The sequence below is a fragment of the Paenibacillus sp. FJAT-26967 genome (genome assembly GCF_001541095.1).
In the GTDB taxonomy this organism is placed as follows: Bacteria; Bacillota; Bacilli; order Paenibacillales; family NBRC-103111; genus Paenibacillus_F.
Genome location: NZ_LMXH01000001.1, coordinates 1,095,676 through 1,153,346, shown reverse-complemented (window position 1 = coordinate 1,153,346; position 57,671 = coordinate 1,095,676). Strand labels below are relative to the sequence as shown.

At 51.8% G+C, this 57,671-nt stretch carries 48 protein-coding genes (1 of these 48 running past the window's edge); 9 read left to right on the top strand and 39 right to left on the bottom strand.

Annotation, left to right across the window (positions count from 1 at the left end; translation table 11 throughout):
• The first annotated feature begins 90 nt into the window (after positions 1-90).
• Positions 91-1,176: a tRNA 2-thiouridine(34) synthase MnmA gene (mnmA, locus tag AR333_RS05035; protein ID WP_068774201.1), complete on the top strand. Its 1,086-nt coding sequence runs from the start codon at positions 91-93 to the stop codon at positions 1,174-1,176.
• 296 nt (positions 1,177-1,472) lie between these two features.
• Here mnmA and AR333_RS05030 read toward each other — a convergent pair whose 3' ends face one another.
• The 10 genes from AR333_RS05030 to AR333_RS04985 form a co-directional block, all read right to left on the bottom strand.
• Complete coding sequence (locus tag AR333_RS05030; RefSeq protein WP_068774200.1) at positions 1,473-2,942, bottom strand: potassium/proton antiporter; 1,470 nt, start codon at positions 2,940-2,942, stop codon at positions 1,473-1,475.
• 63 nt (positions 2,943-3,005) lie between these two features.
• A complete protein-coding gene (locus tag AR333_RS05025; RefSeq protein WP_068774199.1) occupies positions 3,006-4,316 on the bottom strand; it encodes a replication-associated recombination protein A in 1,311 nt (436 codons plus the stop codon).
• A gap of 84 nt (positions 4,317-4,400) precedes the next feature.
• A complete protein-coding gene (locus AR333_RS05020) occupies positions 4,401-5,495 on the bottom strand; it encodes a Ger(x)C family spore germination protein (RefSeq protein ID WP_068774198.1) in 1,095 nt (364 codons plus the stop codon).
• A complete protein-coding gene (locus tag AR333_RS05015; protein ID WP_068774197.1) occupies positions 5,485-6,579 on the bottom strand; it encodes a GerAB/ArcD/ProY family transporter in 1,095 nt (364 codons plus the stop codon). Before AR333_RS05015 ends, AR333_RS05020 begins: the two co-directional genes overlap by 11 nt.
• Entirely contained in the window at positions 6,576-7,922 is a 1,347-nt protein-coding gene (locus AR333_RS05010) for a spore germination protein (RefSeq protein ID WP_068774196.1), read from the bottom strand. The genes AR333_RS05015 and AR333_RS05010 overlap by 4 nt, the downstream gene beginning before the upstream one ends.
• A 164-nt stretch (positions 7,923-8,086) precedes the next feature.
• A complete protein-coding gene (locus AR333_RS05005) occupies positions 8,087-9,547 on the bottom strand; it encodes an S-layer homology domain-containing protein (RefSeq protein ID WP_068774195.1) in 1,461 nt (486 codons plus the stop codon).
• A 52-nt stretch (positions 9,548-9,599) separates the two neighbouring features.
• Positions 9,600-10,355, bottom strand: a complete 756-nt coding sequence (locus AR333_RS05000) for a ThiF family adenylyltransferase (protein ID WP_068774194.1) — start codon at positions 10,353-10,355, stop codon at positions 9,600-9,602.
• Positions 10,356-10,685: 330 nt separating this feature from the next.
• A complete protein-coding gene (aspS, locus tag AR333_RS04995) occupies positions 10,686-12,467 on the bottom strand; it encodes an aspartate--tRNA ligase (protein WP_068774193.1) in 1,782 nt (593 codons plus the stop codon).
• Positions 12,468-12,573: 106 nt separating this feature from the next.
• Positions 12,574-13,827, bottom strand: coding sequence for a histidine--tRNA ligase (gene hisS / locus AR333_RS04990; RefSeq protein ID WP_068774192.1), 1,254 nt, complete (start codon positions 13,825-13,827; stop codon positions 12,574-12,576).
• Positions 13,828-14,291: 464 nt separating this feature from the next.
• On the bottom strand, positions 14,292-14,603 hold the full coding sequence (locus tag AR333_RS04985; protein WP_068774191.1) for a helix-turn-helix domain-containing protein: 312 nt from the start codon (positions 14,601-14,603) through the stop codon (positions 14,292-14,294).
• A gap of 240 nt (positions 14,604-14,843) precedes the next feature.
• On the opposite strand from AR333_RS04985, the gene AR333_RS04980 reads away from it, so the two are divergent.
• Positions 14,844-15,623 carry a phosphodiester glycosidase family protein gene (locus AR333_RS04980; RefSeq protein ID WP_253735723.1) on the top strand — a complete coding sequence of 260 codons (780 nt, stop codon included), beginning with the start codon at positions 14,844-14,846 and terminating at the stop codon, positions 15,621-15,623.
• Between the two features lie 175 nt (positions 15,624-15,798).
• On the opposite strand, the gene AR333_RS04975 is transcribed toward AR333_RS04980, so the two are convergent.
• The 4 genes from AR333_RS04975 to AR333_RS04965 form a co-directional block, all read right to left on the bottom strand.
• Positions 15,799-17,769, bottom strand: a complete 1,971-nt coding sequence (locus AR333_RS04975) for an FAD-dependent oxidoreductase (protein ID WP_068774190.1) — start codon at positions 17,767-17,769, stop codon at positions 15,799-15,801.
• Between the two features lie 467 nt (positions 17,770-18,236).
• Complete coding sequence (locus AR333_RS24905; RefSeq protein WP_172798802.1) at positions 18,237-18,410, bottom strand: hypothetical protein; 174 nt, start codon at positions 18,408-18,410, stop codon at positions 18,237-18,239.
• A 110-nt stretch (positions 18,411-18,520) separates the two neighbouring features.
• The gene (dtd, locus tag AR333_RS04970; protein ID WP_068774189.1) at positions 18,521-18,964 is read right to left on the bottom strand and encodes a D-aminoacyl-tRNA deacylase; all 444 of its coding nucleotides are present in this window, start codon (positions 18,962-18,964) and stop codon (positions 18,521-18,523) included.
• 36 nt (positions 18,965-19,000) lie between these two features.
• Positions 19,001-21,187 carry a bifunctional (p)ppGpp synthetase/guanosine-3',5'-bis(diphosphate) 3'-pyrophosphohydrolase gene (locus tag AR333_RS04965; protein WP_068774188.1) on the bottom strand — a complete coding sequence of 729 codons (2,187 nt, stop codon included), beginning with the start codon at positions 21,185-21,187 and terminating at the stop codon, positions 19,001-19,003.
• Between the two features lie 236 nt (positions 21,188-21,423).
• On the opposite strand from AR333_RS04965, the gene uraA reads away from it, so the two are divergent.
• Positions 21,424-22,680 (top strand): uracil permease, encoded by a 1,257-nt coding sequence (uraA, locus tag AR333_RS04960; protein ID WP_068774187.1) that lies wholly within the window; start codon positions 21,424-21,426, stop codon positions 22,678-22,680.
• A gap of 160 nt (positions 22,681-22,840) precedes the next feature.
• Here the strand turns inward: uraA and AR333_RS04955 are convergent, their stop codons facing one another.
• From AR333_RS04955 to AR333_RS25735, 6 genes are all read right to left on the bottom strand, one after another.
• Complete coding sequence (locus AR333_RS04955) at positions 22,841-23,356, bottom strand: adenine phosphoribosyltransferase (protein WP_068774186.1); 516 nt, start codon at positions 23,354-23,356, stop codon at positions 22,841-22,843.
• Between the two features lie 16 nt (positions 23,357-23,372).
• Positions 23,373-25,820 carry a single-stranded-DNA-specific exonuclease RecJ gene (gene recJ / locus AR333_RS04950; RefSeq protein WP_068774185.1) on the bottom strand — a complete coding sequence of 816 codons (2,448 nt, stop codon included), beginning with the start codon at positions 25,818-25,820 and terminating at the stop codon, positions 23,373-23,375.
• Between the two features lie 47 nt (positions 25,821-25,867).
• On the bottom strand, positions 25,868-26,821 hold the full coding sequence (locus AR333_RS04945) for a cation diffusion facilitator family transporter (RefSeq protein ID WP_068774184.1): 954 nt from the start codon (positions 26,819-26,821) through the stop codon (positions 25,868-25,870).
• 90 nt (positions 26,822-26,911) lie between these two features.
• Positions 26,912-27,832, bottom strand: coding sequence for a protein translocase subunit SecF (gene secF / locus AR333_RS04940; RefSeq protein WP_068774183.1), 921 nt, complete (start codon positions 27,830-27,832; stop codon positions 26,912-26,914).
• A complete protein-coding gene (secD, locus tag AR333_RS04935) occupies positions 27,822-29,054 on the bottom strand; it encodes a protein translocase subunit SecD (protein ID WP_068774182.1) in 1,233 nt (410 codons plus the stop codon). The genes secF and secD overlap by 11 nt, the downstream gene beginning before the upstream one ends.
• Positions 29,055-29,167: 113 nt before the next feature.
• The gene (locus tag AR333_RS25735) at positions 29,168-29,890 is read right to left on the bottom strand and encodes a post-transcriptional regulator (protein WP_367583907.1); all 723 of its coding nucleotides are present in this window, start codon (positions 29,888-29,890) and stop codon (positions 29,168-29,170) included.
• Between the two features lie 186 nt (positions 29,891-30,076).
• Between AR333_RS25735 and spoVB the strand changes: the two genes are divergently transcribed.
• Positions 30,077-31,648: a stage V sporulation protein B gene (gene spoVB / locus AR333_RS04925; protein WP_068774181.1), complete on the top strand. Its 1,572-nt coding sequence runs from the start codon at positions 30,077-30,079 to the stop codon at positions 31,646-31,648.
• An 86-nt stretch (positions 31,649-31,734) separates the two neighbouring features.
• Here spoVB and AR333_RS04920 read toward each other — a convergent pair whose 3' ends face one another.
• Together AR333_RS04920 and AR333_RS04915 are read right to left on the bottom strand one after the other, a co-directional pair.
• Positions 31,735-32,430, bottom strand: coding sequence for a DUF421 domain-containing protein (locus AR333_RS04920; RefSeq protein WP_068774180.1), 696 nt, complete (start codon positions 32,428-32,430; stop codon positions 31,735-31,737).
• An 82-nt stretch (positions 32,431-32,512) separates the two neighbouring features.
• Positions 32,513-33,838: an SLC13 family permease gene (locus AR333_RS04915; RefSeq protein ID WP_068774179.1), complete on the bottom strand. Its 1,326-nt coding sequence runs from the start codon at positions 33,836-33,838 to the stop codon at positions 32,513-32,515.
• 124 nt (positions 33,839-33,962) lie between these two features.
• Between AR333_RS04915 and AR333_RS04910 the strand changes: the two genes are divergently transcribed.
• On the top strand, positions 33,963-34,346 hold the full coding sequence (locus AR333_RS04910) for a TIGR04086 family membrane protein (RefSeq protein WP_253735722.1): 384 nt from the start codon (positions 33,963-33,965) through the stop codon (positions 34,344-34,346).
• Between the two features lie 93 nt (positions 34,347-34,439).
• Complete coding sequence (locus AR333_RS04905; protein ID WP_068774177.1) at positions 34,440-35,285, top strand: phosphatase PAP2 family protein; 846 nt, start codon at positions 34,440-34,442, stop codon at positions 35,283-35,285.
• Positions 35,286-35,489: 204 nt separating this feature from the next.
• Here AR333_RS04905 and yajC read toward each other — a convergent pair whose 3' ends face one another.
• From yajC to ruvC, 9 genes are all read right to left on the bottom strand, one after another.
• Entirely contained in the window at positions 35,490-35,801 is a 312-nt protein-coding gene (gene yajC / locus AR333_RS04900; RefSeq protein ID WP_068774176.1) for a preprotein translocase subunit YajC, read from the bottom strand.
• 18 nt (positions 35,802-35,819) lie between these two features.
• The gene (gene tgt, locus AR333_RS04895) at positions 35,820-36,956 is read right to left on the bottom strand and encodes a tRNA guanosine(34) transglycosylase Tgt (protein ID WP_068774175.1); all 1,137 of its coding nucleotides are present in this window, start codon (positions 36,954-36,956) and stop codon (positions 35,820-35,822) included.
• 16 nt (positions 36,957-36,972) lie between these two features.
• Complete coding sequence (queA, locus tag AR333_RS04890) at positions 36,973-38,115, bottom strand: tRNA preQ1(34) S-adenosylmethionine ribosyltransferase-isomerase QueA (RefSeq protein WP_068774174.1); 1,143 nt, start codon at positions 38,113-38,115, stop codon at positions 36,973-36,975.
• 9 nt (positions 38,116-38,124) lie between these two features.
• Positions 38,125-40,200, bottom strand: coding sequence for a SpoIID/LytB domain-containing protein (locus tag AR333_RS04885; protein WP_068774173.1), 2,076 nt, complete (start codon positions 40,198-40,200; stop codon positions 38,125-38,127).
• Positions 40,201-40,501: 301 nt separating this feature from the next.
• Positions 40,502-41,134 (bottom strand): bifunctional 4-hydroxy-2-oxoglutarate aldolase/2-dehydro-3-deoxy-phosphogluconate aldolase, encoded by a 633-nt coding sequence (locus AR333_RS04880; protein ID WP_068774172.1) that lies wholly within the window; start codon positions 41,132-41,134, stop codon positions 40,502-40,504.
• Positions 41,135-41,378: 244 nt separating this feature from the next.
• Complete coding sequence (locus AR333_RS04875) at positions 41,379-42,161, bottom strand: IclR family transcriptional regulator (RefSeq protein ID WP_068774171.1); 783 nt, start codon at positions 42,159-42,161, stop codon at positions 41,379-41,381.
• 167 nt (positions 42,162-42,328) lie between these two features.
• Positions 42,329-43,333 (bottom strand): Holliday junction branch migration DNA helicase RuvB, encoded by a 1,005-nt coding sequence (gene ruvB / locus AR333_RS04870; RefSeq protein WP_068774170.1) that lies wholly within the window; start codon positions 43,331-43,333, stop codon positions 42,329-42,331.
• 18 nt (positions 43,334-43,351) lie between these two features.
• Positions 43,352-43,978 carry a Holliday junction branch migration protein RuvA gene (gene ruvA / locus AR333_RS04865; RefSeq protein WP_068774169.1) on the bottom strand — a complete coding sequence of 209 codons (627 nt, stop codon included), beginning with the start codon at positions 43,976-43,978 and terminating at the stop codon, positions 43,352-43,354.
• Positions 43,975-44,478 (bottom strand): crossover junction endodeoxyribonuclease RuvC, encoded by a 504-nt coding sequence (gene ruvC, locus AR333_RS04860; RefSeq protein ID WP_068774168.1) that lies wholly within the window; start codon positions 44,476-44,478, stop codon positions 43,975-43,977. The genes ruvA and ruvC overlap by 4 nt, the downstream gene beginning before the upstream one ends.
• A 314-nt stretch (positions 44,479-44,792) precedes the next feature.
• Between ruvC and AR333_RS04855 the strand changes: the two genes are divergently transcribed.
• Positions 44,793-45,470: a hypothetical protein gene (locus AR333_RS04855; RefSeq protein ID WP_068774167.1), complete on the top strand. Its 678-nt coding sequence runs from the start codon at positions 44,793-44,795 to the stop codon at positions 45,468-45,470.
• An 87-nt stretch (positions 45,471-45,557) separates the two neighbouring features.
• On the opposite strand, the gene AR333_RS04850 is transcribed toward AR333_RS04855, so the two are convergent.
• The 7 genes from AR333_RS04850 to AR333_RS04820 form a co-directional block, all read right to left on the bottom strand.
• On the bottom strand, positions 45,558-46,235 hold the full coding sequence (locus tag AR333_RS04850; RefSeq protein WP_068774166.1) for a BofC C-terminal domain-containing protein: 678 nt from the start codon (positions 46,233-46,235) through the stop codon (positions 45,558-45,560).
• Between the two features lie 252 nt (positions 46,236-46,487).
• Complete coding sequence (locus tag AR333_RS04845) at positions 46,488-48,866, bottom strand: LysM peptidoglycan-binding domain-containing protein (protein WP_068774165.1); 2,379 nt, start codon at positions 48,864-48,866, stop codon at positions 46,488-46,490.
• Between the two features lie 292 nt (positions 48,867-49,158).
• The gene (locus AR333_RS04840) at positions 49,159-50,118 is read right to left on the bottom strand and encodes a prephenate dehydratase domain-containing protein (RefSeq protein ID WP_068774164.1); all 960 of its coding nucleotides are present in this window, start codon (positions 50,116-50,118) and stop codon (positions 49,159-49,161) included.
• Between the two features lie 2 nt (positions 50,119-50,120).
• On the bottom strand, positions 50,121-51,083 hold the full coding sequence (thrB, locus tag AR333_RS04835) for a homoserine kinase (protein WP_068774163.1): 963 nt from the start codon (positions 51,081-51,083) through the stop codon (positions 50,121-50,123).
• A complete protein-coding gene (gene thrC, locus AR333_RS04830; RefSeq protein WP_068774162.1) occupies positions 51,083-52,153 on the bottom strand; it encodes a threonine synthase in 1,071 nt (356 codons plus the stop codon). Before thrC ends, thrB begins: the two co-directional genes overlap by 1 nt.
• Positions 52,154-52,281: 128 nt before the next feature.
• The gene (locus tag AR333_RS04825) at positions 52,282-53,568 is read right to left on the bottom strand and encodes a homoserine dehydrogenase (protein ID WP_068774161.1); all 1,287 of its coding nucleotides are present in this window, start codon (positions 53,566-53,568) and stop codon (positions 52,282-52,284) included.
• Positions 53,569-53,618: 50 nt separating this feature from the next.
• Entirely contained in the window at positions 53,619-54,089 is a 471-nt protein-coding gene (locus tag AR333_RS04820) for an ACT domain-containing protein (RefSeq protein ID WP_084783504.1), read from the bottom strand.
• Positions 54,090-54,336: 247 nt separating this feature from the next.
• Between AR333_RS04820 and AR333_RS04815 the strand changes: the two genes are divergently transcribed.
• Together AR333_RS04815 and AR333_RS04810 are read left to right on the top strand one after the other, a co-directional pair.
• Positions 54,337-54,843: an NUDIX domain-containing protein gene (locus AR333_RS04815; RefSeq protein ID WP_068774159.1), complete on the top strand. Its 507-nt coding sequence runs from the start codon at positions 54,337-54,339 to the stop codon at positions 54,841-54,843.
• 80 nt (positions 54,844-54,923) lie between these two features.
• Positions 54,924-56,294, top strand: coding sequence for an aldehyde dehydrogenase (locus AR333_RS04810; protein ID WP_253735721.1), 1,371 nt, complete (start codon positions 54,924-54,926; stop codon positions 56,292-56,294).
• A gap of 103 nt (positions 56,295-56,397) precedes the next feature.
• Here the strand turns inward: AR333_RS04810 and obgE are convergent, their stop codons facing one another.
• Positions 56,398-57,671, bottom strand: the 3' portion of a protein-coding gene (gene obgE / locus AR333_RS04805) for a GTPase ObgE (RefSeq protein ID WP_068774158.1). The gene runs 37 nt beyond the window's last position; 1,274 of the gene's 1,311 nt are visible here — the last part of the coding sequence; the start codon falls outside the window, past its right edge; it ends in the stop codon at positions 56,398-56,400.

Below are 57,671 nucleotides of genomic sequence, written 5' to 3'. Positions count from 1 at the left end.
TTAAAAAAGAACGCTATAATGAGAGGAACCTGCATGTTAACCTTATGTTGTTGCAGGACATTTTTCGACAAGAAAGGAACAATTCCGACTATGAACAGCAAGAAACGAATCATTCTCGGAATGTCGGGCGGGGTAGATTCATCCGTTGCAGCGCTTCAGCTTAAAGAGCAGGGCTACGACGTCATCGGCGTTTTCATGAAAAACTGGGACGATACCGATGAGTTTGGCCACTGCACCGCAGAAGTGGATGCAGAAGATGTTCGGAGAGTCTGCGATCAGATCGACATTCCGTTTTATACGGTAAATTTTGAAAAAGAATATTCCGAGAAAGTATTTCAATACTTCCTGGATGAATACAAAAACGGCCGGACTCCAAACCCCGATGTCATGTGCAACCGGGAAATCAAATTCGGCGAATTTCTGCAAAAAGGGCTGGATCTGGGGGCCGATTATATCGCTACCGGGCACTATGCCCGTCTGGAAAACCGGGACGGAGAGTATGTCCTCCTGCGCGGCAATGACGCTAACAAGGATCAGACCTACTTCCTGCATGCCCTGAACCAATACCAGCTGTCGAAGACGATGTTCCCGATCGGACATCTTCCCAAACCGCAGGTCCGCGAACTGGCTGCTGCAGCAAACTTGGCTACGGCCAAGAAGAAAGACAGTACAGGTGTCTGCTTTATTGGAGAACGGAATTTCAAAGAGTTCCTGAGCCAGTACCTGCCGGCACGTCCCGGCGACATCCAGACGCTGGAGGGCGAAGTCAAGGGGCGCCACGATGGGCTTATGTATTACACCTTGGGCCAGCGCCAAGGACTCGGCATCGGCGGTTCCGGAACAGGCGAACCCTGGTTCGTCGCCGATAAAGATCTCGAACGCAACATCCTTTACGTCGTTCAGGGAGACAAGCATCCGCGTTTGTACAGCAAAGGCTTGTCGGCTACCGATGTGAACTGGATCAGCCCGCGCAAGCCTGAGGGCACCTTCACATGCACCGCTAAGTTCCGCTACCGCCAACCGGACCAGGGTGTCCGGGTCACACTGGGGGCAGATGGAACTGCGGAGGTCGTCTTTGATCAATTGCAGAAGGCTGTCACCCCCGGGCAATCGGTTGTCTTGTATGATGGCGATATCTGTCTTGGCGGAGGAATCATCGACAAGATCCATCGTTAGGCATCCGTTAAGCATCCGTGCAGCGATTTAAGCTGCTGGTATACGGGATTATGTTTCAAGTTCATTATCCGACAAAAAATGCTCTTGTTGGCCGTAGGGCCAGCAAGAGCATTTTTTGTCGGGGAACTTAGATTTGGTTTTGGTTCTGGTTTTGGTAAAAGCACCTGTCTCCCCGCTCATAAGCAGCTAAGCCGCACGGGTCTGATTACCTGGGAAATAATTCATCCCCATTCCCGCTGCAGCCTGCAAGTTCGATACTACGAAATTTAACTCGATATAGCTGCCCCTGAATATAACTACTCAGGCTGTACCGTATCTGATTTAACGGGAGAAACTTCCGCGTAAAAAATTCGTTTAACCTGCTCTCGCATAGGCTTGGAGACAAGCAGATAAAGCATGTCACCCTTGATGATTTCAACATTTCCCCGCGGGGTGACAATCTCCCCTTTGCGGATAATCGCTGTAATCAGCACCTCTTTGGGAAGCTTGAGCGCTCGGATCGTCTGACCGGTTACAGCGCTGGTCTCCTTCACTTTGACTTCGATGATCTCCGCATTAGCCTTGCCTATGGCAAGCAGTTCAATCGTGTGCTCGGCAGGCTGCATATCCCCCTCCGTGAGACCCAGCTTCTTCGCAAGAGGTGAAATCGTAGAACCCTGTATCAGGGTAGACGTCAGGACGATAAAAAATACCACATTAAAATACATCCAGCCGTGCTCAATTCCGGCAATGAGAGGATAGGTCGCGAGCACAATAGGAACAGCGCCCCTCAGACCGGCCCATGAAACGAGCAATTTCTCACGAAAATTAAACTTAGTCCCCAGCATACTCATGAACACCGCGATAGGTCTTGCAAGGAACATAAGGATCAGCGCCAACAGGAGTCCTTCCAGCATAATATCCGGGAATTCTCTCGGAAATGCCAGAAGCCCGAGCAGCATGAACATAAGAATTTGCATCATCCAGGAAAATCCCTGATGGAATCGTATAATCGAGAACCGGTAAGCGAAATCAGCGTTGCCGAGTTTAAGCGCCATCACATAGACTGCAAGCAGACCACTTGCATGCAGAAGCGCTGCGCTTCCGTAAGAGAAGATGGCGAATGCCAGAGCCAGCACCGGGTATAACCCGGAAGAATCGAGGTCGATTTTATTCAGACTCCAGATGGCCAGCTTACCGATCACCAGCCCGAGGACCAGACCCAGTCCCATCTCCCATACGAAAGAGGCAGCCATCAAAAGAAGACTGGAATCCGGATTCTCCATCAACTCCAGCAGGGATACCGTAAGAAAGACTGCCATCGGATCATTCGTACCCGATTCGGCTTCCAGTGTCGATGTCAGCTTCCTCTTGACATTCTGATTGCCGAGTACCGCGAATACCGCTGCCGCGTCCGTCGAACCGACAATCGCTCCGAGCAGCATCCCCTCCAGCAAAGAAAGTTTTAGGATCCACATGGCAAATAAACCTATTATAGCGGTCGTCACAACAACTCCAACGGTTGACAGCAGGATCGCAGGCTTAACTACCTCGCGGACATGAGACCATTTGGTCTGGAGCCCGCCCTCGAATAAAATGACGATCAGGGCCATGATTCCAAACCACTGGGTCAGCTCGGCATTATCGAAATAAATAAAATTATTCAGCACCATGCCGACTAGCATAAAAAATACGAGAGCCGGAAGACCAAATCGAGTAGAAAATTTGGTCATTAACACACCGGCAAACAGTAAAATAGCGATTAAGAAAACATATTCTTCTGTCATAATTGATTCGGCTCCTTAGGCCGTGCCGTGCAGTGATACTGTGATCACGCTTGGGGAAGAGAATTATCTGCTGCGGCGCTGCTGATTTAGTTTCATCTTCTCTTCCATACCCTGTTCGGATGCTTTGAAAAACACCTGCTCCTCCATTTTTTCCGGTAGATAAGCCTGTTTCACAAAATGGCCCGGATAATTATGCGGATACATGTAGCCTTTATGTCCAAGCTTCTCCGCCCCCTTATAATGGGCATCCCGCAAATGAAGCGGAACTTCTACCAGTCCGGCACTGTCCATCGCCGTCATCGCACGGCTTATGGCAAGTGGGATTGAATTTGATTTGGGGCTTTCGACCGCAAACAAGATAGCCTGGGAAAGGATATACTTCGACTCCGGCCAGCCTATTTTATGATAGGCATCCATCGCCGTGACCGCCTGAACCATCGCCTGCGGATTCGCCAGTCCGATATCTTCGCTGCAAGCGACAATCAGCCTCCTGATGAAGGTCATCGGATCCATTCCCAGCTTCTCCACGGCATAGAGGAACCAGAAAAGAGCGGCATCGGATGATCCGCGGACGCTTTTATGAAAAGCCGACAGCACATCATACTGGGTCGATTCGTCGGCCTTCACGGTCTTGCGCCGGATCGACTCCTCTGCGGTGTCGAGATTGATGCGGACAATGCCATCCGCACCTGCCGCAGTCGTAAGCGCAGCAATCTCCAATGCATTAAGGGCACGCCGGATATCTCCTCCGGCCATGAACGCAATATGCTCCAGCGCCTCATCATCGGCTTCGATGTTCAGGAAGCCGAGTCCGCGCTCCTTGTCGGCAAGTGCACGCTCCATTGCCGTGCGCGCATGTTCATGCGTCAGACCCTGCAGCTGAAATAAAGTGGAGCGCGACAAAAGGGCCCCGTTCACATAATGGAACGGATTCTCGGTCGTGGCGCCGATAAATACAATCGTGCCCTGTTCGACAGCAGGCAGCAGCGCATCCTGTCGGGCTGAATTAAAGCGATGCACCTCATCCAGGAACAGGATCGTTCTGCGTCCGTATAGAGCCTTCTCCGTTTTGGCCTGCTCAATTACTTCACGGACATCTTTAACGGAGGCATCGACTGCATTAAGCCGGACAAAATTGCCGGAAGTTTTCTCCGAAATAATATGCGCTAATGTTGTTTTACCGCAGCCCGGCGGCCCGTAGAGCAGAATGGAGCTGATCTGATCCGCTTCAATCGCCCTCCTCAGCAGCTTGCCGGGCCCTACGATTTGTTCTTGTCCTATATATTCATCCAGCGTACGCGGCCGCATGCGGTCCGCGAGCAGTTTTCCGCGGGAATCGTTCTCAGCAGCATAGCTGAACAAGTCCATATCCATTCGGTCATTCCGCCTTTCGCACCAATAAGATCGTCTCTTTATTATATCGTTAGAGGATGTTCTTTGTCGAAAGGCGCTCCGCTTCTAGTGAACGGTCCCGGCCGAATGAATCCGGACATGAGTCTCCACTTCAAACTCCAGAGCAGGAAATAAACGCTCCCACTCTTCCCATTCGGTCTCATTGTTCCAATGACGCGATATATATCGGAGTCCGAATCCTATCGGGTCCGTCTTGTTCTTTTGCAGTTTTTCCAAAAAATCGGATACTTGTCTGCTGATTTCTTTCTCAAATATTTTCTCGATCTCGTCCAGTCTTTCCCGGGTGAATTTTTCGCGCACCTCATTCTCTTCGAGATTGCTGCTGATTTTGATTTTATACTTAAGAACAGCACCCCTCGGGGTTTCTTCAATCTTATAAGAAGCACGGGAATTATCCAGGTTTATTTCATAGAAGTTATTTTCGCTTTGGGCACTCATATTCGTTTTTAAATTCCGGCTGACCAGCAAATTGTAAATTTTTGTTTCATCCGGCGACAGCTCAACCGCAATTTTATTTTTCCTCATCAACGCGACCCGGTTAATGACAAAATAATCTTTCTCTGCCTCAACAACTGGAAGAAACGGATCCAGACCTTTCTCATCCAAGCGCCTCTGGTAGTCGAACAAATATTCAGAAACGATGAAGGGAGATTCCGTCCCGTTCTTGGACAGAGAAAGAATTAAGGCGTTAGACGGAATACGTTCCGATTTGGGCTTCACCTTCTGAGCATCGAGTGCAGACGGACTGCCGATTCCCAGCATACTGATTCTCTGAATATCACGCCGCCTTACAGCCCAGTTTATCACCCTGTATATATCCTCTCTCGCCATATCTTCCCCGATAAGAAGCACCTTCATATGGCCATAATCCAATTCTTTGTCTACCTTGGATTTGGCTTTACGGAGAGCATCGGATATCGTTCTTGCCTCCTCCTCAATAATTTCGAACTCTTCCGCCCCTTCTTTGGGATTCCCTTGCGGAATCGCAAGTTTTAAACTGACACGCATATCGGAGCCGTCCCCTTTGTCTATTCCCATAGAAACCACAAATACCCGCTTGTCTATGTCTTTGAAGTTACAGCCCCCTACGAGACATCCTGCAAGAAGAATAAGCGCTAGAAACACATGATTAGGCTTCACTTTTCTTCCCCTTCCGGTACATGTAGAACATAATAATCAGAAGCAGAACTTCCGCTCCCAGACGGAAAATCAAAAAAACCTCCCCCACATCGACTAGCTGCTTCTGATTGAAACGGAGCATAATCAAACACCCTGCACTGAAAACAAGACCCGTAGAGTAGGAAACTATTTTATAAGCCCTGGTATTCCGGTCGAATTTGAAAAGACCCTCCGTGAGGTTCTGAGCAACATGCCAGTGGACAGTGGTACTGATCAAAAATAAAGCGATATAGATTAAGTAGAAGACAAACACCATTCTCTCCACGAGAAATAAATCGATGCGGATAGAGTCTGCCAGAGAAAACCAGGGATAAACATAAGAATCAACGGCCACGGAACCGTGATAACCGATAGGGACTATAACCGTTACCACAAGCAGCAGGAGACCGGATAGAGCTATCACAAACGATCCTCTTGCCTGGAACTTCTCAAATACCCGGTTGAATACAACCATGTTGATATAACCGGTAAAAAGAAAAGTAGCACCCGCTATGGCGGACAAATCCGGCCACTTGAGCGAATAGGTCAGGCTCTGAATAACCGCATCCCAGCTGAAAAACGATGTACTCATCGCTTTTATGATAAAAAAAAGGACAAGAGGAACAGTCAGGACCAGCAATAACTCAAGCGCATACAAAATTGAGGCCGTATTAATCTTGCAGGACCAGAAAACGACAATCAGAAATCCGAGCATAATTAGAATCCCCGGAACATCCAGACTAATATAACGCAGTGTAATATCGACAAAGGAGAGAAGCGTCAAAGCACCCGCAAAATACCATAATCCAATCATGAGCACCAGAACCGTAATTCCGACAGACCTGGGCAAAAATCTTTCCATCAGCTCGGGAAACCCCTGCCTGGGAAAATAGGCGAGCATTTTACAAAACGCATAGATCAAAAAAATACTGATGGGAACGGAAATAAGAATGGAGGACCAGGTTCCCGTAAAGCGATGCTCCAGCAAGATACGGGGAACGTAAATGATAATGCTGATCAACGCGTTGATCGCAATGAGATAATAGAAATACCGGTTCGTGATCATTTCCGGCCTCCTCCATCCAATCTGGCTTTAATCAGTCTCAAGTAAGGCTGTCCAAAGCTTCGGAGATTACACAAATATAGAATCGCCCCGATAATCCCGACAACGACACCCAACAGCCCGAAGATCGCGGCGAGCAGTACAAATACATATTTGCCGAATCTCACGCTAAAGCTCATCATATTAATGGGAATCACAAAGTTGGAGATGGCTACGGCCGCCACAAGAATAATCATGATGCTGCCTACCATGCCCGCTTCCGTAGAAGCGGTACCTAAGATCAGACCTCCTACCGTGGTTGCTGTCGGGCCAATCGCCTTGGGCAGCCGCAAACTTGCTTCGATCAGGAACTCCATCACAATCAGCATCAGCAGCACCTCGATGTAAGACGGATAAGGTACGCTTGCCCGGCTTCCGGCAATAAGCAGCGTTAAATTCATTTTGAGAATTTCAGGATTATAGGAAGTGAAGGCCACATACAGCGCAGGAAGGGTCAGCGTCATAAAAAGCCCCAGATAGCGGATTAATACCAGAAATACGCCGACAAAAGGCAGCTGCACCTTATCATCCATAGCCGAAAAGAAATCAAAAAAGGTCGTAGGCAGAATCAGCACAAACGGGGCTGTATCGATAATAACGACAATTCTGCCTTTGCTTAGATTATCGACTGCACGGTCCGGTCTTTCCGTAGTCAGAATCGTAGGCACCAATCGGACGCCGGGAGGACTTACCGCTTTTTCCAATTCGCCCGACGACTGCACTTTATCGATCTTAAGGGTACTCAGTTTATCTTTGAGTTCTTGCAGAACACCTTTATCAATCAAGCGCTCATCATAAACCAGGGACGTAACCGTCTGGGTGAGCGTGCCGATGTTCATGCTTTCGATCTTAAGACTGGATGATTTGTACCTGCGGCGGATCATATTCAAATTGGTTTGGACGGATTCTGTAAAGGCATCCTGGGGACCTTGAACCGTCGCTTCGACAGAGGCTGATTTAATGGCACTTTTTTCATCCAGCAGCACTTCGATCAGATAAACGGTGTCTTTTACAAATAAAGCCGCTCCTCCTCCCAGAATCGATTCCAGCACTTTAACTACATTTGAGAACCGTTTGCAGCACGGCAAGGAGCCGATATATTGTTCGTACTGGTCTTCGGTCGGGATTTCATAGAAAGGAACCACAAATAACTGCTGAATCTGACGCGGATCGCAAATGCTCTTGAGATAGATCAAGCGAGCTTTTCTGTCCTGATAGGTAAGCTGAACATCCTCGAGATCCACACTGGTAGAGAATTTATCTGCCAGCCATTGCTCGATTTCAGCAGCATTCACGGTTTTGTTCATCTTTACGGGCTCCTTTGCAGGCGTAGTCGCGCGGCGATCCTTATCGTTGTTCTTACATTGCCCTTCATCCTTCCATGTCATTCCAACAAAGGAGGAAACGGAAACAAAAAAAACACACATGCCATTAACATGTGTGGTTGTATCTCTTTTAAGTTATTAAAGTGCTAGGTCTGTTCCACAACAAGACTGCCGTTGTTTTTGTCGACGGAGAGAAGAAATTCTTCTCCCTTCTTTCCAACCTCAAAGAGATAACGGTCTTCCCGTTCCTCCAGTAAGCGGATTGCGGCCTCGTCATAGTAAAGGGCGACAATACCCGCGGCCTCCTCCTGGGTAAACGGCTCCGTAAGGGGCAGTTCCGCGAAATGGTCGATCACCCACGCTGCCTCGCGGAGGACAAGCTTGTAAGTAAGATAAGCGGCTGCCGTGTTAGCTCCCTCCGGGCGTTTGCCGCGGATCTGTAAGGTTTCATCGGTCCTTCCGGTAATCTCAAACGAAGCTGTGGGCATGACGGAAGAAGGGACCATGCCCGACATCTCATAAATTCCGCCCAATTGATGCTCATAGAACGTTCTCCATCTGGAGCTGTCTGCGTAGGAACGCAGGAGGCGAGCTTCAATGGCGTCAAAGGAAGGTTTATAGCCCGTTGCCAGCTGATGATCGAACAGGACAAGCATCAGGTCTGCGGTACGCTGTTCACTACGCCGGATTAGCTCTACCGCTTCCTGCATGCCAATCGGTTCCTGTGCTTTCTCGAATCGTTCATCGGCGGTGTTCTCCAGCAGGTACAAAGCGCTGGCAATCAATACGGCAGAGTCGCCCCGGGTCATGACTGACTTCGGCGTATGGGATGGGTCCGCATGGCTCGAGCAAGGAATCAGCGCGCTGAGGTTCCTAACCGCGCTCCCCGCCCAGCTGTCCGCATGGGCAGTACTCAGGCTATCCGCGCCTGCAGGAGCCTCCACACCCTGCGCCTCCAGCCAGCGCCACACCATAACGGCAGCCGCCTGCCGGCTTACAGGCCGCGCCGGAGAGAAGGTGACGGCAGTAGTGCCGTTGGTGAGGCCGGAAGCGTAAGCCGCTGCGATATAGGGCCCGGACCACACGGATGTGACATCCGTAAAAGGCAGCCGGCCCTTGGACGCAGCGAGCTCCCCCGAGCTCCCGGATGCAGCCGTGAGCAGCTTCGCGAACTGCTCGCGCGTTGCGATCCCCGCAGGATCGAACTTTCCTGCGGATATCCCTTCGGCGATGCCGCGCTCAGCCAGCTCATTGATTGCCGCAGCGCCGGGAACATCCGGCGGAACGTCGATGAAAGGCTGCGGGGAATCGGAACGGGCATGTCCGCCCGCTTCCCTGGCATATGGGGCCTCTGCCGCGGACGTAAGAGACTGCACAGGTGCGCGCGCTTCACTGACGCCTCTCCATGTGCAGTCTGCCTCTGCGGAAGCGATAAGGCGCTGCCTCATCTTGTCAGCACCGCCAGTCACAGCCCTGGAGTTGTCCGAGCTTGCCGCCGCCGCAGCAGCCGCAGCTCGTGCTTTCCCGGAAGCCGGGATCATAAGTACCGCAGCTGCAAGAACCGCCGCGACTGCCGGTAACGCAAACGAAGCCAGTGTCCTCCCCATACGTTTCCTGCCTCTCGTAATTGAAATAATAACCAAAGCGCAATCTGTTCAGCTAGATTTCAATTCCTGCCTGCTCCAGCAGATCCTTCACACAGACACTGACCATGATTAGGCCTGCAACCGGCGGAACGAATGCATTACTTGCCGGAGGCTGCTGGGCCTTGCGGATCTCCGGTGCATTCTCCGGTACAATCCGCTGGGTGACGTCTTCACGGGGTTTCTTCGGTTCCTCGGTCGAGAAGACCACCTTGACCCCTTTCTTGATGCCTTCCTTCCGCAGCTTGGTACGGACTACCCGGGCAATCGGATCCATCGTGGTCTTCGATATATCCGCGACCTGGAATTTGGTCGGATCCATCTTATTGGCGGCTCCCATGCTGGAGATCATCGGAATTTTTCGCGCCAGACATTCCTTAATCAGGTGGATTTTATAAGAGATCGTGTCCGACGCATCCAACACATAATCAGGCTTATAATCAAAAAGCTGCTCATAGGTCTCCTCGGTATAGAACATTCTCAGCGCGATGGCATCGCATTCCGGATTAATCAGCTTAATCCGCTGCTGCATCAGCTCCGCTTTGGGCTGCCCGACCGTGGTCGTCAGCGCATGAATCTGGCGGTTCACATTCGTAATATCCACAACATCTTTATCAATAAGAATAATACGCCCGACTCCGGTACGCGCCAACGCTTCAGCTGCAATGGCTCCCACTCCGCCGATCCCGAGAACCGCGACCGTACTTCCTTTCATAACGTTCAAGCCCTCCGGGCCTATAGCAAGCTCTGTCCGGGAGAATTGATGTAACATTGAGTAACTCCTCCTCTGTTAGGTGTATACGTGATTATTGGTTACCGCTAGTTTGACGGGACAGGCGGCCTATTGTCAAGTTTCAGGGGAGACAACCGTAACTATGTGGTCAGCTCTCCTCTTCTGAAGCAGGTATGTGTAAAAGCTCTCGCACGATAATGGTCTTTACGCCAGTTCTCATAGCGGCAAACTTTGGATTATTTTCAGGCAAAAAGGGACCCTTTCAGGTCCCTCTTCTCCAACTGCGCCTGCTTAAGCTTCACCTTGCCGGAATACAGGCTCTATGAGCGTATCCGGCTTGCCGGAACCCTCCGGCCCCTATAGGGACGGTTACGCTTTGGCGGCAGGCTGCTTGAGAGCGATACGGATCGACAACTCTTCAAGCTGCTTATCGCTGACTGCGCCCGGTGCATCGGTAAGCGGATCGGAAGCGCTCGCTGTCTTAGGAAACGCGATCGTCTCACGCAGGTTGGTGCGTCCCGCAAGAAGCATGATAAGACGGTCCAGACCGTACGCCATACCGCCGTGCGGAGGTGTTCCGTATTCGAATGCTTCCAGCAGGAAGCCGAATTCCGCTTTTGCCTCTTCGGGGCTGAAGCCCAGCGCTTTGAACATTTTCTCCTGTACTTCACGCTGGTAGATCCGCATGGATCCCCCGCCTACTTCATATCCGTTAAGAACGATGTCGTAAGCCTGGGCACGCATTTGACCCGGATCGGTGTCGAACAGATGCAGATCTTCATCATTCGGACGGGTGAACGGATGGTGCATCGCCGCATAACGCTTCTCGTCCTCATCGTATTCGAACATCGGGAAGTCCACAACCCACAGGAACTTATACGCCTTGTCGTCGATCAGACCGAGGTCACGGCCGACCTTCTGGCGGAGGTTACCCAGTACATCGTAAACGACTTTAGGCTTATCGGCGGAGAAGATAAGCAAGTCGCCTTCTTCTACATTCAGGCGCTCCGTCAGTGCCGCGATCTCTTCTTCCTTGAAGAATTTCACGATCGGCCCTTTCCACTCGCCTTCCTTCACTGTGATCCATGCCAGACCTTTGCCGCCGTAGCGGGATGCGAACGGCTGCAGATCGTCAAGCTCCTTGCGGCTCCAAGTCGCACAGCCTTTGGCGTTAAGAGCTTTAACGATACCGCCATTCTTGGCGATCATATTAAATACTTTTACATCGCTGTCCGCAACAATGTCCGTCACCGTCGAGAGTTCCAGACCGAAGCGAAGATCCGGCTTATCCGAGCCGTATTTGTCCATCGCTTCCGCATAGGTCAAACGCTGGAACGGTGTCGCCACTTCCACGCCGATCGTCTCACGGAACAAACGTACTAGGAGTTGTTCCATCATCTCAAGCAGTTGATCCTGAGACATGAACGAAGTCTCGATGTCGACTTGCGTAAACTCAGGCTGGCGGTCCGCACGCAGATCTTCATCGCGGAAACAGCGCGCAATCTGATAATAACGTTCCAGACCGCTTACCATCAGCAGCTGCTTGAAGAGCTGAGGGGATTGCGGCAGAGCGAAGAATTCGCCCGGATGAACACGGCTTGGCACAAGATAGTCACGTGCGCCTTCCGGTGTGCTCTTGGTCAAGATTGGAGTCTCGATATCAAGGAAACCGTTCTCGTCGAGGTAGTCACGGAACACTTTAGCTGCTTTAGAACGCAGCATAAGTGTTTTTTGCATTTCCGGGCGACGCAGGTCCAGATAGCGGTGCTTCAGACGAAGGGTTTCGTCAATCTCGATTCCGTCTTCGATGAAGAACGGAGGGTTTTTAGCCGCATTCAAAATTTCGATTTCCGTAATGCGCACTTCAATTTCACCGGTGCCGAGGTTCGTGTTCACTGTCTCCGCATCGCGCTCGACAACAGCGCCTTTTACTGCAAGCACATATTCGTTACGTGCGCGGTCGGCAATCGCCAGCGCCTCTCCCGAAAAATCGGGATTGAATACGATTTGCACCAGACCGCTGCGGTCACGCAGATCGATAAACAGGACTCCGCCCAAGTCACGACGGCGCTGCACCCAACCGTTCAGAACAACCGTTTCTCCAATGTTCGCCTTTGTTAACTGTCCGCAGTGATGAGTTTTGAGCATCATGGTTATGAATTCCTCCATCAAAATAAGTAGTGTCGTAACACGATTGTTCGATCATTTACAAATGCTATGGTCCTGGCTTTACGTCCGGCTAATTGTACTGGCTTGCTTATTTACGGGCTTTAAGCACGCCGACGAAATCTGCAAGCGCTACAGTTTCCTGCTCGCCCGTTCCCATCGCTTTCAGCGTAATTTCGCCCCGCTCCAGTTCGTCATCGCCTAGAATCGCGACAAAACGGGCTTCAGCGCGGTCAGCCGCCTTCATCTGCGTCTTCATCTTACGGGACTGATAGTCCTTCTCAGCCAAGATGCCTTCCGAACGCAGCCGGTACAGCTGCTTCACGATCTCGTTCTCGGCAGCTTCACCGAGTCCGATCAAATACACATCGAGTACGGGAGGCTTCGGCAGCTCAACACCTTGCGATTCGAGCACGAGCAGAATGCGCTCCAGACCCAGGCCGAAACCGACGCCAGGCTGGTCCTGCCCGCCGATCTGAGACACAAGCCCGTTATAGCGCCCGCCTCCGCCGATCGTATCGATCGCGCCGATACCGGCAGCCTTGTACTCAAACGCCGTGTGCGTATAATAATCGAGACCGCGGACAAGACGCGGATTAATGCGGTACGGAATCTCCATGGCATCCAGATGGCGCTTTACAGCCTCGAAGTGCGTGCGGCATGCCTCATCCAGATCATCCAGCAGTTCAGGAGCTCCGTCAAAACGCTTCTGATCCACTTTGCAATCCAGAATCCGCAGAGGATTCCGCTCATAGCGCGATTGGCAGTCCTTGCACAGTTCATCTTTGAAAGGAGCGAGGAAATCCTGCAGACGCTGTTTGTAATTCGCCCGTACCTCAGGTGTTCCCACCGAGTTAATTTCCACTGTCACATCTTTCAAACCGATTTCTTTGTAAAAAGTGTAGCCCAGCGCGATGACCTCCGCATCGAGCGAAGGATCCTCCGACCCCAGTGCTTCCACCCCGAACTGGTGGAATTGGCGGTAGCGCCCTGCCTGCGGCTGCTCATACCGGAACATCGGTCCGGTATAGAACAGTTTACTTACATCCGGCTCGCCATAAATTTTGTTCTCCACGTAAGCGCGGACGATCCCTGCCGTTCCTTCCGGCCGCAAGGACATGCTTCGGTCTCCCTTATCAAGGAACGTATACATTTCTTTCTCTACAATATCGGTTGTCTCCCCGACGCCCCGGGAGAACAATTCCGTGTTCTCAAAAACCGGAGTCCGAATTTCACGGTACCGGTAACGGGTGCACAGCTCGCGTGCCGTGTTCTCAAGGGTCTGCCACTTCTCTACAGCACCGGGCAGAATGTCCTGGGTACCCTTAGGTTTTTGAATACTCATGCCTGCTCCTCCTTTATTCGCTTTGGTCGCCTTATGCGCGGGATCTCTGGACAAATTAAAAAAGTCCCCCATCCCGGTAACCGGTCATTAAACCGGTTAGGGACGAGAGACGTTATCAACTGATCATCACCCGTGGTGCCACCCACATTCCGAAACTACGGCACGGTCCGTAAGAACGGATCGGCGGAATTTCGCTTCATACGGTTAACGCCCGTCTACGCATAACGGCTAATTAAACCCGCATCCACCCGCTTATATAGCGAAGCAGAATGCTTGCTGTTCACCGCCAGTCCTCCAGGAGGTCTTACGTCCGGCCATCATAAGGAAGCTTGCAGCCTGGGGCTTCCCTCTCTAGGTACGTGGAATCGAACGACTTTATCCCTTCAGCGGATCAATGTACTATCACGATTGTGTTAGAAATGATTGTAATCGCCGGGCTTCACAAAGTCAAGCACCCGGCACGGTTATTTCCATTCTTTCTCCGCCCACTTCTGCAGCTCATCCATAACCGGTTCGAGGCCTTTGCCTTTCTCCGTGAGCTCATATTCTATCCGTACAGGCGTTTCGGGATACACGTGTCTGATTAGAATTTCAGCCGATTCCAGTTCTTTAAATCGTTCGGACAACATGCGGTCGCTCATGCTCGGAATAAGATCCGATATATCTTTAAACCGTTTGGGTCCGGTTAACAACACGCGGATGATCAATCCTGTCCAACGTTTGCCGAGCAGCTCAAACGCATTTTCGAATTTGGGACACAAATGAAAATCTGCCATACGACATCATCTCCTTAACTCACATCATACCATAGTGACTTGACAAAAGTAAGTCTTCCTCCAAAGAACCATTATTTATTAGAAAAATGGATCCACTGTCCTCTCTCACTGATAAATCTGTCAGAAAACCGACTCTCATTCTCTCTAAAGCGTTCTAGCCGGACTGAGAGTTTCATAGAGTAGAAGTATAAAGTTAAAATCTCGAACTTATCCGGCTTCATTTGATAGGAGGGTGTATCTGTGTTCTTTCGGAGAATGAACCGGAGGCTCGTGCTCTACTTGGCCGCAGCCTCAATCAGCTTCACCGCGACACTCCTGCTTGCCCCGTTAACCAGGCAGGAAGAAGCTCAGCCTGCTTATGCCTATGCGCAAATCGAATCCGCCAACGGGGTCGAGCTGCATGTCGCGAAAACACTACCGGAGCGGATCGCGCTCAAAGCCGTAGAAGGCAACATTATGGAACTCTCCGAGTTCGGCATCAATGGGGGCTTCTTCTGGCAGGGCCAGCTGCTGAGCATCGCGGTCATGAACGACCGTCCGGTCAAAGGCGAACCCGGCGATTACGGCTCAGGCTGGTTCAATACCGGCCATCGGCGGGGAACGCTGGTATGGGACGGCGCCAAGCAGGCCTTCTCCGTGCAGCATGCTTCGGAAGCATCCGAACTACAGGTGACGGATCGCGCTCATTACTGGGCACAGGGCGGGATCTCCATGAATCTGCGGAATGAAGCCGACTGGCGCAGACTGGCGAAGGAAGAGAACATGCCTGCACTGACGGAATCCCGGATGAGAACCGGCATCGTGTATGACCGCAATAACGCAGTCTGGCTGGTCGTTACCCCAACCGCTTGCAGCGCCGAAGAATTCCGCACCGCTATCCTTGAATCGCTGGGGGCCGGACGCAGTATAGTGGATGGGGTTTTTCTGGACGGGAACGGTTCCTCGCAGCTTAAAGTCGCCCAGGCGTCACTGCCGGGGGACCAGCGCCAAATCTATCAAATGATAGCGCTTCTCCATTAAGCCCATAAAAAAGTCCATAAAAAGAAAAGAGTCTGCAGCACGTAGCTGCAGACTGTCCATGAATTTCTATATCGTAAAGGGGGTCGATAATTAGTATAGCTCCCGAACATTAATCCCAGATGAAAATCAAGTTACAATTTCGTTACAAAAAAACGCGCATATAACATTACGTAACTTATTTCGCCTGTTTGCTCTCCGCATACTTCTGGAGGTCCTTAATAAGCATAAACGTATCGCCATTCGTCAGCTTTTCTTTGTCTTTAATGGTGTTCAGGGAAGCATCCTCGACGGCTCCGAGCTTAGTCAGCTCAGCAAGAGCCGCTTCTTTGGCTACTTTAATGCCAAGGCCTTGCGTAATGGTAAAGGCGGCTTGATCCAGTGACAACGCATCTTTCTTGCGTCCGTCCTCACTGATGTCCTTGACGGCTCCGCTTGCGTCGCCGGAATAGGCGGCAGGGGAGAGCTTTTTCATCCGATTCACATAATTCACCATACGCTGCGGATTCGATACTTTATCAAGCTCGAACTCATTCTTGTAACCACCGCCGACAAGAGACATGGTTACAGCTGCCTTCAGTCCCTCATACTGCTTATGTGTCATATAAGCCGGCGGCTCGATCGTGAACGGCTCCAGCTCCATGCCTTGCTTCTTCAGAACTTCCTGCAGCTTTGCGATATTCTCTTTGGAAGCAGACAGCTCTCGGAAGCTCATTTTGGCTTCCTTGGCTATTTTCACTGCGGCGCCTGCCGCTTCGCCCTCAGCCATTCCGACAGGGATAACGCGCGCACTTCCGTGTGGCAGCGAGTCGTAAGAAGCGGCCCGGCCAATGACCAGCAGTCCGTCTACTTTCTTAGGCACGATACTGCGGAAAGGAATCGCGTACTGGGCAGGCTGGGTGACCACCGTTCCGGTATCAGCCGGTGTTAAGCGTTGAATGTCGACCGGGTACGATCCGAAGCCGATTCGGTCCCACTGGTCGCGGTTCTCCAGCAGATCAGTGATTTTCAGACGGTATTCCCCCTGGATATGCCGGGTCTCACGTACATACAGCTCAGGGGCCGTGCCCGCCAGCTCAACTTTGGCAAACTCCGGGTAGTTCTGCTGCAAATGCTTCACTACGTTCGGAATTTCCTTCTTCCCGATTTCAAAAGCTTCCGCGCGCGACTTGGCATCCAATCCGTCAATGTTAAAAATCTGCAGGGCATTGATCAGAATCATATCGCCGTCCTGCCGGCCGATATTCAAACCGCGCATTTTAACCCGTTCCGGATTCAATGCCGGATAGTTGTACAGCTCTTTATAGCCCCATGCGCTTACTTCGTTGGCATCGGACATCGGATCGTCATCATTCTTCAGATGCTTGCTGATTTGAGCCCATACTTCAGGCGTCACATTCTTGAGCTTAAAAACAAGCGTAACGGCCATTTTGGCGTTTTTATTGCCGATATCCTCCAGCCCATAAGTGAAAGGCACACCGGAAGCGGCTGCGATATCCCCATCCTGTGTGGCGTCGATTACGGCGTGGGCACGGACTTCTTTCTTCGTTCCGTCCTCTTTGGTAACCGTTATCCCTTCCACAAGAGTAGGCTGTCCTTGTTTGTTGGACAGAATCGGCTCCATCGACTTGGCCTTCAGCAGCAAATCGATATTCTTCTCCTTACGGACCAGATCATGAAACGCATTCGCAGCTGTATTGATACTGAAGGAATCACCTTCAATGTTCTTGTACCATTCGGAGAATATCCCTTTGTTCAGCACTTCATGCGGATTTAGCACCGTAGGCTTAGGCACATAGTTCATGTCGATACTATTAAGCCATCCGAGAGTCATCAGACCTCCCAGAATCTCACGGTCCCGCCCGTCAACAAGCAGGGTCTTAAGACCGTTACGGGATGCGGACACAGCTGCCGCCAAACCTTCCGGGTCCGTACCGACAACAATTACATCATATTGATCTTCGATAGAAGCAGATGATTTTACTTCCGACAGTGTGTGGGCCGTCGTTTCCTTTGCCCCTCCGAAATGCTTGTACTGCCAGTACAGGGCGATTCCAGCCGCAATCACGGTTAAAGCCAGCAGCAGACTCATCCATATGATCCAGCCTTTTGAAGCGGCGCGCTTCGAATTTGTATTGTTCTTTGTCATGGGGCACCTTCCTTATTGTTTTCCGGTTAACATCCCGCTCTCACAGAAGCGTCCAGCGCCGGGCGCTAGTAATTGGCAAGGGGAATAGGGCAGCGTCAAAAGAACCAATGTCCGGTTTATGTACGGACCAATAAGCATCCTTGTAGTTCAACAAGGCGCACTCTTAGACGGAGAGTCGCTTTATCAGCTTACTTGTCCTTCAGGCAGGAGCTTAGCTGGCAAACTTGCAGCTACAAACGGTCATCATCCTGCTTTGGTAAACGGCTCCTATTACGGGGGCGTCATAGAATGAGATCTGTTCACTGTATTTGCCTTATCAATTCGTACTCCCTCCATCTGTAAAAATACCATGATTAGTGTATCATATTTTGCAGGACGGACAAAGACTTAAAACCCCAGGCGGCTGTCCGGGCGCTGCGTGTATAAATAAAACCGGCTCTGCCCTTGGGCAAAGCCGGCTCGTTCGCTTAACGGAACGGTATTTTAACCGTTCGCTTAAACCTGTTTTGAACAGGGGTCAATTCCGCCCCGGCCTCCATCCCGAGTCCTTCCGCTCCTGCGGTTGTCCTCTCGGTATAGACGGAGTGGGCATCCTGTTCATCTGATTTGGTTACCTGAATTTCCTTCGGAGATCGGCGCATGTCTTAAACGGCTCCTCTATCGAGTCGATTCGCACCCCTTGGATTAATGCAGTTCTATCTCCACTTATCCGGGCCGCTGTGCCTCTTAAGATGTCCGTCATCCAAGCAAATTATGCCTTGCTGTCCACAATAAGCGTAACCGGCCCCCAGTTTGTAAAGGAAACGTCCATCATTTCGCCAAAAGCACCCGTCTCCACGTGCAGTCCATGGCCGCGCAGCAGCTCATTGAACTTCTCGTACAAAGCTTCAGCCTGTTCAGGCCGTGCCGCTGCCATAAAATTAGGCCGCCTGCCTTTACGGCAATCCCCGTACAAAGTAAATTGCGAGACCGAAAGGATGCCTCCGCCAATATCTTTCACGGAGAAATTCATTTTCTCCTGCTCATCTTCAAAAATCCTTAAGCCGGATATTTTATCGGCCAGATAACGCGCATCCTCTTCCGTATCCTCATGAGTGATGCCTACGAGCAGCATCAGCCCCTGCTCAATACGGCCGATCACTTCGCCGGATACCGATACCTGCGCCTCTTTGCTTCGCTGCACAACCACTTTCACGGCTTCATCCGCTCCTTTAAACTCATGCTGCTGAATTTATTGCATAATCCGCTGTACGGAATAAACATCCTGGATCCGTTTGATTTTCTCTACCACGGAATGCAAATGGTCGATATTGCGGATGAGAATCGTCATATGAATCGTCACCATCTTATTCTTGTCCGATCGGCCGGATACAGCTGAAATGACGGTTTTGCTTTCCGAAACCACTTGAAGCACCTCATTGAGAAGTCCCCTGCGGTCATGTCCGGTAATCTCGATTTCCACATGGAAATTAGACTCGATCGAATCCGCCCATTCGACTTCAATGACGCGATTTCCCTCTTCCGTGTTTTCTCCGGGAATATTGGTGCAATCCGTACGGTGAACCGATACGCCGCGTCCGCGTGTAATGTAGCCGATAATATCATCACCCGGCACCGGACTGCAGCAGCGGGCAAAACGAATGAGCAGATTGTCGACGCCCTTTACTCTTACGCCGCTGACAGGCCTGCTTTTCTTCTCGACAGGAGCCGTTTTGACCTCTTTGACCTCATTGCTCAGCTCAAGCGCTTTTTCTTCCTCCGCTTCTTTCTCCTTGCGCAGCTTCTCAGTCAAGCGCGTACATATTTGCGCGGCAGTGATACCGCCGAAGCCGATAGCCGACATCATATCTTCGATGTCGTTGAAGTTAAACTTTCTCGCTACTTCGAGGAGCTTCTCATCGGTCATCAGAGACGGTACATCGAAAGAAAGGCGCTTCAGCTCGCGCTCAATCCCTTCGCGGCCTTTGATTACATTTTCTTCGCGCTTTTCTTTCTTGAACCACTGCTTGATTTTACTGCGTGCGTGTGATGACTTCGCGATTTTGACCCAATCCTGACTAGGACCGTAAGAATGTTTGGAAGTCAGAATTTCAACGATATCGCCCGTCTTGAGCTTGTGGTCGAGCGGAACGATCCGTCCGTTGATTTTGGCCCCGATGGTGCGGTTCCCTACTTCCGTATGAATCCGGTAAGCAAAATCAAGCGGCACCGCTCCTGCCGGCAGTTCGATGACTTCCCCTTTTGGCGTGAATACAAAGACAAGATCGGTGAAAAAATCCATCTTCATGGATTCCATAAATTCAGCGGCGTTGTCCGTTTCCTTCTGCAGTTCCAGAATCTCGCGGAACCACTGCATCTTGTCGCTAAAGGTGCCTTCCGGCGCAGTCGTTCCTTCTTTGTACGTCCAGTGGGCCGCGATTCCGTACTCAGCGGTCTTATGCATTTCCCAGGTGCGGATCTGCACCTCCAGCGGTTCGCCTTTGGGTCCGATCACAGTCGTATGAAGGGACTGGTACATATTCGGCTTGGGCATCGCGATATAGTCTTTAAAGCGTCCCGGCATCGGCTTCCACAGCGTGTGGATGATACCCAGGGCAGCGTAACAATCTTTGATATTGTCCACGACTACACGCAGTGCCATGAGATCGTAGATTTCGTTAAACTGTTTGTTACGCGACGACATCTTTTTATAAATGGAATAAATATGCTTGGGACGTCCCGAAATGTCGCCTTCGATTCCCATTTCCCGGAGCTTGTCCTTAATGTTATTAATAACATCCTCAATATATTGTTCCCGCTCCGTCCGCTTCTTCTGCATAAGATTCACGATCCGGTAATACTGCTGCGGATTGAGGTAGCGCAAGGAAATGTCCTCCATTTCCCATTTGATGGCGGATATCCCGAGCCGGTGGGCAATCGGACAAAAAATTTCAAGCGTCTCGTCCGCAATGCGCCGCTGGCTTTCTTCGGACTGGTATTTCAGCGTCCTCATATTATGCAGCCGGTCGGCCAGCTTAATCAGAATCACCCGCATGTCCTGGGCCATCGCCACAAGCATCTTGCGGTAATTCTCGTTCTGCTGCTCTTCCTTCGTCTTGAACTTGATTCTCTCCAGCTTGGTTAGTCCGTCAACGAGCATCGCGCAGGTTGGACCGAATTTATCTTGGACGGCTTCCAGCGAAACCGTAGTGTCTTCCACGACATCATGAAGCAGGGCCGCAATAATGGATGTCACATCCATCTGCATGTCGACCAGAATGTCGGCAACCGCCAAAGGGTGAAGAATATAAGGCTCACCGGATTTGCGGACTTGGCCGTGGTGGGCTTGTTCGGCAAATTCGTAAGCTTCCTTTATTCGGTTGAGATCGTTCTCTTTAAAATAATGTGCCGCTTTCTCCAGCAACTGCTCGATTCCCATGGGTAAACCCCTTCTACGAAACATGGATATTTCTATCCATTATGCCTAAAATGAACACCATGCGTCAACTGCCCGGCCTTTTAAATGCAAGAAAAATCGGGAAAAGACGACGTTTTTCCACAAAACTACTTTCAGCCCCAAAAAAAGTTATAGACGAATTCTTAAAATCTGCTAAACTTGTCGATGGAACTCTACAGATCATCTCTTAAACGCGATAAAGGGGGAAATGTACGGACATGAATCATCGCACCATTGGAGTGGAAGAAAGACCTCCGTTAGGAAAGACAATTCCGCTCAGTCTTCAGCACTTGTTCGCCATGTTCGGCTCTACGGTACTAGTCCCGGCCTATTTCCAGATCAACCCGGCAATCGTACTGCTCATGAACGGAATCGGCACCCTGCTCTACCTTTTCTTATGTAAAGGCCAAATACCCGCATATCTCGGTTCAAGCTTCGCGTTCATTTCTCCGGTGCTTGCGGTCCTCGCTACACAAGGATACAGCGAGGCGCTGGGCGGATTTATCGCCGTAGGGATCGTGTTCGTACTCGTCGCCTGGCTCGTCAAGGCAGTCGGAACGGGATGGATTGATGTCGTCTTTCCACCGGCAGCAATGGGGGCGATTATCGCCGTAATCGGTCTGGAGCTGGCTCCGACCGCGGCCAATATGGCAGGCTTCCTTGCCAAGGACGGCTCCTCTTTTGATACCAAAGCTATTCTAGTATCCGTGGTCACCCTATTAATTGCGGTTCTAGGCAACGTATTATTCCGGGGCTTTATGAAAATTATCCCTATTCTAATCGCCATTATTGTCGGCTATATTCTAGCTTGGTCAGTCGGAATCGTCGACTTTACCAAAGTATCCGAAGCAAACTGGCTTGCGTTGCCTCAAGTGTATACGCCTACATTCAACGTGACTGCCATCATGCTGATTCTGCCTGCCGCTCTAGTCGTCATAGCCGAGCATATCGGTCACCTTGTCGTTACCGGCAACATTGTAGGCAAAGATTTGTCGCGCGATCCCGGATTAGACCGTTCTCTTCTCGGCAACGGTGTATCTACAATCCTGTCCGGATTCGTCGGTTCGACGCCGAACACGACTTACGGTGAGAACATCGGCGTACTCGCACTGACCAAAGTGTATTCCACCTATGTCATCGGCGGCGCCGCCTTGTTCGCCATCCTGCTTTCTTTCTCCGGCAAAGTTGCCGCACTGATTATGACTATTCCAACCCCGGTTATGGGCGGCGTGTCCCTCCTGCTCTTCGGTGTGATCGGTTCTTCCGGTATCCGTATGCTGGTGGACAGTAAAGTGGATTATGCCAAAGCGACGAACATCATTCTGACGTCCGTTGTCCTGGTAATCGGTCTAAGCGGGGCTGCCTTCAAGCTTGGCGGTTTTGAGCTTAAAGGAATGGCTCTTGCAACTATCGTAGCGATTCTGCTCAGCTTGTTCTTCAAGCTTGTGGAAGTGCTTAAGATCTCTAACGATTAGTGTCCGGAAGTTCATTACACAATATAAAAGGCGCTTCAAGTTACTAACTTATATAGCCTACAATCTTTCAAACGTCTAATCTTTTCTTCGCTCAACATTTCGTACGGTTATCAAAAAAAAGGCCTGTTCTCAAAAATGAGAACAGGCCTTTAGCTTTTTCTTAATATTGAATCATCGTGTAAATGTTTTTACCCGCAGGCAGCTTCTCGCGGCCGTTGAGATACGTAAGCTCGATCATAAAGGCAGAACCGATGACTTCGCCGCCCAGCTGCTCAATCAGGTTGACGCAGGTCTGAATCGTACCGCCAGTGGCCAGCAGATCATCTGCGATCAATACGCGTTGTCCCGGCTTAATGGCATCGTCGTGAACGGCCAGCTTATCTTTGCCGTATTCAAGTGAATAATCGGCTTCGATCGTTTTGCCCGGCAATTTGCCGCTTTTACGGATCGGGACGAAACCGACTCCGAGGGCATAAGCAAGCGGAGCGCCTACAACGAAGCCGCGAGCCTCAGGACCTGCGATCAGGTCAATCTGCTGATCCTTGACCAGTTCAGCCAAATAGTTGATGGCTTCTTTGTAAACGGGGCCGTTCTGCAGAAGGGTCGTAATATCTTTAAAACGAATACCCGGCTGCGGGAAATCCTCAATCACGCGGATATAGTCTTTGAAATTCATTCGAAATTCCTCCAATTTATGAATGTTGGGCGGATAACAGCTGCGGCGACCGGCAGTTTGCAATCCAATCTTGCAGTTCTTTGGCGGATGTATAGACGCAAACGCGATCGATTTCCGCACGCGCCAGCCGTTCCTGGTATTTGCGGGAAGCGGTCAGATCACGCTTGGCAGGAGTCTCTACCGGCCGGATTATGCCCCCGGCCTTCTGGATAAACCCAAGCTCCTCGAATACGTCGAGGACGAAAGAAATCATTGCCGGCGACAGACCCGACCGGCGGCTGAATGACTGCAGCAGGGCGGGATTGCGCAAATCCCAGATGCCCTGCTTCAGCACAGACGCGTAGACCGCCTTGAACTGGTCACGCGTCGGCATAACGCCGCCGTCCTGCGGCGCCGGGTCTGCGAAGACGGCATAGCAGCGGCGCATGCCGTCCGCCTGCTCCAGCACCCGCTGAAGCTGCGGGAGCGTGCGCGGCGCCGTGCAGAGGACAACGTCGGTCATCTCCGGGAACCGCAGTTCCCGCGCTGCCTCATTGTCCGGAGCAAGGCTGCCGTCAGGCAGGCACCGCCACACGGGGCCTGCCTGAGCGCCAGGTGCAGCCGGAGCGCGGTCCTCTTCACCGAAGAGGACGAGCGCTGGCTGCACCGCCTTGCCGCGCTCCGGCAGCGCGGTAAGGCGCTCACCGAGCGAGGAAAGTTCCTCGCCGACGCGGGCGCTGTTCTTGCCTCTCCAGTCGAAAACCTGGAGAGAAGAGATACGCAAGTCCTGCAGCATCAGCTGCGGCTTGCGTACGCCGTTCCACTCGTTGACGGAGAGTTCTCCCACTACGTCAACGGGCGCCTGAGGCGTCATCAGGCTGCCGAGCCAGCCTTTGCCGAAGCCTACCGCCTCGACGCCGCATGCGGTCTCGGCGGCTGCATCCGTGAGCACCAGCTTCAAGTGCTGACGCTCGCGGCCCATCAGGCGGATTTCATCCAGCCGGAGTCCGCTGAACAAGATCTTGGGCGCCGGGTTGCCCACGCCGAACGGCGCCAGCTTCTCCAGTTCCTCGATGCAAGCCAGGGGCACATCGCCCAGACAGCACTCGGCATCCACTGCGAGCAGCGGAACAAAATCTTCCTCCGTCAGCCACTCGTCAGTCAGCCCATTCAATCTTCTCTCAAACTCCGGGATATTCTCCCGCCGCAGCGACATTCCGGCAGCTGCCTGGTGTCCGCCGTAATGATCAAGCAAATCCGCGCATGCACTCAGCGCACGGTACATATCAAAGCCCGCAATAGAGCGTGCAGAGCCTTTGGCTATTCCCGTTTCCGGATCAATGCTGAGCACGATAGCTGGTCTATAGTAGGTTTCCACAAGACGGGATGCAACAATACCTACCACACCTACATTCCACCGTTCACCCGCAGCAACCAGACAACCTTTCTTTTCTGATCCTGCCTCTTGACCGGCTTCGACTGAATCTTTGGCCTGCGTGGTCAGATCATCTACAATAAACTGCCGCTCCTTATTAAGCAAATCCAGTTCCTCTGCTATTGCGGCAGCTTCGCCAGCATCTTCTGTTACCAGAAGGCGGAGCGCAGTTGAAGCATGAGCGAGCCTGCCGCTTGCATTAATACGCGGAGCCAGACCAAAGCCGATATTGGTTGCGGACACCGTACTCGGATCAATGCTGCAGACTTCCATCAGAGCACGAATACCGGGATAGATAGAACGTTGCATCCGCTCCAGACCAAGTTTGACGATAATCCGGTTCTCATCATGAAGCGGCATCAAATCGGCGACCGTTCCAATCGCAGCGATTTCAAGCAGTTCTTCCGGTACCCGGCCAAGCAGGGCCTGCGCTAATTTCAGCGCTACGCCTACACCGGCCAGCCCCTTGAAAGGATATGGGCAATTTTCTTTCTTCGGATTAATAAGAGCGATCGGCTCCGGCAGAACATTCGGCGGCTCATGATGATCCGTCACAATAATATCCATGCCAAGCTCGCGAATGTACTTCACTTCTTCTACGGCACTGACTCCCGTATCTACTGTAATCATCAGGGATACGCCCTGTTCTTTGGCCAAATCGGCGGCCCCTTTGTTCAGGCCGTAGCCTTCTTGGACCCGGTGAGGAATATACGTATCAAAGTTAGCGCCAAGCCCTCTTAAGAGATGAGCCATCAGAGCGGTACTGCTTACTCCATCTGCATCATAGTCCCCGTAAACACGGATCTTCTCTCCGCACCGTACAGCCTCTTGAATACGTGCTACAGCTTCTCTCATCCCGTCGAGAAGGAAGGGGTCATGAAAATGACCGCTTCCTCCGTTCAAAAATAAATCGGCTTCATCGGCGCTGCGAACTCCCCGCAGCACGAGCAGCTTCGCCAGCAGCGGGTCCAGCCCGAAAGCTTCACTAAGCTGCAGAGCGGCTGATTGGTCTGCCTCATCAATCCGCCATCTTGCTTTGGATTCCAGCACGTTGTTCCTCCTAAATTCCCCTCATGACTCCTTCTCCTTACAGCGAATCAGTGAAGCACCTGAAGCTCATCCTTAGAAGCTGCATCAATGCTGTGTTTGTAAGGGTACCCGGAGTCATATGGAAATACATGTATCGTCACATCCGATAGATGTATAAATTTTTTCATTAACTGATATTTCACAGATCTTGCAATATCGTTGCCTTCCAGAACCGTAATTCTCGGGTTCACACTTACCCGCAGTTCCACGATTACATAATGACCATGCTCGCGTGCTCTGAGATCTTCAACGGAAATGACCCCTTTCACACTTTGAACTGCGGCAATCATATCCCGGGCATCTTCCTGATGGAGAGCACGGTCCATTGTATGCTGGAGTGAATCTGTTATGATGCCATATCCCATTCTGACAATCAGAAGCGCGATGATAATTCCTGCGGCCGAGTCCAAATAATAAAGAAAGGACCACCCCATTTTGGCTCCAATCAGAGCACCGCCTACACCTGACAAAGCAATTATGGACGAATAAGTGCCGGAACGGTTCTCCCGTGTAGAGGAAACAAAATCGCGTGAACCGAGCTTTCGGGCGGTCCAAGATTTATAACGGACAATCGTTTCTTTCAAGATAATCGAACCGATTATCGCAATAAGCACGTAGCCTTTGGGAGGTTCATACACACCGGCAACGATTTGCTTAACTGCCGATATGCCAATTTCGACACTGATAATCATAAGCAGTACCGAAACAATAAGGGTGGCAATCGATTCCGCTTTGCCGCGCCCGTAAGACAACCCGTGATCAACCGGAGTTCCGGGCGATCTTAGATTTCTCAGAGCTGCGAATGAACTTGCCGTATCAGAAGCGGAATGGACAGCGTCGGCAAGCAGTGCTTTGCTGCTGGCCATAAGACCCACGACACATTTTATCAGGGTAAGAACGATGTTGCCACCAACGCCGACCCAGGCTGCTAATTGGGCTTTTTGCAAACGTTCATCAGACATATCGACTCTCCCTATGCATAATTTGGCTGAGATGCTCATTTATCTTATTCCAAGGAAAAGCCGCGGAACGGAATTCACGCGGCAGATAGCTTATTCTTTTGCTTCGGCGGCTGCTACTACTTTACGCTTGCTGCCAAGGGAATTTTTTTTGAGCATGTACCACAGCGGGCTTGCGATACAGATAGAAGAGTACGCACCGCTGGTAAGACCGATAATTTTGGCCAGTGCAAACAGTTTAATAGATTCGCTGCCGAAAATAAACAGACAGATTGCGGCAATCAAGACCGTAATGACCGTATTAATGTTGCGTGCCATCGTCTGCCAGATGCTGTCGTGAACCATAACTTCCAGATCAGCCGGCGTCTTGAGCTTGGAGAACCGGAGATTCTCCCGGATCCGGTCAAAAATAACGATTTTATCGTTAATGGAATAACCGACGGTAGTCAAGACAGCCGCTACGAACGGCAGATCGACTTGAAAGCGGAAGATCGCAAACATGGACACAACGATAACTGCGTCATGCAGAATGGAAATGATGGCCGCTAGCGCGAATCTCCATTCGAACCGGATACTTACATAAATACTGATAGCCACACTTGCAATGAGTACACCGATAATAGCTTTGAACGCAAGTTCCTTGGCAATATCCGGTGATACCGTATTGACTTCCATAGATACTTTGTCTTTATAATCGGCCGCATAAGCAGCTTTGATCTTATCGATCTGCTCTTTGTTGAGAATCTCGTCAAAACGGGTCGATACGCGGTCGCTGTTAGATCCGCCGATGGTGACGGTTTGATCAAACCCGGCCGTCTTGTAAATCTCCTGAGCTTTTTCTTTGGTAATGGCCTGACCTACCGATACGTCAATAGACGTACCTGCTTTAAAATCAACGCCGTAGTTCATCTGAAATAGCAGAAGAGCAACGACCCCGGCCGCGATAATTACACTGGAAATGATGAAAAATATTTTACGGTGTGCAACAAAATTGAACTTGTTACTATAATTCACGGATCTGATCCTCCTTCACGCCAAAATAACCCGGCTTCTTGAACAAGTTACCTTTAATAAGCATGTGAATGAGGAACCTGGAAAAGAATACGTTCGTCAGGACGCTGACCACGATGCTGAGCATAGTCGTAAGTGCGAACCCTTTGATCGCGCCGTTACCAATAAAATACAGCACGAGACTGGCAATAATATTGGTGACGTTGGCATCCATAATAGTCCGGAAGGAGTGCTTCGAGCCTGTTTTTAAAGAAGAGAGAATACTCTTGCCGCTTCGGATTTCTTCTTTGATGCGTTCGTACGTAATAATGTTGGCGTCAACTGCCATCCCGATCCCGAGCACGAGTGCGGCGATACCAGGCAAGGTCAACGTCGCATTAATGAGATCGAATAAGAGGAGCAGGAGCCATGTGTAAGTAATCAGAGTGAATGCCGCAATAATACCCGGCAATCTGTAGAGCACAACCATGAAGATAAGAATAATGATAGAAGCGATAATTCCCGCTCGAATCGTTTGTTCCAGAGACATTTGACCAAGCGATGCCCCTACAACTTGTGTATACTTCTCCGTCAGTTTCAGTGGAAGAGCACCCATATTAATGGTATCCGCTAAATTCTGGGCTTCTTCGAATGTAAAATTCCCTTCAATAGAAGCCACGTCGGAGTCAATGGTTTTACTTACTCCCGGCGAGGACAACACTTCTTCATCAAGATAAATGGATAACGTTTTACCGATCATCTGTGTTGTTACATCTTTGAACTTCGTGCGGTCTTTCATCTTAATCTGTACGAGCGGCTGGTTGCGGTTATCGTAACCGACGGAAGCCCCGCCTTCTACGAAGTCCGTGCCGTTAAGCATCACGGTGCCGTCCGGAGCCCGGAACGTCAGGGAAGCCGGTTTACCGATCTTCTCGCGAACCTCATCTTCATTCTCCACACCGGCTAACCGGACGCGGATGCGGTTCTCGCCTTCCGCCAATACTTCTGGCTCGGCTACACCCAGCTTGTCCGCACGCTTGGCGATACTTTCAGCGGCTTTCTTCAATGTTGCCGGTGTTACCTGCTGCCCCTCCGTAAACGGCTCCGCCACATACAGAGTCTCAAATCCACCTTTCAAATCCAACCCGAGTCTGATATTGCCCAATAAAGCTGGACTCGTCGTCGCGATCACGGCCAGCGTGATGATGACGGTTAAGAAAAAAGCCGAGATCCGTTTCACATCCATGCCTTAATAATCTCCCTTCCCAACTCAATATTCCTATTATAACCACCCGCGAAAAACGAGTCAATTTGACGTTTTTTACCTTCAAAAACAAAAAAAGGCCCCTAGTATCTAATTCAGGACCCCCGATACATGCACATCGTCACGTAATTCATGAATTGTGTCGTTTTTAAAGACAAAATATCATTCACAATCTGATGAAGAGGCGGGATGCCTTTTTTCTTATATTTATCGTTAATGCACGCCCAGATATCCTCACCCGATACATGTTCATACCCGATCATATGGAACTCTTCGGCTTTACTGATACAAAGTTCTTCGATCACCTCATTAAGCTCAATATCCGTGAGTTTCTCTACGGTCTCTTCCGCCGCATTCGCGTCAGCCTCTTCAATCCCTGTGCTGCCGGCTGCCGCAATTTCCTGTTCTGTTCCTGCCCCCGTGATAGTGGCCCGATGAAGCAAGGCTTCATACCCATTCATCTCGTCCCTGCCGACAGCAGCCGCTTCCGGATCTGGCCCCTCAACCTCAACTTCAACCGGTATGAATTCCCCCGGTTCAATCACTTCACCCGACGCGGCTATCTCTACAGGTTCGACTTCATCCGCGGCATCCCTGACATTGGTAGATGTAACGGGTTCCGCAGACTCTTCGATTCCGGCTGGTCCAGCTGCATCCTTTATTGAATCTCCTATAGCTCCAGCATTCTCTGAATGTTCTATAGGTTCTGCTGGCTCATCTTTCATCTCCTGTTCAGCTATGTGGGCATTCTCCGGCAATTCTGCAAAATCAGAGGCTAGCGCAGCAGCGGATTCCGTTTTGCCCGTTTCCGAATTCATATTCTATCCCCCCTGGCTGTATTGCTTTACGTACAAGAATAAGACTTCTTCCTTTATCGTTATTCGCGAGTGAAAAGCGGATTTCCTGCCTGGTTATGCCTCCGGTCAAAAAATGTTTGGTCTTAGCTTGACCACTGGCGGCATATGGTTCTAGTAGAACTCGTACACGGAAGAAGGGAATGCACGTTGACCAAGCAATCTTTTATCAAAGGTACGATGATTTTGCTCGCTGCAGGGATTATAAACCGCATTCTTGGCTTTATTCCACGGATTACCCTTCCAAGAGTCATTGGAGCTGAAGGTGTAGGCTTATATCAGATGGGGTGGCCGTTCCTGATCGTTATCCTCACGTTTGTTACAGGTGGGATTCCTCTAGCTGTAGCCAAACTGGTTGCGGAAGCAGAGGCCGAGCATAATTACCGGCGGTCTATCCGCATCCTTAAGCTCGCTTTGGCTCTTTCACTCAGCATTGCCGGGGTCTTCACAATCGTCTGCATCGCGGGAGCCAAGTGGATCACTTCCCATCTTCTAACGGATGAGCGCGTTTATTTCACGTTCCTCTGCATGAGCCCCATCATCCCGCTTATCGCGGTTTCCGCTGTACTAAGGGGTTATTTTCAGGGAAAACAGAATATGATTCCGACCGCCACCTCGCAAACGATTGAAACGCTGGTGCGTATCGTCATGGTACTGGCCTGCTCCTTCGCTTTGCTGCCCTATGGCATTGCCTGGGCCGCAGCCGGAGCCATGATCGGAGTCACGGTCGGCGAAGCTGCCGGCATGCTTGTGCTGCTTCTTCACTATCGCCGGCAGTCAGGCAAGGAACGTTCTATCAGCCAGGTGCAGATCGGAACCAGTGCGCGCCAGGGAAGACTGCTTCATCTCCGCAGGCTGATTAAGATCTCACTGCCCATCACCGCAAGCCGCCTGGCTGGTGCCGGATCTTATCTCCTCGAGTCCATTCTTATCGCACACAGCCTGGCGGCCGCAGGCATCGTAACGGCAGTGGCAACCGCTCAATACGGTGCTCTGCAAGGAATGATTATTCCTATTATTCTGCTCCCGAGCGCCCTTACTTCTTCCTTATCCGTCTCTCTTGTTCCTTCGCTCAGCGAGGCTGCCGCCCGGAAAGATATCCAAATGATCCACAAACGTATGCATCAGTCTTTGCGGTTGGCTCTTGTAACCGGGGGCCCGTTCGCTGTCATCATGTTCGTCCTTGCCGAACCGCTCTGCCAGTTGATGTACGGGCAGACCGACATTGCTGTCATGCTCAAGATGCTGGCGCCGGTGGCTATCTTTATTTATCTGCAAGCACCGCTGCAGGCCGCTCTGCAAGCGCTGGACAAACCCGGCAGCGCCCTGGTTAATACCCTGATCGGATCGCTTGTGAAGCTGCTTCTGATCGTCTGGCTGGCGAGCAAACCGGAATTCGGAATTCTCGGTGCCGTTATGGCCAGCTGTGTGAATGTCGTGCTGGTTACTCTTCTTCACGGATTAAGTGTGCTTCGCCACTTAAAATTCACCATGCGCGGAATCGACATTGCCAAAGTCACAGCCGCGATGACCGCCGCTTCGGTCTGCTGTCTGGCCGTATACCGCGCGGCGGCAGACCAGCCGCTCTGGCTAGGATTTCTCATTGCCTCCGCAGCCGCGATGACCGCCTACATGATCGGAGTCACGATACTGAGGATCGTGAACCGGTCCGATCTGGCACGCATGCTGACACTCGGACGCAGACTTATTCGCAAACCTTAAGAAAATTCAAAAAAACCGGGACGCAACCCAATCATGCGCATCCCGGTTTTTTGGGGTCCGCCGGCCTGTCACCGATCCCCTGGCCGCTAGCTGCGGCCGCGGTCTTTTTTATCCACATAAACAAAACCCCGGTGATCCACGGAACAGAAAAATACATCTTTAAAATCCTGAATCCCTTTCTTGCCGATTTCATTCTTCAGCCAGAAACGGGTCTGCCCGATTTTCTGCAAGTTATCGTCTTGTACTTTCCCATCCATGATTAAAGCCACGGGCAGACCGGCATACCGGATCGTTCCTTGCTCCGGACAAGGCTCTGCGGCGCTTCTGCTGGGGTGGTTTTTCTCCACGACACTAAGTTTGCCCGACGCTTCCAGAATCGCAAACTCAACGTCCGCTACGTTCATCACTTTATGCTGGCGCAGCTGCATCATCAAATCGTCCAGATTGTAGCGCTGCCGCCGCATCTCTTCCCTATCCAGCTTACCGTGCTCAATAAGGACACTGGGCCTGCCTTCGAATAACGTGCGGAAACGCTGACTTTTTAACGTCACAAAAGCCATAAACAATTGAATCATCACTAGCGTAACCATCGGCAGAATACCGTTAGCCATCGGCATGTTCGCATCCTCAAGCACAAAAACGGCGATTTCGGCAATCATGATGGAGATTACGAGGTCAAACACGGACAGTTTCCCGATCTCCCGCTTCCCCATAATCCGAAGCATAAGAAACACCACAAAATAGATCAGAATGGTGCGAACAAAGATGATCAGCAATTCCATGACAGCCTCCTGGACATCTTTTCTCGGAGTTTACCTGGTATTCTGACCGCCGCCCTCTTCGTTCATGCAAGACAGATGCCACTCAATTGTTCCCAAACCAGAATCCGACTAAATATAGGGAGGAAAGGGTGAGGGAAAAGAAGCTGAAGGGGATGCCTATGCGCAAATACTCCCGGAATGTAATGCCTCCGGGGCGGCCTAACGAACTGCCGAACGCCAGCAGACTGGACAGGGAACTTATGCAGGTAGCATTAGCACCCAGATGGGTTCCGGCCAGCAGGACGTACCATAAGCGGTCCGCATGAGCCGCTCCCCCGGCTTGTAAAACACTTATCATTTCTCCTACAACAGGGATGGATAAAGCTGTAAGGGCCAAGCTGTCCGACAGAGAAGAGCCTATTGCCGTCATCCAGAGTACCGACAGCGCCAGCCACTGTTCATCCCCTGGCATAGCTTTCATGATCCAGCCTGCGGCACCGCTGATCACGCCGGTCTGGATAAGCCCTCCCGTTATAATGAACCACCCGGCGGTAGAGACCCATAAGGAAACGTTAAGATCCCCGAAACTTTTCTGCCAGGCCCATCGTTTTATTACTAGCAGAAGCAAAACTAGCGCTCCTGCGGCAGCTATGTGGGCAAGCCGGATCCCTATTGCATGGGAAATGAAAAAACCGCCGGCCATGATAACAAACACGACAGCAGCGGGCTGCATCGCTTTGAGTTTTGCGCTTCCAGTCAAGACTGGCGGCGAAGAAACCGGCTCCCGGATAATCGGGCACGCCGCCTGCAGCGTGCGGGCGTATACGGCCCAGACCATCAGGTAGGCAAGCACCAGCAGAATCAGAGTGAGCGGACCCAGGACTAGCCAGGAGCTTGCAAAGCTGAGTTCTCCGGCCGTCCCAATCAGTCTGCCCGGCATCGTGCCGATGACGGACAAGCTCCCGCCGAGGTTACAAGCAAGCATCATACCGGCCGTATACGGCGCCGAGGGGATTCCCCATGACTTGGCGAAAGCCAGCGTCAGAGGCAGAAGAGCCGCCATCGCCGCTGCGGCATCGAGTAAAGAAGCCCCCAGGGCAGAGAGCAGCATGATGACAGCCAGCATACGGGACGGATGACCACCGGTCAGACGATCGAAACGCACCGCTGCCAGTTGGAGCAATCCCGCCCTATCGAGCAGGTAGGCTGCAGCAGCCACGCCAAGAGCAAGATAGAGCGCCTCCCACGGGATATAATTCCGGATAGCGGATACCGGAGTGACGATGCCGCTTAGTAAGAGGAGGAGAGCACCGGCTGCCGGAAACAGGCTGCGGTATTTTACGCGCTGGATCATGCCGATTAGAACAGCGGCAAAGACAGCTAACGCCGTAACGGCCTGCCAGACAGGAGCTTGAACGGCTTCATGCATATAGGCAAAGCCCCCTTTCCTGCGCGTTTCGCACGAGCGGAATCTGTACTATTCTTATGAACATGCCCATAGAATAATGTTAGCGAAATGTTCTTAAGAATATGGAAGGATGTGCATGAATCCGATGAATAAGGTTAACCAAGTCCGCTTGTCTTCGCCGTTCTTGACCGGGCTGCTCCATTCTTTGGGTGCTCTTGTAATCGGGACTCTTCTGACCTCGTTTATTTTGTGGTCAAGCTCTGCGCAGGAGTCATCTTTATCCACACTTGCATATATTACGCATGGGCTGTCAATTTTTATCGGAGGATGGGTATCCGGCAAACGTGCCGGCCGTAAAGGCTGGTACTTCGGGGGGATGCTGGGACTGATATACTCTGTCAGCGTATGGGTTACAGGGTTTCTTGCTTTCGATACGCCCTTTCAACCGGGCACCCTACTGTTAGTGGGTTTAGCATTCGCCGCAGGAGCGCTTGGAGGCATCATTGGCGTTAATTCCAGTAGCAAATGATGGGTCCCGCAAAACATACACCATCCTCCCCTAACTATGCTATAATAGCTTAGTTCATCTTCATACCTTTTCCATCTTTAGGGGGAAACTTCAATGTATCCGTTACAATCCATGACCCATGCAACCGTGTATATTGTTATTTCCATCTACTTTCTCCTTCTCGTGACACTTCGGACGAATCCGTTCAACGCAGCAGGAGCATTTGTACAGGAAATTTTCACTAGACGGAAATACCTGCTGCATTTCGTAGCGGTCATGGCCATTCTGTTTTTTAACAAAATCGAACTATGGGTCGAAAGCCATATGAAATATACCGCCGATTTTACGCCAAAGGTATATGCGCTTGAAGGGAATTTCGTCGCTGCCTTTCAACAGTTTTTCCAGAGTGATATCTTGACGATGATAACCAGTATGTTCTATGTGGTGATCTTCCCATGTTTAATGATTGCTTCGATCCTGATCTATACGTATCAGAAAAAACACCGGTTGTTTTACGCACTGTGCTACACCGTTATGATCAACTACATCGTTGCAATTCCGTTCTACTTGTTCTTCCCGGTTCTCGAAGTCTGGGCGTTTCATCCCAAAGTCGATCTGCTCATTACACAAGCTTTTCCGGCTTTCGAATCCGAATATAGACCCCTGTCGGGTCTGGATAACTGCTTCCCGAGTCTTCATACTTCCATATCCGTGTCTATGGCGATTCTCGCCGCACATTCGGGCAACCGTTTCTGGAAATGGTTCTCGATTCTGTCCTGCTCGATCATCATCTTTGCCATCTTCTATCTGGGCATCCACTGGGTGACGGACATGATCGGCGGAGTGATTCTGGGAACATTCGCAGCTCGTGTCGGAATCCGGATCAGCGAAGAAAGAACCGTACTAGGCGGGCTTCTCGTACAGCCACGCAGATTAAAGCAGCAAAAAGTAGGCGAGTAGCTCCACAGACCTGATGGTACCGCATGAACTTGCGGGCAGCCGTCAGGTCTTTGTGTATATGCCGCCAATGGCAGCAATGGCAGTAATGACCTGGGCTTCCTCCAAGCTTTACTAGAAAGTAGGAATGCACAAAAAAAGCGAGCTCCAATCCCCTTAAAGGACACTGGAACTCGCTTAACTTGCAAGAGGATCATGTACGGATCCTTATTTCTCTTCAACTGTGCTGGTGCTTACAACGGAGTTAACCGCGGAACGGTCAAACGTCATTTTAGTCGCATCATTGACGCGAAGCACAACCACATCGTCTGTAATTTCAACGATTGTACCGTGCAAGCCGCCGATCGTTACGATTTTGTCGTTCTTCTTCAGGTTGCCCAGCATCATATTGCGGGTCTTGGTACGCTTCTGCTGTGGACGGATCAGCAGGAAGTAAAGTACGAGAAACATCAGAATCAGCGGTAAGTACGTCATCAAGCCCGCTAACGACCCACCTGGTGCTGCAGCGATTTCAAACATATTCATGTCCTCCTTAGGTTAAAATCCTTTGTCGTTGTCGTGAAGACCATACTTTGTAAAAAACTCGTCACGAAAATCGCCTAAACGGTCTTCGCTAATAGCTTGTCTGACACCCCTCATCAGTTCAAGCAGGAAATGCAAGTTGTGGTACGTCGTGAGCCGGATTCCAAAGGTCTCATCCGCTTTGATCAAGTGGCGGATGTAGGCGCGGCTGTAGTTCGTGCACGTGTAGCAGCTGCACTCCGGATCCAGCGGGCCGAGGTCATCCGCGTGCTTCGCATTCCGGATGATCAGACGTCCTTGGCTGGTCATGACCGTACCGTTGCGGGCAATCCGTGTAGGCAGGACGCAATCGAACATATCCACGCCTCGAATAGCGCCTTCGATCAGCGCATCCGGGGAACCGACTCCCATCAGGTACCGCGGTTTGCCGGTCGGCAGCAGCGGCGTCGTACATTCCAGCATCTCGTACATGAGATGCTTAGGCTCGCCTACGCTTAATCCCCCAATAGCATACCCCGGGAAATCCATGGAAGTCAACTGCTCCGCGCTCTGCTTGCGCAAATCCGCGTACATGCCTCCCTGGACGATGGCGAACAGTCCTTGGTCCTGTGGGCGGGCATGGCTTTGCAGGCAGCGCTCCGCCCAGCGTGTCGTCCGTTCCAGCGAGTCCTTCACGTATTCATACGTGGCCGGATAAGGCGGGCATTCATCGAATGCCATCATAATATCGGAGCCCAGCGCATTCTGGATTTCCATTGCCTTCTCCGGCGAAATGAACAGCTTGTCCCCGTTGAGGTGGGAACGGAACTGAACGCCTTCTTCTGTAATCTTACGCATGTTGCTCAAGCTAAATACCTGGAAGCCTCCGCTGTCCGTTAAAATCGGACGATCCCAGTTCATGAACTTGTGGAGCCCCCCGGCTTTTTTGACCAGCTCATGGCCGGGTCTTAAGAACAGGTGGTACGTATTGCTCAGAATAATATGAGCATCCATCGCCTTCAGTTCTTCCGGGCTCATGGTCTTGACCGTGGCCTGGGTCCCTACCGGCATAAAAGCCGGAGTCTCGATCGTGCCGTGCGGGGTGTGTACACGTCCAAGACGCGCGCCCGTCTGCTTGCAGGTCTTAATATGTTCGTACGTAACTGCAGCCATAGTTGCCTTCCCTTCTCTAGTAAATAAACATTGCATCGCCGAAGCTGAAGAAGCGGTACTTCTCTTCAACGGCTTCACGATAGGCATTCAATACATTGTCACGTCCAGCCATTGCGCTGATCAGCATAAGCAGTGTGGACTTGGGCAGATGAAAATTCGTCAGCATGGCATCCACCAGCTGAAGCTCAACGCCCGGGTAGATAAAGATACTTGTCCATCCGCTGCTTGGCAGGATGTGCGGCTTGCCAGCGGCGCCGGCTGCCTCGGCAGCGGTATCCCCGCTGTCTTCCACGGTAGCCTGCGATTGACGGGCTGCCGTTTCGAGCGTCCGCGTCGACGTGGTCCCCACCGCTACTATACGTCCTCCGGCAGCCGTGGTTTCATTAATGAGATCAGCGGTCTCCTGCGGCAGCTCGTAATACTCCGCGTGCATCTCATGCTCCTCGATCTTCTCCGCGGAAACCGGGCGGAATGTACCGAGTCCCACGTGCAGAGTCACGAAAGCAAGGCGAACGCCTTTATTTTTAAGTTTATCCAAAAAAGACTCCGTAAAATGAAGCCCCGCCGTCGGAGCCGCAGCCGAACCCGCATGACGGGCATAGACCGTCTGGTAACGCTCCCTCTCAGGAAGCTGCTCCTTGATGTACGGAGGCAGCGGCATTTCTCCCAGCTGATCCAGAACCTCATTGAAGATTCCTTCGTAACGGAAACGAACCGTTCTCGCTCCCATCTCGCCTTCGGCTTCGACAACTGCCGTCAGCGGGGCCTGGCTCCGGATTGCAGCTGAATCTTGACCCTCAGCCGCCGCAAGCGCGGCGGCATCAACGCCGAACAGCAGCTCCGTTCCTTTGCGGATCCGCTTGCCGGGCCGCGCCAGGGCCTCCCAGCGGTCATCGCCCAGCTGCTTGAGCAGCAGCAGCTCGACTTTGGCACCGGTGTCCGCTTTTACGCCAAAAAGCCGGGCTGGAATTACCCGTGTGTCATTCATCACGAGCAAGTCCCCGGCTTGTAGATAATCGGCCAAATCTTCAAAAGTATGATGACCGACAGCGCCTGACTTCTTGTCAAGCGTCATCAGTCTGGATTGCGTCCGCTGCACAAGCGGAGTCTGTGCAATTAATTCTTCAGGCAGATGGTAATCAAATGCTTGTACGTCCATGTATGTCTCTCATTCCTTAGTGGTCCAAACTCCGCTATAGTAAGTTTGTAGAATTTCGGTGTAGGTCTTGCCTTGGTCCGCCAAGCCTCTTGCCCCCCATTGGGACATTCCGAGACCATGCCCGTTCCCCGTCCCGCGGATGATATAGCGGGTATCCGAAGTAACGCTGCGCACCTGATTGTCCGCACCCATCACGAACAACTCAGTGCCGGCCTTCTCGGGCTTAGTTTGTCCGGCAGCTAACACCTGAACAGAACCGGAACCGGCCGTCAGACTTTGGGTCGCCCCGTCCGCACCTTCTATAGTATACCTTCCCGATTCTTCAATTTCAAACAGCGTGCTGGGCAGACCGCCTAGAACATTTCTTAAATCGTTCGGATATTTCACCTTCACCACAGCGCCGTTCGCTTTGAGTTCAATCGCACGGCCCGAAGGCCCGCGTTTACTGACTTCAAGTGAACGGAGCGGTCCGTCCAGTTTCACGCCTGCACTCGCCAGAAACTTCTCTAATTCTGTACGGTCATACATCCGGAACCATGAATACGAATTGGATTCCGTTACTTTCTCAAGCAGGGTAACGCGTTCTTTATCTTTTAGCTGGGCAAAAGAAGGGCTGCTCGCATTGTCCGTGCTCGGAAGCGGGCGTACATTGACTCCGGCTTGCGTGGAAGCGGCGATTTCAAGACCCGCTTCGTTCTTCTGGCCGGTCTTCTTCAGATAGACCCCGCTTACATAGCCTGTTGTGCCGCTTCCCAGCGAGATGCGGTACCAGTCGGCTTTACCTGCGGCTGCACCCGTGTCAGGACTATCCACACTTTTGAGATAAGGAACGGCGTTCCCCCATATTTCGGTCGCATCTGCCGTTTTACCGCCTGAATTGGAAGAGTAGAGCGGCTCTGAAATCAATCCTTTATCATTGACGAGAACCTCACCCTGCGTTGCATCGACAGCCTGCTGCACAATTTTCACTTCGCGCTGCATACCTCTATAAGACTGGTCCGTTGTAGAATCGCTGAGATGTGCGATTCCGTATTTCATCCCCTGTTTAATCGCATAAGTGCGTGCGGCGACCGCTTGTGCCTTCAAGGCCTCCAGCGGGAAGTTGCCGTCCATTTCGGAACTGACAACGGAATACAAATACTGTTCAAAAGGCAATTCGTTGATGAGGGCAAATTTCCCGTTGTAACGGCTCACCTCCATGCTGCCGCGATACACACGGTCCGAACGTTCCTTCACGCCGATCGAAGATCCTCTGCTCTCGATCCACGTCTTCTGAGCTCCCGCTCCCGCCGCATAGTGCGGGATGGCCGTCTGATTCAGCGACACATCCGAGCGCTGAATCAGGTAAGGCTGCGCCGGATCTACAGGCACAAGCGATGCTCCCGGCAGCTTGGCCTTAACTGCCGCCAGGGCCGCTTCGTCCGCTTCCGCGCCAACCCACACATGGTAAGCGGCTTGAGCGCCGACTCCCTGCGTAAGGACAACATCGGCATCAACGCCGGATTGTCCCAGCTGAGCCGCCTGCTTGGCTGCCTCCGCCTGAGAGGCAAATGTTCCAGCCGACCAGTGAAGCGGTCCGCTCAGAACAGCTTCGGCAGAGCCCGTCAGCTTAACTGCCTTATTCAGGGCTGCTGCAGCCGTTTCCTTGGCTGCGTAGCTGCCGTAATAAACGGAATATGCCGCGGCTGCGCCTTTCGTCCGGCTGATAATATAGGCCCGGTCCGAAGGAGAGCTCTGCAGCTTGTCATAAGCTGCTTTGGCTTCTTTGTATTGGGTGGTTTCCAGCACACGCACGCCGTAACCGTCCAGTGATACACGCAACTGCGGGCTACCTTCTACCGCCCAGTTCGTAACGGCAGCCGGCGTGCGTACGCCCAGATTGAAGCCTTCCTCCGATACAAGAGTAACCGCCTGTTCAGGAGAGCGGTAAGTCCCGTGTTCCATAAATAATCCGACGCGAATCTTATCGAGCTTGGGTACTGCTGCTTGAAGCGGAAGCGTAGACGCCCCCATCATTCCGGCTGCAAGCGCCAGCGTCAGCACAAAAGCCGTAACCAGTTTCCAGTTCAATCTTCTGTTCTTCATCCGGTGCAAACATTCCTTTCTGCTTAAGGGTCTGGTAAATGAAGCCAGTCGCCAACTCTAGTATTCTATCAACTATTAGACGCAGCTTTCAATGATAAGTTGTGTGAAAGGCAGTATTCGGCCCCGACAACAATCCTTCTTTATATATCGGCAGCGAAGCCTGGCGCGTCAATAGGCCTTTGGTAACGAAAAAAAGCCAGCCGTTAAATCCGGCTGACTTTACTTGGATAACTTACTAGATTTCCAGTCTTCAGGCTGAAAATAGATTCAGCACTGCCCGGTCTAACGATCGCGGTCACGATCACCTTCCGTTTTCCGCGATTTGAGTAAACTGGCGGGCAAGTTCCTTCAACTCAGTATACTTGTTCTCGGCGAGCAGCTTTTTATCAAGCAGACTGCCGCCCAGTCCGATCCCGGTTACGCCGGCATCCAGGAAACTGCGGGCATTAGTTAAATGAATGCCCCCTGTGGCGATAATCGGAACGTCCGCAAGCGGTCCTTTCACATCTTTGATGTAGGACGCTCCCAGAGCCCCTGCCGGGAAAAGCTTGACTGCCTTCGCCCCCGCTTTAAGAGCACGGACCATCTCACTCGGTGTAAAAACACCCGGCCATACTTCCAGCCCGTTCTTCACGCCATATTCTACAATTTCTTCATCGAAATGAGGGGAAATCAGAAATTGGGCGCCAGCCTCAACGGCCTTCTGCGCGGTAGCGATATCGAGAATAGTGCCGGCTCCAATGTAAGCGTCCTGGCCGTAGCGTTCTCTCCAGCGGCTGATACTTGCTGCCGCGCCTGCGCTGTCCATAGTCACCTCCAGCAGAGGAATTCCGCCTTCGATCAGAGCCTCAGCCGCCTGATCTGCTTTGTCTTCCGGAATTTGACGAAGAATAGCGATCAATTTGTGCTTCCGTACAACCTCGAGCATTTCCATGTTATTTTCTCTCCTTTAGTTATTAAATTTCTACGATCCTCTCGAATTACCCGTTTGTTGAACAGGGACTATTGCAGGGTAAGAGCTATGCGAGGGGAAGGACTTTCTTCAAATTAAACTTACGTCAAGATCCCTGAACGGTCCGCTTCATTAATAGATCAGATAGAGGGATCAGAAAAAATAATTTGTTCGCATATACGAACTACGTTCATAATATGTTTTTAAAAAAGGCGGCTTCTAACCCTTAGGGAAAAAGCCGATTGTGACGATAACCTAATCTTCTGGATACATCCAGCGCCGCTTCCGTTAAATAATTGGCGCACATTTCTATTCTCGAATCCGTCATCCGCCGCAGCAGACCCGCTACACTCATCGCAGCTACCGGCCGGTCAGACGCATCGAAAACAGGGACAGCCAGACAAAAAATATCAAACTCGTTCTCCTCGTCATCAATAGAGTACCCCCGTTTCCGGGTAGCTTCGAGTTCGGCCAGCAGATCCTCCATATTCGCGATACTTTTGGGGGTACGCTGCACAAACTCTTTGCCGCCGATCAGCTCTCTGACTTTGGCATCCGGATAAGCAGCCAGCATCGCTTTGCCAAGGCCCGTCGTATGCATAGGACTTCGCGTGCCGAGTGTTGCAGTTGTCCGGACGGAAGAAGGTGCTTCCGTCTTATCCAGATAAACAATCTCACCGCTGGACTCGATCGCCAGAAAAGCGGTTTCACCTGTCCGCGCCATCAAAGACTCCAAATAAGGCCGTGCTTCTTTGTGCAAATCCGTATTAAATAGATAAGCAGCGCCGACTTCAAAAAGTCTAAGTCCCAGCTTATAGGTCTTGAGCTGCGGGTTGGTTTCAAGAAATCCCCGTTCCACCATCGTGTTAAGCAGCTCGAACGTGCTGCTCTTGGGCATCTCCAATTCCCGGCCGATCTGGGAAATCGTCAGCGGCTCATCCTTCTCGGACAACAGCACTAAGATATCCATCACTCGTGCGGCAGACTTATTAATCTTTGTGTTTTCCATAGGGACCCCCGCATCGTTCGTATATGCGAACATCGTTCGCAAATAACATACTATAATCATATCGTTCGGTTATTTGCTTGTCAAATCGTATTCACCTGTAAAAAAACGTACAGACCTGCACCCGTTGGCGCCTGATCTGTACGTCTTTAAGTACGTTAAGTTCTATTCTATCCCTGCTCCGGAATCGGAAGTCCCAAGTGAGTGTACGCTTGATTCGTGACCATCCGTCCCCGGGGCGTACGCTGAAGGAAGCCGATCTGGAGCAAATAAGGCTCGTAGACATCCTCAATCGTCTGGCTCTCTTCCCCGATCGTGGCCGCGATCGTATCCAGACCGACCGGCCCTCCGCGGAACGAAGTAATGATTGCGCGGAGCATTTTATGATCGACCTCATCGAGTCCGAGGTCATCCACTTGTATATGCTTAAGCGCTGCACGCGCAAGTTCTACCGTGATGATCCCGTCACCCTTCACCTGCGCAAAATCCCTTACCCGCTTCAGCAGCCGGTTGGCGATCCTCGGCGTCCCTCTGGATCGCATCCCGATCTCGCGGGAAGCATCGCCGATGATCTGTACCTGCAGAATATCGCAGGTACGGCTGACGATGTAAGACAGCTCATCGACGGTGTAGAATTCAAGCCGCGAGATTACCCCGAAGCGGTCCCGAAGCGGCGCGGACAGCAGCCCGGCACGGGTTGTCGCGCCGATCAGCGTGAAAGGCGGCAGATCCAATCGTACCGAACGCGCGCTTGGCCCCTTGCCGATAATAATATCGAGCGCAAAATCCTCCATCGCCGGATACAGCACTTCCTCCACAGTCCGGTGGAGGCGGTGAATCTCGTCGATGAAGAGCACGTCCCCCTGCTGCAGATTCGTCAGAATCGCAGCAAGATCACCCGGCCGCTCGATGGCCGGGCCGCTTGTCGTGCGGATATTAACGCCAAGCTCATTGGCGATAATGTTCGAGAGCGTTGTTTTGCCGAGGCCCGGAGGCCCGTAAAGCAGTACATGATCCAGCGCTTCGTTGCGCATCTTAGCCGCTTCGATATATATCTTGAGATTCTCCTTCGCCTGCGTCTGTCCGATGTACTCGGCCAGATAACGGGGGCGCAGGCTGAATTCGACGACTTCGTCTTCCATCATTAAGTTCGCGGAAATAATCCGGTCTTCCATGGCAACCTCCCTCAGAGCCTACAGTTGAAACAGCGCCTGCAGAGCTTGTTTCATAATCACATCGGCAGGATCCGAATCTTTGATTTTGGGCTGAATCCGGGCCCATGCACGATCTGCTTCCGCATCCGTATAGCCGAGCGCGAGCAGACCTTGTTTGACTTCGCCCCATACGCCCTGCGCACCAGCCTCATCCTGAGGATCGATCAACCCGAAGGAAACCGCCAGATCATGGTCGGTGACCGTCAGCTTGCCGAGCTTTTCTTTGAGATCAAAAATAAGGCGCTGGGCCGTCTTCTTGCCAATGCCGGGAAGCTTCGTCAGGAAAGCAATATTCTCCTGCTGGATAGCCGCGACGACCGTTTCGGGTTTGCCGCCGGCTAAGATGCCGAGCGCTACTTTGGGGCCGATTCCGCTCACGTCGATCAACTGCCGGAACAATACCTGTTCTTCCCGGGTGGGGAAACCGAACAGCAAATGAGCGTCTTCACGCACATGATAGTGCGTATACAGCGTTACGTCTATATCTTCTTTTGTTCCAAAGACATAAGGATTCGAGCAGAATACCCGGTACCCTACGCCATGAACGTCTACAACCACATATTCCGGCTCGCGTGCCGCTATCTTGCCTCTTAGGAAATCTATCATCGTTTTGTAACCTCTTTTATTTTATCTTGGAGGGTAGAAGAATGTGCGTGACAAATCGCAACTGCGAGCGCATCCGCCACGTCATCCGGTTTGGGGATAGCCGATAATTTGAGAAACATCCGCACCATCTCCTGCACCTGGATTTTCTCCGCCTTCCCATAGCCTACCACAGCCTGTTTAACCTGAAGAGGCGTATATTCGCCTACAGGAATCCCCCGCTGTACAGCCGCAAGTATGACAACTCCCCTTGCTTGACCGACCGTAAAAGCCGTCGTGACATTGCGGTTAAAAAACAGCTTCTCTATCCCCATAGCATCGGGCTTGTATTTGTCTAAAAGCTGGCATGTCGCATCATAAACCTGCTTAAGACGCAGCCCCGGATCTGTATGGGCTTCCGTCTGGATGCAGCCGTATTGAACAGGGGTCAGTTTGCTGCCGATTTTATCAATGAAGCCAAAACCGACAATAGCAATCCCCGGATCGATCCCAAGTATGCGCAAAACGTAATCTCTCCCATCGCATGCCCGTTTTAAAAAGCGAACATATGTATCAATTTTTATTATAGCAAATTCAGAGGCAAAGGGATATCGGCAATTTTTTGAGGGATTGAATGAAGCCCGCTGGAGCCTGGTACATATGCGTGCCATGCGCTTACTGCCAAATAAAACACTTAGTGCGCCTGTTCCAATATACATATTTTACCTTTTATGTTATATTCAAAAGAAATGAGATGCTCAATTTTCTTTGGTTTTGATAGCATCCATGTCGCTCCCGCTCCGTTGTTTATAAATATCGAATAGGGGTTGAGAAGCAGGTGAACAGAAAAAGAATACGGGTACTCTCACTTACACTTGTCCTTGCAGCTTGTGCAGCAGCGGGCTCCATAGCCTATGGCGGTGTAAAACCTGATCCGGTCTTAAGCGGATTAAAAACACAGCTTGCTCATAATAAAAAAGAAACTTCCGGACCTCTCGTGCAAGTTGGAGATTATACGATTTCAAAACTAGATTTAGAGAATTATAAAGCCATAAAAAAATCAGCAGCTTCAATGTCGGGGCAGCAACTAACAGATGGCATAGATGAAAATCTTTTGCTTAAAGAAATAATAATAGAGAAGATTATCTTAGTAGAAGCAAAGAAACAGCAAATAACGGTAAGTTTAGAAGAAGGGAAACAAGAGGCAGAAAGACTCAAACAACTCCTCTCGCAGCAGCCGGCCGATGTTCAAGCCTTGCAGAAACAATTTATCGACACTTATGGTGTATCGGAAGAAAAATATTGGAACGAAATAGCTCCTAAACAGTACCAGGAACTTCTCATTAACCAAAAGCTCATCAAAAAGTGGATAGATAATAAAACACTGCCCCAAATTACCGATGCTAATCAGCAGGAAACGTTCTCTCAAGCCTTGGAAACTCACAAAGAGAAATTGTATCAAGAAGCCTTAACAGATTATGTGACAGTCAAGGATGACCGGTATTCCCTGAAATGACAAACAAGCTGACCATTCCTCACGGAGTTTGCCAGCTTGCTTTGTTTTGTGGATTTTATACGAATTAATGTGTTCCGGCTTCCCGGGTTAATATTTAGGCGATATGACTTTCTCGCTCTCTTGAATGGCATAATCACTGAAAGTGGATAGAACGCTGTTAAATTCAGCAACGTCCGATACCCGGATTCCTTCGTGAAGTTGTTTGACTGTTTCCTGCGGCAGACTGCTTTCCAGGTATTCGATATTCAGCTGGAAGAACGTCCGAATGACTTTATCGTCGGCCGGAAGGCCGTCGAACAGGGACAGATTCCCGCTTTCATCCAATCCAAAGTACGCATTTTGCTTACATTTAGGAGAGAGATCGTCAATATGCTGCGTAAAAAATACGGTGCCGCTGGAGTCCAGATTCACAGCCCAGCCCGGATGCGCCCGGTGAATGTCTGCGATTTCTTGAGCCGTCTTCAACCCCAGCTCCTCCTGCTCCTCCCCGCATACATAAGTCCGCTGAATAAAGGCGGGACGTTTTCCCCCCTCCGTTTCGATCAGCTGGAGCACATGCTCCTGCTCTTCTTTTAAAGCATTGTCTATTTCAGGCGTGAATACAGACCGCACCGGTACGCTTGCTTCTCTATAAGTCGTTAGGGGGGAATCGTAAAGAACCAGATAACATGCAGTTCCAGCCAGCAATAAAAAGGCGCTAAAAATCAGCCGTTTACGCTTAAGACGGAGTTTTTTCTTCAGCTGCTTGAGCAGGTTGTAAACCATTACGGCATCCCCTTCTATCCTCGGTTTTCCTTATTGTTTCCCGGGAAAAATAGGCTTATACATGTATTGCCATCTGCATTCGCTGCAGCCCGTTGTATAAACGGAATCCGGCAGGAAAAAGAGGGAAATGCCACAAAAAAAGTCCCCGCTCGCTTCCGTTGACGGATAGCGTGCAGGGAATTCAAACAGCTCGCGGGATCTTCCGATCCCATCAAGATCTGACACACGAAGCCATCGTGGTATCAACGTGAATTACACGTTCATCCAGGGCAAGTTAATGCCGGTTTCGGCTTTATCCGCTTTTTTTACGGATTTGCGGACAACCGCACGCATAGTCGTTCTCGCAGGCTTCGCTTTTTTCGAACCTTTAATTTTCGCATTTTTCCCGGCTGATCCCGAAGCCTCCGCCTCTACACCTTCTCCTTCATTCTCGATCAAGTGAAGACGGGCTTCCGCATTCTCTGCACCCTCGCCTGCTTCGGCAAGCGAATTCAGCCTCTCGGCTGCTTCCTCACCTTCACGATCCATCATGACAGGATATGCCGGCTGCGGGTATGGCGCATATGGATGTACAGCCTCGTGCGGCTGCATCATGCCATAAGGCCCCGGTGCCGCTGGCGGGCATATAGACTGCCAATCCGGCTGGCCGTAAGTAGTGAAGGGCGTCAGCTGTTGGGTTGAGACCTGCTGAAAGCCAGGGCCCGGCTGTTGGACCGGAAAGGGCGCGTTCCCCTGCCATGCTTGTGCTTTCTTGGCCCCGCCGCAACCGCAGCCGCAGTCCTTCTTCCCCGCCGTATGAGGGAAGGGCGGCTGGGCGTGCGGTGTCTGAATGAAAGGCTGCTGCAGGCTGGGCGGCTGCTCTGCATGCGCTTGACCGTACGGTGTCGGTGCATATGACTGTGGCGCGCTATACGACTGCTCTGCGTGCACTTGGCCGTATGGCGCTTGGGCGAATGGCTGCGGCGCGCCATACGACTGCTCTGCGTGCATTTGCCCGTACGGCGCTTGCGCGAATGACTGCGGCGCGCTATACGCCTGCTCTACCGGCCCTTGCCCGTACGGCGCTTGCGCGAATGGCTGTGGCGCGCCATACGCCTGCTCTGCGTGCACTTGCCCGTACGGCGCTTGCGCGAATGGCTGCGGCGCGCCATAAGCCTGCTCTACCGGCCCTTGCCCGTACGGCGCTTGCGCGAATGACTGCGGCGCGCTATACGCCTGCTCTACCGGCCCTTGCCCGTACGGCGCTTGCGCGAATGACTGCGGCGCGCCATACGACTGCTCTACCGCCCCTTGCCCGTACGGCGCTTGCACGAATAACTGCGGCGCGCTATACGCCTGCTCTGCATGCTGCGGCACAGCGCATGGCTGCTGCGGCACGTTGAAGGATTCTCCGGTCGTATAAGGAGTGCTGAGATTCACTTCTGGCGCACCTGTACCTATCCCATGCAGACCCTGCTGGGAACCGTACCACGGCTGTGAAGGCTGACCGCCCGACGGATGTTGTTCCAGATTCCCGCCTTCTTGGAACTGGTAAGACACTGCTTCCGGAATCTCCACTTCCGGATATGGAGGCATGGGTCCCTCTCCCCAGCTGCCATGCGCAGCAAATGCCCCATAAGGTACAGCGGTTTCCTGGCAGCAAGGATCGTGTTCGTGTTTCCCGAAGTGGCCTCCGGACGAAGGCTCATGCCCCTGCCACGGGTGCATAACATGATGTTGTCCGTGTCCATATGCATGGGCTCCTCCAACAAATGCGGGTGACGGGAATGGCGCATACGGAGGGCAAGGCTCGATCATAGGCAGAGATTCTTCACAGCCTTCCGAGACTTGCTGAATCTGAACATTCTGCTCGTAATGCGAATAAGTGACATATGGAGGAGGACAAGGCTCCTCCTTCTCTACCGGCACATAAATCTGCTGCTGAGGGGCCGCAGGAATTTGAGGGAGCTGCATAGGAGGCAGCTCAATCTGAGGCAGCTGATACTGAGGCACCTCAGGCTGAACGGGCGGAAGCGGCTGCACCGGAGGCTGAGGTGCCGGTGCAGGCTCCAACTCCATTTGCACCTCAAGCTTTACTTCCGGAAGCGGAATGACCAATTCCGCTTCTTCTTTCTCAGGCTGCGGAGGTGTCTCGACTTGCTCGGGTTCCGGAGCAGGCGCCGGAGCGGCCGGAGTTAGCGGAGCGGTGTTTTTCTTGCCTGGAATATTACCGCCGCCTCCCGTGCCTGTATGACTCCCTTCCGAGCTGCCTATGCTGCCTGTTCCGCCTGTTTGACCTGGATGCCCCGTGTTTTGTCCCTTTTTGGGGATATACACAATTTCTCCCGTCATCAGCACACTCGGATTCTTCAACTGGGCATTCGCCTCGATGATTTCCTTGAGCGGTATGCCCCATGCCTTGGACAGCTTCCAAAGTGTATCGCCTTGCTGGACAATGTGCTTGACCGCATGCTCCGGTACGGGATGCTGCGGTTTCGTCGGTACACTCGGAATTTTCACCTTGTCACCGACCTGGATAACTTCAGGATTGGCAATTTGGGGATTCGCTTCGATCAGTTTCTGCAGATCAACTTTGTATTTTTCGGCGATTTTATACAGGGAATCCCCCTTCTTGACCATATGGATTTTCAACGGGTGTTACCTCCTTCTTCTAAGTACGTTTCGGTCTTCCCCAATCCGAATGAACATTACATCTTATGCGCGCCCCTGGGCATTTGACATCCCCGTTGAACAAAAAAACTTTCGGGGCCCCCTGCGGACAGGCGCAGCAGCATGCAAGGAAGGAACGTGGAAAAGCCCGCTGCCATGGAATATATCTCCCAGGATAACGGGCCTAACTTTTATCTTATTCGGCTAAGAACGATTTCAGCTCTGTTTTTCGCCTTTATTTGTATACGCTAAAGCCATCCATGCAGATGTACTCCTAGGATAGAGAGGAAATTCCCTCCTGGCGCTGGACCTCATAGTTATAACTTGGATAACAGCCCAGTACACGGACTTGACAACCGATTGCTTCTATCTCTTCAAAAGCGGCACGGACCAGTACAGAATCCTTAGAGCCCTCTACATCCATATAAAAATAATACTTGCCCAGTTTACGCTTCGTCGGACGAGACTCCAGACGTGACAAGTTAATCCGGCGCCATGCAAAAGCAGACAGCGCTTGGTGGAGAGCGCCCGGATAATCGTCGGGAGGCGTGACCAGTATAGTTGTTTTCATCTTCCCGGCGGAAGCGAATTCGATTTCGTCCCGGCCGATTAGAATAAAACGGGTCGAGTTGTCCGGGTTGTCCTGAATTTGGGAAGCCAGGACACCCATTTCATACATGCCCGCCGCATTCATCGTTCCGATGGCTACCACGTTCGGATCGCCCAGTTCCCGGACGAGACGGACGCTTTCGCCATTGGAGCCCATCAGCTCGATCTCAGCCTGCGGCAGATAAGTACGCAGAAATCTGCGGCACTGGGCCAGAGCGACCGTATGGGAGAATACTTTGGTTATCTTCGACCATGAGGCCGGAGGAACCAGCTTCAGCTCCCCGCTCTCCAGTCTTTCCAGTCGTGTTTCATTGGAAGACACGGAGGCTTCAGCAGTGATCGACGGCAAACCGATCAGGTTCATATCAATCGGATAGACCCACTCCGCACGCATCGGCAGGTCTACTTCATGAACCAGCCAATCAATATGCAGGGTAACGGAACCCTCAATCGTATTCTCAATCGGTATTACGCTGTAGTCTGTCTCACCCGAAGCTGTAGCCAGGAATACATCCGAAATCAGCTTGAAAGGTACATACTCGTAATCGGCTGTGCCCAGAAAATGGTGAACGCTCTCCTCCGAGAACGTTCCCGGCCCCAACATAGCGATACGCTTCTTCCGCATGGCTATTCCGCTCCTTCCGCGAATTGTTCGAAAGCGGGTTCTCCGCCCTGCATCGTCCAGACTCGAACTCCTTCTCCCGACGGCTTCAGCCACCGTGTATCGGCTTCGATTCCCTCTGCAAGGAAAGTCTCCCGGAGGAATGTCTCCAGTTCCTCCTTACGGCCTTCCTGACCGTCTGCAAACGCGATCAGCGTCGGTCCCGCTCCGCTCAGCGCCGCACCCAGCGCGCCGTGATCGGCGGCTTCGCGCAGCACCTTCTCCATGCCGGGCACCAGGGCCGCGCGATACGGCTGGTGCAATGCGTCCTTCATGGCATGACGGATCATACCGAGATCACCTGCGGCCAGCGCAGCCACCAGCACAGCCGTGTGGCCGATGTTGTAGACGGCATCCTTCATCGGCACCTCGGAAGGCAGCACGCCCCGCGCATGCTCCGTGGAGAGCTGGAACGCCGGTACGGCGACCAGCGCCTCCAGCCGCTCGTGCGGCTCGATCCGGACATGCTTCGCCTCGTTGCCGTCCCAATAGGCGGCGATGATGCCGCCGAACAACGACGCGCCCACGTTGTCCGGATGCTTCTCCAGGCTGGACGCGAGGCGGAAAAGCTCCTCCGGCGGGAGAGCGGCGCCGCTCAGCGCATTGGCGGCTGCCAGTGCGCCGACAATGGCCGAAGCGCTGCTGCCGAGTCCGCGCGTCAGCGGAATCTCGCTGTCCATGCGGATGCTCAGCTCCGGCATGCTTATACCCGCTTCATCGTAAAGCATACGGGCGACTTTGTAGATCAAATTGGTCTTGTCGGTCGGAATTCCCTGCATGTTGGTGCCGAGCAGCTCGATTTGTGTCTGCTCCGCAGCAGCCATCTCAATCCGGGCGTACAAATTGAGCGCCATCCCCAGCGCATCAAATCCCGGACCCAGATTAGCCGTACTTGCCGGTACGCGGACGCGAACAGCACCCGCCGGCATTAGCTGCCCACCTGCTCAAGCCGGCGGATGGCATCCATAACCGCAGCTTCCGAATCCTCGACAACGAAAGGATCCCCTTTCACGCTTTGAATCGCATTGTGAGGGTCCTTGAGGCCGTTGCCCGTCAGCACGCAGACGACCGATTGGCCCTTCTGGAAGTGGCCTTCCTTCTTCAGCTTGATGACGCCAGCCAGCGATGCCGCGGAAGCCGGTTCAGCGAAGATCCCTTCTAGCGAAGCCAGCTTCCGGTAAGCAGACAGAATTTCTTCGTCCGTGACGTAATTAATCTGCCCGCCGGACTCGTTCGCCGCGTTAACCGCTCCGCTCCAGCTGGCCGGATTGCCGATGCGGATGGCCGTCGCAACCGTCTCCGGATTGAGGATCGGTTCGCCTTTGACGATCGCCATGGCGCCTTCTGCTTCGAAGCCGATCATTTTGGGCAGGGATGCGGATTTGCCTGCCGCCTGATATTCCTTGAAGCCTTTCCAGTAAGCGGTGATGTTACCCGCATTCCCTACCGGGATAGCCAGGTAATCCGGCGCATGGCCGAGCTGGTCGCATACTTCAAAAGCGGCCGTCTTCTGTCCTTCAATCCGGTACGGATTCACGGAATTCACGAGTGTAATCGGCTGCTTGGCCGTAATTTCACGGACAATCTCAAGCGCACGGTCGAAGTTTCCTTCAATGGCGATGACTTTCGCGCCGTAAATGATAGCTTGGGCAAGTTTGCCCAGCGCAATATTGTTGTTCGGAATCAGCACGATGCAGTTTAATCCCCCGCGTGCAGCATATGCGGCTGCGGCTGCCGAGGTGTTACCTGTAGACGCGCACATAATGGTGTTGCTGCCTTCCTCCATTGCTTTGGCGACAGCCATTACCATGCCGCGGTCTTTAAAAGATCCCGTCGGGTTCAGACCTTCGTATTTGACATACAGGTCAAGTCCCAGCTCCTCGGACAATTTTTCCGCACGGATTAGCGGTGTATTCCCTTCGTGCAGTGTAAGCATCGGAGTCTGATCTGTGATCGGCAGGTACGATTTATATTGATGCAGCAAGCCCATATATCTCATATTCGTTACGGCCTCTTTTCTAAATAGTTAAATTACGTTGATTCGGTTCCGATTCTATCCATGCTCCTGACATGCTGTCAGCAAAGGAGTCCCGCAGCAGAAGCGGGATCTCCGTGATCCGGTTCCTGTCAGCCTTCTACCCGGTAGACGCTTTTGATAGTCTGGATGACATCCAGGCGGTCGAACTCAGCGAGTACGTCATTCATCCTGGCCTGATTGGCATCATGTGTGATAATGATGATTTCCGCTTTAGGATTCGTCTCATTGGGATGCTGGAAGACCGACTCCAGACTCACTTCATGCTTGGCGAAAATTTGGGTGATCTGCGCCAGAACGCCCGCCTTATCCTCCACATGGAGAAGAACAAAATATTTCGAAGAAATCTGCTCGGCTGCCGCCAGCTTCTTCACCCGGTACGGCGCTGAGCCGCGCTGCCCGTTCACGCCCAGGTTCATGTTGCGCACCACCGCAACCAGATCCGCTACGATGGAAGTCGCCGTAGGCATCTCGCCTGCGCCGGGTCCGTAGAACATCGTCTCGCCGACCGCTTCCCCGTACACATAAACCGCATTAAACACGCCGTTGACAGAAGCAAGCGGATGTGAGGTTTTGACCATGGTAGGTTCGACGGATACGGAGATATGATCGTCATTGCGCTCCGCAATTCCCAGCAGCTTAACCTCGTAACCGAGTTTTTTGCCGTACTGGATATCTTCCTTGCTCACTTTGGAGATGCCGCGTACCTTGACATCGGCGAGTGCAACTTCCGAATGGAAGCCCAGTGTAGACAAGATGGTCATCTTGCGCGCCGCATCCAGTCCTTCCACGTCGGACGTAGGGTCCGACTCCGCATAGCCGAGTCCTTGCGCTTCTTTGAGTACATCCGCATAAGCCGCACCTTCCTGGCTCATCTTGCTCAGAATATAATTGGTCGTTCCGTTCACAATCCCCATGATCTTCGTAATGCGGTCGGAGGAGAAGCCTTCGATCAGCGTACGAATAATCGGGATTCCGCCGGCCACGCTTGCTTCATAGAATACATCGCAGCCTTTTTCAGCCGCTTTTGCCAGAATTTCGGGGCCATGCAAAGCCATCAGATCCTTATTGGCCGTGACCACATGCTTGCCCTGCTCCAGAGCTTCCAGAATGTAACCCTTCGTCTGCTCCACGCCGCCCATCACTTCGACGACAACGTCAATCTCCGGATTGCGGATGATATCATCCGGCTGATCCGTCATTTTATCCGGGTCAATCGGTACGGAACGCAGCTTGCTGACATCCTGAACCAGCACTTTTTCTACGATAATCGGAGAGCCTGTCTGTCTTTCCAAATCCTCGCTGTGCCCTTCGACAATTCTAACGACACCTGTACCTACCGTTCCTAGCCCCAATAATCCTATTTTAATCGGTTTCATCCTGTATCCTGCCTCCTGTATGCCGTCTGATTTTTCACAAATTCCGTTGGTTACATTGAACTTCCTTGCCCGATAACAGCGGCTCTTTTGACCCCGTCTTGCGTTTCAATCAGTGTAAGCAGTTCTTTGGCTTTATCACCCATTAGCGAAGTTTCGACTGAAATCACCACGTTAGCCATGCCCTGAAGCGGAATACTCTGATTGATCGTCAGCACATTGCCTTCCTGCCCCGCAATCAGGCCCAGCACTTTCGACAAAATGCCCGAACGGTGCTCCAAATCCATAGAGATCGTCACAATCCGTTCCTTATCGAGCTTATTAAGAGGAAAGACGCCATCTTTATACTTATAGAAAGCACTCCGGCTCAGCCCTACTTGTTCGACCGCTTCGTGAATGGTCCTTACTTCTCCCCGCGCCAGCAGTTCTTTGGCCTGTACGGTTTTGAGAATGCCTTCCGGTAAAATCTGCTCATTGACGAGATAAAAGCCGGACTCGCTAATATATGTCTGTTTAGGCTCCACAGAAAGTCCGTCCTTTCCAGAAAGACGTATGTTCTTCTATAGAGGACATTATACTTCATGTCGTCAAATTTCGGCAATAGGAAAATACCCGTACAGGGAAACAAGTTGTGCGCGATATTCAAAATGGGCTGGGTACAAGAATGGGTTTTCATGGAACGGCAATGCCCAATATCCGCTCCACCCAGCTGTTTGCGCACCTTTTCAACCGTATGGTAAGCTAAATTCAGCAAGGGAGGCGTACGTCAAGATGATTACTCTGAGATTGATATCGGCCGCGCTGCTTTTCAATTCCCGGGGCGACCTGCTGATGATGAAAAGATCCATGAACCGCACGCTCTCACCAGGTATGTGGGCTGCGGTGGGCGGACATCTGGAGGCCTGCGAAATGGCCCTGCCCCGTGCAGCATGCTTGCGGGAAATTGAAGAAGAAACCGGTATTGCCGGGCATGAGATATCCGGTTTGCGCTTACAATACATTCTGATGCGGTTAAAAGAACAAGAGATCCGGCAGCAGTTTATTTATGTCGGACAGACCGATATAACTCCAAGGATTACAACGGCTGAAGGAGATCTTCACTGGATTCCGCACCATGAAATCATGAACCGCAACCTCCCTTTTATTTTCCAGTTTGCACTCGACCATTATTTAGTCCATGGGGATACCCCTCACCCCTGGGTCGGAACTTCAACAAGGGACAAGAACGGAGACCCCTCGGTAAGCTGGACTCCACTGCTTGACCCCAATCTTGTTTAGTCCTGTTTGCGGAAATATCTTATATAGAAGCGAGTACATCCATGCTAATGCCTGTTGCTCCCAGAAAGGAAGGGATTCATTTGTTAAGCGTTTCAACTCTTCATGGCAGACAGCGTCTCTTCTTCGAAACGGGCGCCACCAAGCCGCTTCATTACCGCCTGGATCAGCTCAGTAAACTGAAAGACATGATCAAAACCAGTGAAGCCTCTATTATTGAGGCGCTCCGGCTTGATCTCGGCAAATCCGATTTTGAGGCTTTTGCAACGGAAATCGGAATCTTATTGGAAGAAATTAATCATGTGAGCAAAAATCTCCGCCGCTGGAGCAAACCGCAGCGTGTCCGCACACCCATTACGCATTTTGGTTCCAAAAGCCGGATTTATGCCGAGCCATATGGCGTCACCCTTATTATTGCACCGTGGAACTATCCGTTTCAGTTGGCACTGGCGCCGCTGATCGGAGCGATATCAGCAGGAAACTGCGCAATCTTGAAACCTTCCGAGCTGGCACCGCATACTTCCGCGCTTCTTGCCCGCCTATTGTCCGGGACTTTCGACGACCACTATATTGCCGTCGCAGAGGGCGGAGTCGAGACCAGCAACGAGCTGCTTGCCGTTGATTTTGATAAAATCTTCTTTACCGGCAGTGTAAATGTCGGGCGTATTGTGATGGAAGCCGCCGCTAAGCATCTGACTCCCGTTACTCTTGAACTCGGCGGCAAAAGCCCCTGTATCGTTCATGAGGATGCAAATCTGAAGCATGCGGCCAAACGAATCGTCTGGGGCAAGTTCCTCAACGCAGGCCAGACCTGTATCGCACCGGACTACTTATATGTACACGAAAGTGTAAAGGAGCAGCTGGTCGAGCAAATGAAAGTGTTCGTTGCTGACTTTTTCAAGGACCCGCTGGCAGCGGACAGCGGCTATGCGAAGATCATTAACGAGAAGCACTTCAACCGTCTCCAGGGACTGATGAAGTCCGGGCACCTTATTTATGGCGGACAAACGGACGAGAACGCCCACCGGATTGCGCCTACCTTCCTGGACGCCGTACATTGGGACGAACCTGTCATGCAGGAGGAAATCTTCGGTCCCATTCTGCCCATCCTTTCATACGGGGATCTGGGCGAAGCCATCCGGGAAATCAATGCGCGGCCCAAGCCACTGGCCCTCTATGTTTTCTCCGAATCGGAGAACGTGCAGCAGCGTGTTATCGATTCCGTCTCATTCGGCGGAGGCTGCATCAATGACACCATTATGCACATTGTGAGTCCTTACCTGCCTTTCGGCGGTGTGGGTGAAAGCGGAATGGGCGGGTACCACGGCAAAGGGAGCTTCGATGCCTTCTCTCACCGTAAAAGCGTGCTGAAACAAACGAGCCGCTTCGACCTTCCATTCCGTTATCCCAATGCAAAGAACGCTTTAAAACGTCTCAAAAGCGTATATAAATAGCCTCCCGAGGGCATTTCGGGCAACCCAGCCCGGATGTGCTCGCAAAACAAAAAAAGAAGATCCTCTGCCCGCTTTACTTTCGGGCAGGGGATCTTCTTTTATTTTAGGATTTTTCGACAAACTCAAATTCATAATCGTTCAACCGGATCGTCTGGCCGTCAACAGCGCCTTTGTCACGGAGTGCCTTGTCGATCCCCATATTTCGGAGAATACGTGCAAAGCGCATAACGCTTTCTTCGGTCGTAAAATTCGTCCGCTTCATCAATTTCTCGATACTTGGACTCTCTACGACAAAAACGTCATTCTCACGCCGAATCACAAAGTCGTTCTCGAACTCCGACTTCTTCTTCTCCAGTCGATACACCTTGCGCTCTTCGACCTGCTCGACTTCTTCAATAAGCGGAGCGTCCGGAATAGCATCGAGCATATCCGCAACGCGGTACAGAAGCGGCTTAATACCCTCACGGGTTACAGCGGACAGCGGGAAGATTTCGACCGTCTTACCGTCTTTAGCAAGCTGGTCGCGGAATGCTGCCAAATTCTCCACTGCTTCCGGGATATCCATTTTGTTAGCAACGATAACTTGTGGACGATCTTCGAGCTTCGCATTATAGAGCTTTATTTCTTCGTTGATTTTCATCCAGTCATCATAAGGATCACGGCCTTCGATTCCCGCCATATCTACTACGTGCACGATAATGCGTGTCCGTTCGACGTGGCGCAGAAACTCATGGCCCAGACCTATGCCTTGGCTGGCGCCTTCGATCAGACCGGGTAAATCGGCCATGACGAAGTTCCGGCCTTCACCCAGATCAACTACCCCCAGATTCGGAGTAATCGTTGTGAAATGATAGGCTCCGATCTTAGGCGTAGCAGCGGATACGACAGATAGCAGTGTCGATTTACCCACACTCGGGAAGCCTACCAGGCCAACATCCGCCATCACTTTAAGCTCTAGAACAACCCAGCGTTCTTGACCTTCTTCGCCGTTCTCGGCGATTTCAGGAGCTGTGTTCTTCGCTGTAGCGAAGCGCATGTTACCACGGCCGCCACGGCCGCCTTTGGCTACGACAACTTCTTGTCCGTGACGGGTCAAATCCGCTATGATTTCTTGTGTATCGTCATTAACCACAAGCGTGCCTGGAGGTACACGGACGACCATGTCATCCGCATTAGCGCCATGCTGGCATTTATTGCGGCCTTTTTCGCCGCGCTTGGCTTTAAAGTGCTTCTGATAACGGAAATCAACAAGGGTACGGAGACCTTCATCGACCCGGAAAATAACGTCGCCGCCATCTCCACCGTCACCGCCGCCGGGACCGCCTTCAGGTACATATTTCTCGCGCCTGAACGCAACCAATCCGTCGCCGCCGTCGC

Bases quoted from the DNA above. Each gene is read 5' to 3' on its own strand.
- mnmA (WP_068774201.1), top strand. From the start codon at position 91: ATGAACAGCAAGAAACGAATCATTCTCGGAATGTCGGGCGGGGTAGAT.
- AR333_RS05030 (WP_068774200.1), bottom strand. From the start codon at position 2,942: ATGACAGAAGAATATGTTTTCTTAATCGCTATTTTACTGTTTGCCGGT.
- AR333_RS05025 (WP_068774199.1), bottom strand. From the start codon at position 4,316: ATGGATATGGACTTGTTCAGCTATGCTGCTGAGAACGATTCCCGCGGA.
- AR333_RS05015 (WP_068774197.1), bottom strand. From the start codon at position 6,579: ATGATCACGAACCGGTATTTCTATTATCTCATTGCGATCAACGCGTTG.
- AR333_RS05010 (WP_068774196.1), bottom strand. From the start codon at position 7,922: ATGAACAAAACCGTGAATGCTGCTGAAATCGAGCAATGGCTGGCAGAT.
- AR333_RS05005 (WP_068774195.1), bottom strand. From the start codon at position 9,547: ATGGGGAGGACACTGGCTTCGTTTGCGTTACCGGCAGTCGCGGCGGTT.
- AR333_RS05000 (WP_068774194.1), bottom strand. From the start codon at position 10,355: ATGTTACATCAATTCTCCCGGACAGAGCTTGCTATAGGCCCGGAGGGC.
- aspS (WP_068774193.1), bottom strand. From the start codon at position 12,467: ATGATGCTCAAAACTCATCACTGCGGACAGTTAACAAAGGCGAACATT.
- hisS (WP_068774192.1), bottom strand. From the start codon at position 13,827: ATGAGTATTCAAAAACCTAAGGGTACCCAGGACATTCTGCCCGGTGCT.
- AR333_RS04985 (WP_068774191.1), bottom strand. From the start codon at position 14,603: ATGGCAGATTTTCATTTGTGTCCCAAATTCGAAAATGCGTTTGAGCTG.
- AR333_RS04975 (WP_068774190.1), bottom strand. From the start codon at position 17,769: ATGACAAAGAACAATACAAATTCGAAGCGCGCCGCTTCAAAAGGCTGG.
- AR333_RS24905 (WP_172798802.1), bottom strand. From the start codon at position 18,410: ATGCGCCGATCTCCGAAGGAAATTCAGGTAACCAAATCAGATGAACAG.
- AR333_RS04965 (WP_068774188.1), bottom strand. From the start codon at position 21,187: ATGGGAATCGAGCAGTTGCTGGAGAAAGCGGCACATTATTTTAAAGAG.
- uraA (WP_068774187.1), top strand. From the start codon at position 21,424: ATGAATCATCGCACCATTGGAGTGGAAGAAAGACCTCCGTTAGGAAAG.
- AR333_RS04955 (WP_068774186.1), bottom strand. From the start codon at position 23,356: ATGAATTTCAAAGACTATATCCGCGTGATTGAGGATTTCCCGCAGCCG.
- AR333_RS04945 (WP_068774184.1), bottom strand. From the start codon at position 26,821: ATGTCTGATGAACGTTTGCAAAAAGCCCAATTAGCAGCCTGGGTCGGC.
- secD (WP_068774182.1), bottom strand. From the start codon at position 29,054: ATGGATGTGAAACGGATCTCGGCTTTTTTCTTAACCGTCATCATCACG.
- AR333_RS25735 (WP_367583907.1), bottom strand. From the start codon at position 29,890: ATGAATTCGGAAACGGGCAAAACGGAATCCGCTGCTGCGCTAGCCTCT.
- AR333_RS04920 (WP_068774180.1), bottom strand. From the start codon at position 32,430: ATGGAATTGCTGATCATCTTTGTTCGCACCATTCTGATCTATTTTGTG.
- AR333_RS04915 (WP_068774179.1), bottom strand. From the start codon at position 33,838: ATGCATGAAGCCGTTCAAGCTCCTGTCTGGCAGGCCGTTACGGCGTTA.
- AR333_RS04910 (WP_253735722.1), top strand. From the start codon at position 33,963: ATGAATAAGGTTAACCAAGTCCGCTTGTCTTCGCCGTTCTTGACCGGG.
- AR333_RS04905 (WP_068774177.1), top strand. From the start codon at position 34,440: ATGTATCCGTTACAATCCATGACCCATGCAACCGTGTATATTGTTATT.
- yajC (WP_068774176.1), bottom strand. From the start codon at position 35,801: ATGTTTGAAATCGCTGCAGCACCAGGTGGGTCGTTAGCGGGCTTGATG.
- tgt (WP_068774175.1), bottom strand. From the start codon at position 36,956: ATGGCTGCAGTTACGTACGAACATATTAAGACCTGCAAGCAGACGGGC.
- queA (WP_068774174.1), bottom strand. From the start codon at position 38,115: ATGGACGTACAAGCATTTGATTACCATCTGCCTGAAGAATTAATTGCA.
- AR333_RS04885 (WP_068774173.1), bottom strand. From the start codon at position 40,200: ATGAAGAACAGAAGATTGAACTGGAAACTGGTTACGGCTTTTGTGCTG.
- AR333_RS04880 (WP_068774172.1), bottom strand. From the start codon at position 41,134: ATGGAAATGCTCGAGGTTGTACGGAAGCACAAATTGATCGCTATTCTT.
- AR333_RS04875 (WP_068774171.1), bottom strand. From the start codon at position 42,161: ATGGAAAACACAAAGATTAATAAGTCTGCCGCACGAGTGATGGATATC.
- ruvB (WP_068774170.1), bottom strand. From the start codon at position 43,333: ATGGAAGACCGGATTATTTCCGCGAACTTAATGATGGAAGACGAAGTC.
- ruvA (WP_068774169.1), bottom strand. From the start codon at position 43,978: ATGATAGATTTCCTAAGAGGCAAGATAGCGGCACGCGAGCCGGAATAT.
- AR333_RS04850 (WP_068774166.1), bottom strand. From the start codon at position 46,235: ATGGTTTACAACCTGCTCAAGCAGCTGAAGAAAAAACTCCGTCTTAAG.
- AR333_RS04840 (WP_068774164.1), bottom strand. From the start codon at position 50,118: ATGCGGAAGAAGCGTATCGCTATGTTGGGGCCGGGAACGTTCTCGGAG.
- thrB (WP_068774163.1), bottom strand. From the start codon at position 51,083: ATGCCGGCGGGTGCTGTTCGCGTCCGCGTACCGGCAAGTACGGCTAAT.
- thrC (WP_068774162.1), bottom strand. From the start codon at position 52,153: ATGAGATATATGGGCTTGCTGCATCAATATAAATCGTACCTGCCGATC.
- AR333_RS04825 (WP_068774161.1), bottom strand. From the start codon at position 53,568: ATGAAACCGATTAAAATAGGATTATTGGGGCTAGGAACGGTAGGTACA.
- AR333_RS04815 (WP_068774159.1), top strand. From the start codon at position 54,337: ATGATTACTCTGAGATTGATATCGGCCGCGCTGCTTTTCAATTCCCGG.